This window comes from Haliscomenobacter sp. (genome assembly GCF_040403615.1).
Taxonomy (GTDB): Bacteria; Bacteroidota; Bacteroidia; order Chitinophagales; family Saprospiraceae; genus Haliscomenobacter.
In genome coordinates this window covers 1-49,067 of record NZ_JBBAKG010000006.1, presented here as the reverse complement: position 1 = coordinate 49,067, position 49,067 = coordinate 1, and the positions used below count along the sequence as shown (strand labels likewise).

Genomic DNA, 49,067 nt, shown 5'->3' with positions numbered 1-49,067 from the left:
CCATACAAAACCCAACCCACGAATTCATTCGTGGGCGAAAAGCGAAAAGCAAATGACCATCTCTATAATCGGCATCGGACTCATCGGCGGATCACTGGCCATCTCCCTCAAAGAGAACGGTTTTGCGCAGCGCGTCATCGGGGTAGATGTCAATCCAGACAACATCGACAAAGCCATCCGCCGCAGATTGATTGACGAGGGCAAAACCCTGGACGAAGCCATTGCCGAATCAGACCTGATCATCGTTGCTACCCCAGTAGATTCCATGACCAAGGTTATCCCCATGGTTTTGGACAAAATCAGCGACAAGCAGGTGGTAATTGATGTGGGGTCCACCAAAACCACCATTTTGGAGGCGGTGCAATATCACCCCATGCGCAAGCGCTTTGTAGCCACGCACCCCATGGCCGGAACGGAGTATTCTGGGCCAGAAGCGGCGATCCCCAACCTTTTTGAAAACAAATACACCGTTCTTTGCGACATCGAACACAGCGACGCCGATGCCGTACAACTCGTGGAAAGTATGTACCAGTCCATCCCGATGAAAATCATCCATTTTGATGGTTTGTCTCACGACATCCACACTGCTTATGTGTCGCACATTTCGCACATCAGTTCTTTTGCTCTGGCCCTAACTGTTTTGGCCAAAGAAAAGGACGAAGAACGGATTTTTGAATTGGCCAGCACCGGATTTAGTTCCACGGTGCGTTTGGCCAAGAGTTCGCCAGATACCTGGATCCCGATTTTTCGCCAAAATCGCGACAATCTCCTGGATGTACTGGACGAACACATCAACCAACTTTCGCAGTTTCGCACCCTTTTGATCAAAAAGGATTTCGATACTTTTCATCAATTGATTTCTGAAGCAAATCAAATTCGCAAAATCATCTCTTAAGTTCTTGTACCATGGCTACTATGACATTTCGACCTGTATTGGAGCGCGCTGATAAAAGACCCATCCTGATTGCTGGGCCTTGTAGTGCGGAAACCGAAGAGCAAGTATTACAAACTGCTCGTGAATTGGCCAGCGACGGCATGATTGATTTATACCGCGCCGGAATCTGGAAACCCCGTACCCGCCCAGGAGAATTCGAAGGCGTTGGCGCACCAGGCTTGGCTTGGTTGAAAAAAGTAAAAGAAGAAACCGGCCTTAAAGTGACCACCGAAGTGGGCAACCGCGAGCACGTGTTTGAAGCACTGAAAGCTGGTGTAGACGTACTCTGGATTGGTGCACGCACCACCGTGAATCCATTTTCTATCCAGGAGGTAGCGGATGCACTGCGTGGCGTAGACATTCCGGTTATCGTAAAGAACCCAGTCAACCCGGATCTTAAATTGTGGATGGGCGGTATTGAGCGCATCTACAAGGCTGGTATCACCCGTTTGGCGGCGATTCACCGTGGATTTTCTTTCCATGGCGAAACTTCATACCGCAACGTACCCCACTGGCAAATCCCCATTGATTTGCGCCGAAATTTCCCTGATATCCAAATTTTTTGCGACAACAGCCACATCTGTGGTCGCCGCGATACCCTGCAAGAAGTAGCTCAAAAGGCCATGGACCTGAACTTTGATGGTTTGATGACCGAAGTACACCCAACGCCAGATGAGGCCTGGAGCGATGCAGCACAGCAAATTACCCCTGCACAGTACAAGTTGATGATTGAGTCCATGGTTTTTCCACAAGCCAATTCAGCCGACCCGATCTTCGTACAGCACATGAATGACTTGCGCCATGAAATCGACGAGATCGACGAAGACTTGTTGAATCTCTTGGGTCGCCGCATGAAAATCGCTGAGAAAATTGGCGAATACAAGAAGGAAAACAACATCGCCGTATTGCAAACCAGCCGCTGGAATGAAATCCTGAGCAAAGCAGTAAAGCACGGTGCGAAAAAAGGCCTGAGCGAAGATTTCGTAACGGTGGTGCTAAAAGCCATCCACGACGAATCCATCAACCACCAAATCCGCATCATGCACGGTGAAGAAGCCGTGAAGTAAGCAACATTGTTTCAGGAAAATAAAGAGGGAGCTTCGAGTAGAGGCTCCCTTTTGTTTTTAGCAAAAGGGGATTTTAATGTTGCAGGGCTTGACTAATTGAATTTTGTTCGGTATTTTTGAATGTTCGATTTTTAAATACAAAGAATATGACCTCAATTCAAATTGCTCAAGAACGGCGGATCATTGATCCTATTTTGGATAAGTTGCAGGAGTTGAAATTAATAAATCTACAGTTTGCTTACCAACAAGCCCCAGTTGGGGCAGATTTTGATGGGCTGATCACCGTCGGCAATGTTGAATATCCGCTTGAAATAAAAGGGCAAGTGCAAATGTCCATGTTGCCCAAACTTTTGGAACAAAAAAAAGCTTACCCTAAGCTTATACTGGCTGCACAAGAAATCCCGGAGAAGGTAAAAATCGCGCTCAAGGAACAGCAATTTAATTATGTAGATGCTACTGGCAACCTGTTTTTGAATGATTTACCTCATCTTTATCTCTTCAATGAAAACAAAAACAAAAAAACAGCTCCGCTGAAAAACAAAGACTTGGCCTTTACTAAAAAAGGGCTGATCGTTGTATTTCATCTTTTGAGCACACCTGAATTGGTAAATGAACCTCAACGTACCATTTCAGAAGTGAGTGCGACTAGCCTTGATACCGTAAATAAAGTTTTGGTCAGCTTAAAAGCCCAAGGGTTCACCCGAAAAAGAAACGAAAAAGACATCCGTTTGGATCAAAAACGCAATTTATTCCTTAAATGGATCGATGCCTATGAGCAACGTTTAAAACCCTCTCTTTTTGTAGGTAGGTATCGTTTTCAAAATATCGAAAAAGAACGCGCCTGGGATAAAATTGAATTGAACGAAGCTTCTTTTTGGGGAGGAGAACCAGGTGCAGATTTGCTCACCAACTACCTACAACCCGCTGTTTTTCAACTATATTCGACTGAAACGAAGATGGATTTGATGAAAAATTATCGTTTTATACCTGATCCCGAAGGGAATATTTATGTACATGTACCTTTTGGGGGAAATCTGGTGACTGTGAAGCGGACTAATCCTTTGTTGGTTTATGCGGATATGATTAGTAGTGGCGATTCAAGAAATTTAGAAGTAGCAGAAAGAATAAACGATGCCTATCTCAAGACAATTCTCGACTGAAGAAATTGCGGCCATCTGTGCCGCAGTAAAAGAAGCCTGCGACCTCGCTGGCACTGAAGCATTTCTAATCGGAGCTCAGGCTAGAGACTTATGGATGTTTCCTAAAAAGTCATTCCGATTAACCAAAGATATAGATTGGGTAGTTGGAACCAATAGTCAGAATGTATACCAGCAAGTTCGGAGTATTTTGATTCAAAAATTTGCTTTTACAGAAACTATTGCCAATCATTTTAAACTAATCAGCCCTACCGGATACGAGCTTGATTTACTTCCAATGGTAAGCGACGAATTGTCTCATTTTTTAGCATTACAAGAAATTTTTGAACATGGCTCCGACGAGCTAAGTATTGATGGTCAATCCTATCGAGCAGCAACGCTAACTTCTATAGTATTGTTAAAGCTCATTGCTTGGAACAATAGGCCTGAAAACAGGAGTAAAGATTTAAAGGATATTGTATTCATCCTCAAGCACTTCTTCGAGCATTATGATGATGAAATATTTGAACATCACAATGATTTATTCGGTGATCTGAATAACAATCAAATCGGTGCTCGTGTCATTGGTCGAGAAATCAAAAAAACACTTCGGACAAATCCTAAAATCATTGACAGGGTAATTAGAATTTTAGGTAAAAAAGACAAATTGGTAAAAGTGATGCTGGAAAGTAGAGATATTGAAGAGGACATTTCTGAAGAAAAAATTATTCAATTGCTACAAGAGATCGAAATAGGTTTGAAGGAATAAAATGGGCTACTACAATAGTAAGGACTAATTTTATATAAATCCTAATCGCCAGTACTACAATTTGCATTAGACATAAGGCGGGTTGATTATCAATTACCTGATAATCAACCCGCCTCAAGTCCCTCACAACTTCACGATCAAAGTCATCATAAACGACCGACCATCAGAAGGCCAAACTCCTGGCCCGGGGTGAATGGTTGGACGTTTGGTGAAATATTGCGTATCCGTAAAATTGCTAGCACTTGCTTTCAAGGATAAGTGTTTGTTGAAGCGATAGGTCGCATTAAAGTCGAACAAACCATATGCAGGCACGATGCCTTTGGCTCCATTGGCAGTAGGTGTTACGGTATTTTCTGGATCTGCATAGCTGAAGTCTACCCAGCTGTATTGCAACGACGCGCTAAAGCCTCGGTAACGACCTTGCAAACCATTGCGGGTCATCCATTTGGGCGTAGATTCTACCTGGTTGCCCGCGATCTCGGTATTTTTACCCGCGACAACCACGGTTCCCTGTACATAACGAGAATCAAAATAAGAGGTAGAAGTGAAGACACTAATGCGGGCGTTTTTGGTTTCCAACAGATTCACTTCCGTATAAAACTCAACGCCGCGAGTAAGGACATTCCCTACATTGGTTTTGAACACGATGGATTGGCCATTTTCCTGAATGACCGTATTGCTCATGCGATTGTTGTAGCGGAGTTCAAACAAGGATACGTCGAAGTGAACCCGATTGCGCCATTTGCCACGAATACCCAATTCAGCATTGTACCCTTTGTTGTCCAATAGATTGGTGTCAACTTTTTCCAGGGCATTGGCAGGGATGACGTCGGCAAAAATAATTGGACGATAAGCTTGTGAAATACCCCCGTATAAAGTGGCGAAGTTGGTCAATTTATACTGCGCACTTGCCCCAAACAAAGGGAAATGGTGTTCAATTTTATTGGGCACTTTCAGCGGATTAAGGTAGGAGATGTACCCTGTCATATCCGTTTTGCCACTTTCCACACGCATTCCACCCGAAGCCGACAAGCGCGGCGTCAGTTGAAGCAAATGCTCGGCGAATACTGCGATATTGTTGGTGCGGTACCACAGATCCCGGCCAAAAGGGCCAACTAAAGAAAGATCATAATCTGATCCAGTGGTACCTTTGCCCAGTTGCTGGCGGTTCAAATCATTGTTGATGTACCGTACACCTGCAACGAGGGTATGTTCAACATCGCCGGTTGAAAACTGGTGTTTCAAGCGCGCCTCAGTGGTAAAGCTGTTGAAATGGTCATCATCCACGTTACGGTTGGCGTATTGGCCTGTTTGTGGATTGATTACGTCGGGTTTATCCGCAAAACCGACAAAAGTCAAAACAGTGCGTCCGCCCCAGATGCCGCTGGAAACGATATTGAGGTGGGTTCTTTTGCCCAATTGCCAATCAAGTTGGATAGAAGGCACCCAAATATCGGGGCTATAATAGTTGCGCGACCGCGTAGATTGACGTGGATTGTCATAAAACATCGCATCAGAAAGTGGTCCAGGAAGCTGAAAGCGGTAATAAGAATGAGCCAATTCTGCTCGTACATTGAGGTTACGGGAAAAATCATACCTCAGCGACATATACTGCGCACTGGAATGAATATTTGCATTGTCGCGGTAACCGTCTGATCTGCGATCGAATGCATAGGTGTAATACGATAGTTTTCCCAATTTTCCGCCCAATGCATGATACATGCCGCGGGTGTTGAACGAACCGTAATTGAACTGACCTTCGTAAGAAATTTTACGCGTAGTATCTGCGGTTTTGGTGACATAGTTGATCATGCCTCCAAACATGGCACCGTATTGCAAGGCAGCCGTACCACGAATCAATTCTACTTTCTCAATGCTTTCCATCGGTGCACTGTAGTGGCTGGCCGGATAACCATACATATCACTGTTGGTCACTACCCCATTAAGACGCACATTGTATTCCCAGGAGCGGTGAGGATCCAGTCCACGGGTTGCAATGTTGATCTGGTTGCCAGAGCCGTCCATGTCGTATACAAATACTCCAGGCAATTTGGCAAAAAGCTGCCGCCCGGTTTTGTCAGCCAGGTTGGCATCCATATCGGCAATTTGGATCACTTCATTCTTTTTGCCGGAGGCGATGTAAGTGCCGACTACTTCGGGCAAGCGCTCGATTACAGTAGTCTGTTGGCTCAATTCACGTACCGTAAAGGTGTTGAGGTTGACACTGCTCGGGGTGAGTTGTACTTCAAGAAATCGATCGTCATTAACCGTTATTTCCTGAGGAGCGTGTCCCATTAAAGTAAAAACCAAAGTCTTTTGTTGCAATTCGGGAAGGATTGCGATTTCGAATCGACCTTCGCCATTGCTTTCTGCGCCCAATGTACCACCCTTCCATTGGATGGCTACTCCTTTCAGTGGCTGATTTTGAGGGTCAGCAATGCGACCTTTGATCATTTGGGCATGTACCAATAGCGGAAACAGGAATAACATTCCGAGTAAATACCTGGTCATGGGATTTCATTTAAGAGTTAGAGTAACAAATGTTCAGGAAAAATATTTAGAGTACCGTAAAGAGTTAATCGATTGATTGTGTGACGGTATGTAGATAGGAATGTCTTAGCATTTGTGCAAAGTTAATTCAAGAATTTTAAATATGCAAGATCAGACAAAAAAAAGTAGGGGCAACCCTGCGTGGTTGCCTGTCATAGGGACGCCCGCTAGGGAGCGTCCCTACCGGGCGCATCGAAATCCCGTGGTACCGTTGCGTTCAAATCCCGGCGATATCCGCATCATTTTTTGGGTGTAACTCAATTCCCTTGGTCCTCCTTCCACGTACCACCAACTGCTAGCGGGCAAGTAATAACTCCCCCCTTTGAGGATCAAAAATTGGTTGGTTCCATTGCGGTACAAGTCGTTGGTGATTTGCCACACGCAGCCTACCAGGTCTTCCAGGCCAAATGGATTCGCGCCTTTGGGGTACGCGCCAACTGGATACAATCTACCATTGCCTGTATTGCAAAGCGTAGAATCAACCTGCAACTTGGAAACCGTTAAGGTCTCAGTGATCACCTGTTGCTCGCGTTTCACTTCTGCGTCTTTGCTCCATGGCCATTCGCGTTGATCAGATGTTTGAGCAGCGTATTGCCATTCGATTTCGGTGGGCAAGCGTTTATTGGCCCAAAGTGCGTAAGCCTGTGCATCTTCGTAGCAGACGTAGGTTACAGGAAACTGTTCTTGTCCAGCGGGGATATTGCCTTTATGCCAATGGTGCAGAAAATTGGTGGTGTCTTTGGGGCGGTATTTCGACTGCTGGATGAATTGTGCAAATTGCGCATTGGTCACCGGGTGCTTGTCCATGAAAAAGGAGGGAATTTGGAGTTCTTCTTGCGGGTATTCCCTGGGATTGGGGATGAAATCATCGCCATAAGTTACCTTCATGCGAAAGTTTCCGGCAGGAATCCGCACCATCCCTACGGGAATGGTATTCGAGGAAAAAAAAGTCGCTTTTTGGCTGACCAGGCGTGCCAGCCCGGTTTCTACCCAAATCACGCGTTCATCCAGCAATTCGCCGTCTTCAAACAACTGTAGGACAAATTTACCTTCCGGGTGCTCAAAAACCTTGTGCAAAGCGATCTGCTGTGCTCCGGTTTTGTATTCTTTTGGCTTTTGATCGTAAGCTGGGTGACCAGACCAGATGAGAATACGTTGTCCTTTGCTGGCCGAAAAACTCAGCACGTCACCTTTGCGCTCCACTTGCAATAGCTCTGGGAAAATGGCGATTGCCCCCACTGCACCTTCATTGTTGGTAGTCAACCACTTTTGGGAAAAAGCTTCCAGATCAACCGGAATTTGCCATTGGCCGTTGTTGATTTCGGGCTTCAGTTCTGCATGATTCCAGATGTCTACAGCGTGATGGCCAGATTGAATGGGTGCAGAGAAAAGCACGCCCTTATAGCCCGCAGGCTGCAAACTAAAAATGGTATATAGCGTCTTTTCCACTCCCGGCCATTGATTGATGTAGATGCTGTCGCGCAAAGCAGGCCACAGTGGCACGAATTTTTGTTGGGTAAAAACCGCTGCATTTTCCCGCAATACCCGCAAGGTTTTGCCCCAATACCGGTAATCGTCATCGACCCAATTGGGACGCCCAGGGCGAAACTGGTTTACTTCGGTGCCATAGCCATTGAACATCGAAAGGGAGTATTCCCTACGAATGGGTTCGAGGTACAATTCTGCTACCCGGAAAATGGCAAAATCGGGTCGAATGAACTTGTTCAAATTGAGCAAAGGCGGATAATACAAGGCGTTGTGCACCCGACCAGATACAATCCCCGGCATATCGCGGGGTACAGCCATTCCTTCGCTGTACATGATCACGCCAGGGCGCACCCGATCGGCAGCCGCCTGGCGTTCTGGGCTGGATTTGCCTTCGGTATCCAACACAACCCCGTCGGCGGAAATGGCTTCAATCATTTCCGACATCCCGGAGTGGTGATCTACCCAGCGGGTACTTTCATCCCAGGGATTGTAGCTGATGAAGAATTTGGTATTGAATTTCTTGCGGCCCGATTCTGCCAATTTGCGCAGTTGGGGTAGCCCCCCTGGCAATGCCCGGTACATGTCCCATTGGTTGCGTTGATCCAGCCCGAGCATGGGCCAGTTTGGCCAAATCCCCACTACATCATCGCCGCCATAAAGGGTTTGGGCTTTTTTCAAAAAATCCTCGTAAGTGTATTTCTGAGTGTTGGGATCAAAAAAATCGCGATCCCAGGCCATGATCAAGTGCATGGCGTAAGTATGACGAATCCATTTCAGGTCTGGGCGTTGGTACAAGCTTTCGTCAAAGGTTTTTCCCTCTAAATCAAAAAGATATTGTTCTTGAAACACCCGTCGTAACCCTTCCTGCCAATCTCCCTGAAATGGCAGCATCCAGAAATGGTAAGTGGTGCTGCCTCCTGCAAAAAGGATCGTCTCAAAGCGGCGGCGTTGTACCCGTTGTACATCCCAACTGATGCGGCGGGCCATTGCGCAGTATTGTTTTCCATCGCTCGTTTGGGCATCGGCATAGCCCAAGTGCCAGGCATTATCAGGAACGATGACATTGACCGGTTTCAGCCCCGGTCGAAACAAATGCGCCCGCGATAAGAGGTGTTTGCCTAGTCCGGTGATGTAAACCCGATCCGCTGAAGCGCCAAAAGGGACGACATTTTCCATCGTCAGGGTATCGCCAATGCTGGTGTTTCGGAAGCGCAGGGCGTACTTTTGGTAATCTCCGGCTCCTTTTTCCGGCCAAAATGCCAGTTCCAGTTTGCCTTGCTGGTAATAGGTAGTATCCTGTTCTTTGCGCAAAAACGACAGCTCCCTGCTGCTGTGGGTCTGACCATTCAGAACGTAAGTACAAAGGTCAAAATTTGCAGTAGCATGGCGGATTCGAGGGCCATTTTGGGCAAGTAAACTTACTTGCATTGCAAATACACAAAACAAAAAGAGCAGGCGCTGAATTGGCATCATCAGAGATTAAAAATTTGATAGACTTGAAAAATCATTTACTTTTGAAAAGTATAGAAATTCCAGAAAATTTCATCGCTTTGAAACATTTTATTCCAATTATCATGTCGCTACTCTCTTTGCTTTTTGGATGCGGAAAACGCACCGATAAGCCTCAACAAAATTTACCCTGGTTTCCTGAAATAGACAACCTTGCCCTAAAAGTCCAGGAAATGCCTTTGGATAATGACTATGTGGTAGAGACTTTTCTGGTTTCCAGAGAGCGGAAGGAAATTTTTGTGCTGACTTATAAATTGGTAGAAGAAAGATCCCCGGAACACCTAACAGGATTGGTGAATTACCAATTGCTTTGCTTTAACGCCGATGGCACCTTACGCATTCGCAAAGAATTGCCCCGCATTGAAATGAGTGTCCCTGCTCACCTCTGGATTGAGCATTACAATCTGGTGTTGTTTCTCAACGATAAAGTGCGACTGTATAATGTAGAAAGCCTGGAGCTGACTGAAGAGATTCCTTATTACTCAGAAAACGCCTTTCCTACCTCCGCCAACCTGGAAGAGTTGGTGCCAGAAGAGCAAATGGAACTGTACCCGCCTGCCCGAGCCGAACACCTGAAGAATTGCAGTTCCATCCGGGTATTGAATTTGCCCAAAGCTGGGGGCTGCGTATTGCTGGTAAAAGACAACCATCAGCAACGGAGCATTTGGCCACTGATTGACTCCGCCGATGTCGACCAATTTTCTCGGCAATACGGCATGATCGAACCTCCCTTAAATCCAGGTTGGAGCTACCATGAAGAAACCGGCCTTTACCAGATGAAAGACCAAGAGGTGTATCTGGAAACAACTGCCATGGTTTCAATGGGCACTCAATTGGTTTACCCCAACTACAAGGAGCGTTCGGCCATAAAATACCGCTTGCTGGTGAACGAAAAAACAGCGCGTTTTGCTACAACCAATCGTTCGCGAAAACCGCTGTACGTGCAAACTTCTGAAAACGAGTACCTTAGTGCTGCCGGAAAAGAAGCCTGGATTGCCTATCGCGGCATCTTGTACCGCTTGGAATAACACCTATCTATTTCAACCAAATAAACAGCCAATGAAGAAAAGTTTATCCTTGTTTTTCTGCGGGCTTTTGAGCCTGACGTTTTTGCTGGCACAAAGCAGCTCAATGTACCTGCAAACCAGTGAAATGAACCATCAAATGGTGCAATACACCGCCGACAAAGGCAGCATCATGCGTTTTTATGCTACCTCTAATCCAATGGAGTTCAGAGGGTCCGTTTCTGGCTACAATTCTCCAGAGCGCCGCCAGCGCCTCCTGCAACTCATTGCCGATAACCTGAAACAACTGGAGCAAGTCGATTTCGACAAATGGAACATCAATGGCAAGGTGGATTACATCCTGTTCAAGCGCAATCTTGAAGACGAGCAGTACAAGCTGCAGCAAGAGCAAAAAGATTACGCGCAAATCACGCGCTTTTTGCCTTTCTCCGAGCGCATTTATACCCTGGTGAAACCCCGCAGTCGGGGCATCAGTGTCGTTGGTCAGGATGTAGCCAAGGAATTGAACAGCATCCTCAAGGAGGTCACGCAGGCCAATGAAAAGCTCAAAAAGGAAGAAGGTTTTGAGCAAAACCTGGCCAATCTCGCTGCTGAATCGGTCAAAGCCTTGCAAGGGGTACTCAAAAGCTACTACAATTTTTACAACGGGTATGATCCAATGTTTACCTGGTGGGTATCCAAGACCTACACGAGCCTGGATACAGACCTCGAAACCTACGCCAAAAGCCTGGCGGGCAAAGGCAAACCCAATCCTACCCAAAAGGACGACGGCAGTGGCATCATCGGCAACCCGATTGGGCGTACCGAACTGATTCGGCAGCTCAAGCTGGAATTCATCCCTTACACTCCCGAGGAACTGACCGAAATTGCCAACAAGGAATTTGCCTGGTGCGATGCAGAGTTGCTGAAAGCCAGCCGCGAAATGGGTTTTGGCGACACCTGGAAAGCTGCCCAGGAAAAGGTAAAAAACAGTTTTGTGGCTCCTGGTCAGCAGCCCCAGGCCATGCTGGATTTGTACAACCAATCGGTTGATTTTTTGAAAAAAAATGACCTGGTGACCATTTCTCCCATTGCCGAAGAAACCTGGCGGGTCAACATGATGTCGCCTGAGCGGCAGTTGGTTAGCCCTTTCTTTTTGGGCGGAGAAACCCTGATCATCTCCTACCCTACCAACACCATGACTTACGATGAAAAAATGATGAGCATGCGCGGCAACAACCCTCATTTTTCAAGGGCTACCGTGCACCATGAGCTCATTGCTGGTCACCATTTACAGGGTTTCATGAACAACCGCTATAAAACCTACCGCAATTTTGAAACCCCGTTTTGGCACGAAGGCAATGCCTTGTATTGGGAGTTCATTCTGTGGGACATGAAGTTTCCACGCTCGCCCGAAGACCGCATCGGGATGCTGTTTTGGCGCATGCACCGTTGTGCCCGCATCATTTTCTCGCTGAACTACCATACCGGGCAGTGGACACCCCAACAGTGTATCGACTTTTTGGTAGACCGGGTTGGGCACGAGCGCGCCAACGCAGAGGGGGAAGTGCGCCGTTCGTTTACAGGCAGTTACGGGCCGCTGTACCAGTTGGCGTACATGGTCGGTGGGTTGCAATTTTATGCCCTGAAAAAAGAATTGGTTGAGACCAAAAAAATGAGCTACAAGCAATACCACGACGCCATTTTGCAAGAAAATGCGATGCCCATTGAGTTGCTGCGCGCCATTTTGACGAATCAGAATTTGAAACGGGATTTTAAAACACAGTGGCGGTTTTACGACAAATAAGCGGCAAGAGACACATTAATTAGAATCCAACACTTATAACGCTTAAAACCAATTGCTATGACCTTTTTTTGGATTTTATGGGGTTTTGACTGCCTGATTTCGCTGGTGGTCTTGTATTTCTTTTTTATAGGCTTACTTGATGGCAGCGTATCTTCCTACAACATGTTAAGCTGGACATGGGTGCTGTTGGGGCTGGCGGCGATTATGTTTGGCAGTTTATGGCTCAAATCAATTAAGTGGTTGACCTTGGCTAAGGTTTTGCTAGGCATTTTGGCCATTCCTGGCATCTTGTACATTTTGTATGCCTTGATGTTCATCATTTCTAAGCCAAGGTTTAATTGATTTCCTGTTCATCAAGTCTATTGCTGAAAATGCCCGAATTCGTACGACTCCTGTACGAATTCGGACAATTTTTCTTTCCGACCGTTTTACAAGCCCTTTAAAATCAGCCTTTCGTGCAACTGGCATCTTTTTAGAGTGTCTATTCCAAAAAGAACATTCAATTTGGTCGTATGCTTCAAAATTATCTAAAAATCACCTGGCGCAACTTACGGCGCAACCGCGTTTACGCCTTCCTCAATATTGTAGGCCTCAGCATGGGCATCGCTTGTGGATTGTTGGTTTTTTGGTTTATCCGCTTCCACACCACCCACGATGCTTTTCACTCCAATATTGACCGCATCTACGAAGTGACAACAGAATTCCATTTTGACGGAACCAGCTATTCCCGCGGAGTACCCCCGCCAGCCCCGAAGGCGGTGCGCGACGAAACTTCGGCACTTGCTGTTTCGATCTGCATTGAGAAATACAACAGTTTAATGGCACTGATCGACGAAAATGGGCGGCCAGCAAAGAAATTCAAGGAAGGGCCCGGGCCAAAACTTGCTTATGTAGATCCAGAATATTTCAAGATTTTTGATTATCAGTGGCAGACTGGCAAGCCCCAATCCCTCAAAAGGCCCAATACTGCCGTGATCAGCAAGGCCATTGCCGAGAAGTATTTTGGGGACAAAGACCCAATTGGGCGCATCATTAAGTTAGAAAACACCCTTTCACTTGAAGTGACGGGTATTGTCAACAATCCTCTCGACAATACGGATCTCCCCTACGAATTCTTTGTATCCTTTGCTACGCTGGAAAACAATAAGGATTTCCCTTATGGAGGACCACAACTGGATCAATGGAATGGCATCAATTCCAATACCTATTGTTTTGCACTGCTGCCCAAAGATTTCAAAGTAGAACTGTTTCAAAAGCAACTGGATGCCATCAGCAAGAAATACCACGGCAAGGATGCCAAGTCTTATGCGCATCCGGTTGTCAAGTACAGTGAGATGCACCATTCGGAACGTTACAATGGCCCCGTACCCTACAAATGGATTTACATCATGGCTACGGTGGGAATTTTCCTGATTGCTACGGCTTGCTTCAATTTCATCAACATGGCCACGGCACAAGCCATGCGCCGTTCCAAAGAAGTGGGCATTCGCAAGGCGGTAGGTGGCAAGAGGGTTCAGGTCTTTTTTCAATTCATTTCCGAAACAGGCACCATCACCCTGGTTGCCTTGATCATTGGTTTTGGTTTGGCTGCACTTTCCTTACCCTATCTAAATGAATACATGAATTTGGGCGGAGGCTGGCCCAGCAAGGTTTCCTGGAATGACAGCGTACTTTGGCTGTTTATCCTTGGGCTGTTTGTTACAGTAGTGTTTTTGGCCGGCTCTTATCCTGGGGTGATTTTGGCCGGATTTCAACCAGTAGCGGCGCTTAAGGGAGGAATCAGTCAAAAACAAGCCGGTGGTTTGAACATTCGCCGCAGCTTGATCGTGGTACAGTTTGTATTGATTCAATTGCTGATCATCTGTACTTTGATCATCAATGGGCAGGTGGATTTCATGATGTCCAAGTCTGTGGGCTACGAAACCAAGGGCATTGTGGAAATCAATATTCCAACACCAGAAAAAATCAATCAAACAACGTTTCGAGATCGTTTATTGAAAATTCCGGGAGTCAAAGAAGCCTCATTCTGCTTGTTTTCCCCTACCACCAGTTCCAACAACACCATCAATATACGTTTTGATACCCGTCAGAAGGATGAGGTATGGCAAATGAACTCCAAGAATGCCGACAGCCACTACATCGACGCCTACGGCTTGACGCTGGTAGCAGGCAGAAACATTCCTCAGAGTGATACGGTCACGGGGGTTTTGATCAATGAAAAAGTGATAGAACGTTTGGGCTTGAAAAGACCTGAGGACGCCGTAGGAAAAAATATGCGGGTTTGGGGTAAAGCTGTTCCCATCTACGGTGTACTCAAAAACTGGAACAACGCATCTTTTCAAAGCGCGATCGATCCGGTTGCCATTTTTTCCTTCAAAGACATTCATTACAGTTGTGGCATTAAACTGTCTAGCACGAACGTGCACCAAACCATGAAAGCGGTGGAGCAGGTTTGGAACAGTTATTTTCCCGACTTCCTTTATGAACAAACCTTCCTGGATGAAAGCATCGCGCAAAATTACGAATTCGTAAGCACCATGTTAAAGTTGGTGCAGGTGTTTTCTTTCATTGCCATATTTATTGGTTGCCTTGGCTTGTACGGTTTGGTACGTTTCATGGCCATGCAAAAGACCAAAGAAATTGGAGTCCGCAAGGTATTGGGGGCTACGCTGGCGCAAATTCTCGGCTTGTTTGGCAAAGAAATCGTCATCCTCGTAGTCGTTGCTTTCCTAGTTGCCGCGCCATTGGGTTGGTACCTAATGGATGCCTGGCTGAAAGATTACACTTACCGCATTCCGATTGGGTTTGGTACGATGCTTATTGCAGTACTGCTTACCTTGAGCGTCGCTATTTTGACCTCCAGTTATGAGTCGATCAAAGCTGCGTTGGTGAATCCTGCGAAGTCGTTGAAATCGGAGTAGAGAGGCAAGATAATGCTTCCCGAATTTGCTGCACTTTGAGCTTGTTCGGGAAGCAATAGTTGGGAGTATTCATTTAATTGGATTAGGCAATTTCATACCCAACAATAATCCAAATCAGTTCTAGTACTGCTATCTGAAGATTAATCATTGCTGGTGTCCTCAGGCAAAAGCCCCTCTTGTTCTAACAGTAATGTCTCTCTAACGCCATCAATAAATTCGGATTCTACATGCAGAATACCAATGATAACGTTATAATCAAAGCCCTTGAGGAGCATTTCACGCGTGGCTTGTATAAGGATTTCTTCGCGGCCTTCTTCTCTACCCTCTTCACGTCCTTGTACAATCCCTTTTGCAACCCCTTTTGCAACCCCTTTTGCAACAATCATATCGTAAGTACTCATGGCATTTTTGTTTATGGCGATTGGCAAAGCTTTGATAAATGTTTGCACTTTTTCTTCTGCAATATCGGCATTTTTGAAAAAATATGCAAGGATGGAAATTTGAAAATCGGAATACTGCTCATCTTCTAAATGAATGAAGATCAAATCAGGATTCTTGAGTACAAATTCCGGTTCCCAAATATGCTTCATCATAAGTAGTGTATTGATCAACAGCCCTTTGTTCAATTCCAAGATCTGTTCATCACTTAGGGTTTGTATGTCAGTCAAAAAGAAATCAAAATTGGGGCAGAAGGGGCGAAAACTGACTGGCAGCTTTTTATCAAAGTAAGCATACAAATCGCGTTTTATCCATTTTTTCTTTCCCTGGTACAACACAATGGGGATAATGGGAGTCAGGGCTTTTTTGTTTTTAAGTTGATCCTCCCAAGTATCCAACATGTAACGAAGTAGTTGAAAGTGAGGATGCGTTACAACATCGCTTTTGTGCTCAAGGATAAAAGCTAAAAAAGACTGCTTTTTTAGCCCAACAATTGGGCATTGATACACCACATCTGAAAAATACTCCTTTAACTGCGGAGAAACGAATGAACCATTGATTCGTTCCAAAGCACTCAAATTCAGATGATCTTGAATATCCTTCGGCAACATTTGCTGTAGATATTCCAGGGCAATATCCAGTCGCCCGAAAGTGGCTTTAAAAAATTCGTCGTGTGGCTTTGAGGGTTTTTTAGGCATAGTGGAATAGAGTTTCCACGAAAATAAATAATAGTTTTAAATTTTAATAATAAAAACAAAAAATTATTCTCCCTTCCTTTCTCATACTTTTGAAGTAAAATTTAATTGTTTCTTCTTCTTTGGTGATCTTACTAACCCAAGGTGCTTTCTCAGAACCTACGTTCAAAGCCCCCCCTTGGGTTAGTTGATGTGGCGGGTGCTTTTCTGTTCTAGCCAGCCTTCTTGTCCGTTGGATAGCCGAACTTTGTCCCAGGTCCCGATTTTGTCCAAATACGCTACTTTGGTACCTTCGTGCAAGGTTCGGATGGCAGGGCTGGCCTGCTCGGGGCCGATGCGCAAGGTGGTTTCTTTGTTGAGGATAATTCCAGTTGGATTGTGGTAGGTATTCCAAAAACTGAGCGCAGCTCCGAAGAGTACAACGATCGCGGCGGTCAAAGTTCCTCGGATTACCCAGGGAAACCAGGCGATTTGGGGATTTCTTCGCCAGGCCAGCAAAAAACCCATTTCCAACCAAACCAGCAGGGCAAAGAGAATCGCCCAGGTATTGGGACGAAGGAGCCATTGTGGTTGTAGGAGCCAATCCCACCAATCGGGGGCCATGCTTTGATCAATTTGGTCGCTTAGGCCACTGCGTACTTGTTCGAGGTTCTCCAGCACGGCCTCATCGTTTGGCGTTAGCGCCAGGGCTTTTTCATAATAAAGCACTGCCTTCCCAGATTGACCTGCCTGAAAACATGCATTACCCAGGTTGAAGTACAACCCTGGGTCGTTGTACCCCTTGGCCATGAGTTGTTCATAGGTTTTTACTGCACCATTGAAATCTCCTTTTTGGTAGGCCTGTTGGGCTTTTCGAGCAATTATGGTAGCATTTTGCGCCTCAAGAATTGTGGAAAAAGCGCATCCCATGGCAACTATTAATGCAATCAATCGAAAGTACGGGTACGGGCTATTCATTTTCAATGGTATTGATCTTGATTCGGTTTCCAGGGTTATTGCGGCTTTGGGGTACAAGAACCACAAAGATGTCTTCCCGTTTGCGCGGACGTATATCGGTCTCCCAACGGAAACCTTTCAGGCGCAGCGTGCGGTGATTGGTTGTCCCCATAGGACTTAGCACCGATTTGGGATCGGTGATGAAGGTGATTTTATCCACGGAGTTTTTGTCGCCAAAGCGGATGACCATTTCACTGCATTCGGTTTTATTGACGCCTACATAGGCCCCGCCGTCATCTTTGGCATAATAGATGACTTCGGCATTGCCAAAAGCATCCATGCGCCTCAGGTTGCTCTCTATAAAATGGCAGACCACGTTCCTGGCTTTAATCTGATTGAAATAGGCTTCATCCGATATGACCACGATAAAAGAATTGCTGCGCATCAGGATTTTATCAATCTTCTTGTTTTTCAGTGTAATAAACATGGTGTCCGCAGTAAACTGACTGGTATCCGACCAAATGATGGGTTCTCCATACAAAGAAAACAAGGAATCTCGGGTAGTGTAAATCAGCGAATCGCAAATCGCTTGAAAATCTTTTTTGTAAATGCGTACATGGCCATAAGCGCGAAGAATGCGATTGCTATCGGCTTTGGACGTATCCGCTTTTATAGCCATTAACGTATCCGCCGCAATGAACAAGGAGTCACCTTCCGCGATGGTGATCAGTTCAGGTCGCCCCTTGGGGCCACCACTGGCTTTCAGGTAATCGGATTTTTTTCCATAATCTGCGCGGGCGCAATTGATGGAAAGATCGGCAGAGGTATCTCGCCACATCACATTCCCGGTGGCCAACCCCAATCCTGTGGCATCATCAAAGTCCATTTGATCGGCTTCCATTAAATTGGGAGGATTGCTGACAAAAGTTCGGCCCAGGGTTTTGAATGTCCCTTTTTTGCGGTTGTAACTGATGATTTCGGAGTTGATGTCCTGGTCTTTTTCGCGATAGCGGGCGCTGCCTTGCAAAAATGTCGTGTCCTGAGATTCATCGTAGCGGATCAGGTTGCCAATGGCCAGGCGGGTGGAGTCTTCGACCCGCGCGTTTCCCCGCAGGGAATAAATCTTGAGGTTGTCGTCGTAGGTAATCGTGTCCGCTTCGGCCTGTTGGTCTTTTTTGACGTATTGGGCATTGCCCGAAAATTCGGCTTTGTTGTTGAAAGTGTCGTAAAACCCATCTTCACAATAGACCTTGCTGCTGTCGTTGGTGATCACGGTAGGCCCAAGAAAATCTACCACTCGGGATTCCGTATTGTAATTGAGGGAATCGGCTTTGAGCCGGAATCGCGGCCCAACCGCGGTAACTTTCTCTCTGAAATGCGCTTCTTTGTTGGCTACAAAATAGTACCCTACTTTACTGGTTAAGGTCAGGGAGTCGCTGACCATGGTAGCGTTGTTGGTGTAATAGGCTACTCGAGTATCGGTGCGGTAGTCCAGGCGGCGGGTGTAGAGTTTTTTATCGCCATTGACCAAAATTACCCGACCCAATAAATTGGCAATTTTGGTTTCGCCATCGTACTGTACCTCATCGGCAAAGATTTTCAGAGAGTCGCCTTGCTGGATCACCACGTTGCCGTAGGCGTAAACTTGAGTTTCGTTTTCGATAATTGCGGAATCACAATACATGTAAACGCTGTCTTGCTTCAGTTCCACTTTTCCTTTCAAGCGTTGGATGGAGGTTTCTCCTTTTTGATTTTGAACAAGGTTGTCAGAATAAAGTACTTTTACCCTATTGCCTTCACTGGATGGAGAAGTCGTTTGTGCCTGCATTTGCAGGTTTCCTAAAATCGTGAACACTATAATAATAAGCCAAAGCTGCCTGTGCATTTTTTTCCTTTAAGATTAATCAATCAGCAATTCCGCTGCCTCTTCACCTACCAATGTCCCAATCGCTACACCCATACCGCCCATTCTGACCGCTACGACCAGGTTGGGGCTTATTTTCTGCAAAATGGGCACTTTCCGTTCGCCCAAGCCCATAATTCCACTCCACCAGGATTCGGCAGGAATGTTTTGTCCGGGCAAGATCACTTCATTCAGCAATTGGAGTAACGCCTTTTGGATCAATTCAGTATGGCCAAAGGCATCGGTTTGCTCTTCAAGCAGGGCCAAATTGCGCCCTCCGCCCAAAAGCAATCGTCCATCGATGTTGCGAAAATAATAATATCCCCGGTCATAATGAAAACTACCTACAATCGGAAGATTGCGAATCGGAGGGGTAATCAGTACCTGGTTGCGCGCAGGAGATACATCCAAATCAGGCAACAATTGTTTCGCAAAGCCATTGGTGGCTACAATGCATTGCTCAAAATGGAGGCTCCAATCGTCTTGCGTATGCAGGGTAATGCCGCCCTGGTCTGGTGCAATTTTTTTGATTTCCAAGCCATTGATGATCTGGACTCCAGCTTCATTTGCCAGTTGGAGCAATCGCTGCATCATGTAGCCCGTGTTGATTTGTCCTTCGCCCGCGTTGAGGATGAGGTGTTCGACTCCTTTGAAGCCAAAATCAGTTATCCGATTATCCGTGATGCGATAGGTCTCGGACAATCCAGTGATGGAACGCGCCATTCTATTGAAAGCCGGAATATACTCCTGACATTCCTGAAAAATATCGGATTCATCGGCACGAAACAACTCATAGCCGCCCAGTCCCTCGTAACGCAGGTAGGCATCACCAATTTTTTGCCGTAGGCGTTGTAACCCCAAAAAGCGCCGTTCCACCAGATTCCAAACGGTTGATTCGTCGATTTTTTTGAGGTCATCCAGCAACTCGGTCATGCTGCCGTAGCAAGCAAAACCTGCGTTTTTGGTGCTGGCCCCACTAGGTATAGCGCCGCGCTCGATGACCAATACTTTGCGGGAGGGATCGAGCTTGCGCAGGTGTAGTGCTGCATTGAGCCCTACAATGCCACTACCCAAAACCACAGTTTGAAAGTCATCAAAAAAAACCGAGCGTTCCCAGTAACTCAGTCGATTGATGTTTTGTTGTAAAATCATAAGCGCTTATCTTCCGCCGCAAATATCATTATTAAACTACAATATACTTCAATCTACTGCTATGATTCAGCGAATTCAGAGTGTTTTCTTTCTGCTTGCCGGGGGGCTTTACCTCGGATTGTTTGGGGTACCTTTTGCCAATACCCTCAAGCCAGTGCCTCAATCTGCTTTTTTGAGTGATGGCGCTTACGGCATAAACGACCATGTGGCCATGATGGCTGCTTTTGCAGTAGCAGGTGCTTTGCCCATTGCGGCGATATTTTTGTTCAAAGACCGATCTGTACAAATGCGTTTGGCCATTTTCTCCATCATTGCCGCCCTGGTTGGCAGTATTCTAACAGTGATGTTTTATTTGCAAGCAGGCTTGAACACCAGCAAAGAAGCCATCCACCCTGGATTGGGCATTAGCTTACCCGTTGCAGCACTAGTGTTCACTTTTTTGGCATACCGCTATGTGAACAAGGATGAGAAGCTGGTGCGGTCGGCGGATCGCTTGAGGTAAGTACCTTGGTCTTAGGATTTGGCACCTCAACTTCGGTTTGCTGCCAAATCCTGAAACTATTTACAACCTAAATTTCTATTCTAGCGCTTCCATTGGCCGCATTGTCCTTCAGCTCCACACCCGTCAACTGCAATCGCAAGGCCTCCTGGATCAGGTACGTGATTTTAATGGCCGCCATTTCATAGGGCAAGCCTTCCGGGCGGATATTGGAAATACAATTGCGGCGTTCATCCGTCAATCCGGGGCGGGGAGTGAAGGTTAGGTAAGCACCCATGCTGTAAGGTGAAGTCAGACCGGGCCGCTCTCCGATCAAGACGACCGTTATTTTTGCGCCCAGCAGGTGGCCAATTTCATCGCCAATCGCCACGCGGGCTTGCTCGACAATGCTAACGGGCGATAGGCGATAGTTGGCTTTTTGCAGGGCTGAAATCAAGCTTTTCAAAACCGGGATGGCATGCAGATTTATGGCAGTAGCAGACAATCCATCGGCCAAAATGATGGCTACCTCCGGTTCAGTTGGTTCAAATTTTTGAAGTTCCAGAACAGATTCCAGGTTCAATTGACGCCCTTTATCCGGGCGCTGTAAATATTCCGCCCGGCTTTGAGCCTGGCTTTGCAACAAGCAATGAGCTAACCCTATTTCTGAAAGTTCATTTTGCAATTTATTGATTTCTAGATGAGAATACACGGCATCTTTGGCATGTGCAAAGGCCAATTTGAACTGTAAGACTTCCTGCAAAGGAATTGCAGTGCCGGTATAACCCAAAGCAATCCGGGCATCGGTGTAGGCTTTGAGTGAATGCCAGGGATCGGGTTCAGTAGATTTTGAGTAGTCGTTTTCTTTCAACTATGCGCTTTTACAGGCTTTTAATGCAAGAGTAAATGATTCGATTGCAGGGGTAATTTGCGGCCTTTTTCATCCAAAATTCCTTGCCTCAAGAGCCACTGTTCAAACTCAGGAGCTGGCCTTTTGTTTAGCACTTTGCGCAAATATAAGGCATCGTGAAAGGAAGTAGATTGATAATTGAGCATAATATCATCTGCGCCCGGAATACCCATGATGAAGTTACAACCCGCCACGCCCAACAAAGTCATCAGATTATCCATATCGTCCTGGTCGGATTCAGCGTGATTGGTGTAACAAACATCTACTCCCATCGGCAAACCGAGTAGTTTTCCACAAAAATGATCTTCCAAACCGGCCCGGATGATTTGCTTGCCATCGTAGAGGTATTCGGGGCCGATAAACCCAACCACTGAATTGACCAGGAATGGATTGAATTTTCGCGCTACCCCATAAGCCCTCGCTTCGAGGGTTTGTTGGTCTACGCCATGGTGGGCATTGGCGGAGAGTGCTGAACCTTGCCCGGTTTCAAAGTACATGACCTGATTGCCCACGGTACCGCGTTGCAATGCCGCGGCAGCTTCGTGCGCTTCTTGCAACATGGCCAAGTTCACCCCAAAACTTTGGTTGGTCTTTTCAGTGCCGCCAATGGATTGAAACACCAGATCTATAGGTGCATCTTGGATGATTTGCAACGTTGTACTCAGGTGGCACAACACACAACTCTGGGTCGGAATTTGGTATTTCAGCCTCAAATCGTCGATCATCCACAACAGTTTGGAGACTGCGGCGGGGCTATCCGTAGCAGGATTAATACCAATCACGGCATCTCCACTGCCGTAAAATAATCCATCAATGATGCTGGCCGCTACGCCTTTGGGATCATCGGTGGGGTGATTGGGCTGCAAACGGGTAGACAAATGGCCTTGTAAGCCAATCGTAGTGCGAAATCGAGTGACGACTTCACATTTCTGAGCCACCGCAATCAAATCTTGGTTGCGCATCAACTTAGATACCGCCGCCACCATTTCAGGCGTCAATCCGGGAGCAAGTGATTGCAAAGTTGTCGTATCCACCTGATCACTTAGCAACCAATCGCGCAATTGCCCAACGGTAAAATAGCTGATGGGGGAAAAAGCATCGGCCTGATGTTCATCAATGATTAAGCGGGTAATGTCGTCGCTTTCATAAGGAATCAGGGCTTCCTGCAAAAAAGTTTTCAGCGGCAAATCTGCCAGTGCGAGTTGTGCTGCAACTCGTTCTTCTTCGCCACCTGCCGCCAATCCAGCCAGTACATCGCCACTGCGCAAGGGAGTTGCTTTCGCCAATAAGGTTTTCAAGTCCTCAAAAACATAAACACGGTGGGCAACGGTGTAGCGGTAAGACATTGGAAATTAGAAATTGAGTGTTGGATATGGATCATTGAATCGTAAACCGGTCTCGCATCTTCCCGTGTGTAAACCTCAAACTGCCTTTTTTCTGCGGAAAATTAAAATTGACGAGGTTGTTTTCGTCATCGTACAAATCCATCAAGAACGTGTCGGTCAGGTCAATGACTTTGGGTTTGGGTACTTTGGGAATTTCCACATACAGCCAGGTTGCCACATCTTCGTATTCTTTGCCCAGAAAATTGGCTTTGTAGGCCTTGCCATTGATCAGCAATTTGAAGTGGGCATTGAGATAATCGGCCAGAAATTGATTCGTTTGTGGGTGCTCTTGTGGGGTTCCAAGGCTTAGGTTCACCTCTTTGCCTTCTGCTTTGAGCGATTCTTCAACGTGGCGCTCCAGATCATCCATAAAGATTTTATGGGTGATTTGGATGGTCTTGGTTTTCTCTTCGTAAACCACTTCTGATAAGGTGAGGTGAATAGGGTGAGGAGAACTCACACTTGAAACCCAAACAGTCAATATCAATCCAATCAATACACGTTTCATCCTCTATTTCGTTTTTGTTCAACAAAGATACAAACGCCGATCATCTCCGCTAAGTGTTCTATCGTCGATTATCACTTGTCTCTAAAAGATTATTGCTAACTTTGACTACTTTTCGAAACCTTCTACCACATTATCCCGCTTTTTGGGGGAGAAAGATGTGCAACCATAGAAGTAGTTTCGGTTTTTTAAATTTTTCATTTACCACCCTCAACTACGAATGAGACGGATCAACCAAATTACCACCTTGGTGTTGCTGCTGATAGCGACTGTTACTTTTGCCCAGCAAAACACCGATCAAAGCAAATTCCGGCAGATGGGCACGGAATTCCCAACTGCAAATACTTACCGCACCGCTTCAGGCGCGCCTGGAGAGTCGTATTGGCAGCAGAAAGTAGACTATGACATCAAAGTGGAGCTCGACGACGAGAAGCAACGCATCATAGGCAAAGAAGTCATTACCTACAACAACAATTCACCACACCCGTTGACCTATTTGTGGTTGCAATTGGATCAAAACATTGTTGCACCTGAATCAGATACCTACAAAACTTCGACCAACAAATTGGGCGAACGCGTCAGTTCAGGGCAATTGAACAGCATGCTGGACAATTCTTTTGATGGAGGCCACAAAATTGAGTATGTCAAGGACAATACTGGTAAGCCACTCAAATTCACCATCGTCAAAACCATGATGCGGGTAGATTTGCCTACCACTTTGGCCGCTAAAACTGGAAAAATCCAGTTGCAGATTGGCTGGAGTTACAACATCAACGACCGTCAGAATCCTGCCTTGGGTGCCGACTCTCGCGGTGGCTATGAATTGTTTCCAGAAGATGGCAACTACCTTTATACCATTACTCAGTGGTTTCCACGTCTGGCGGTATACGATGATTACAATGGCTGGCAGCACAAGCAGTTCCTGGGTCAGGGCGAATTCACCCTTCCTTTTGGAAACTATACCGTAGCCATCACCGTTCCTTCCGACCACATCATTGGGGCTACGGGCCAACTCCAAAACGCAAACGAGGTGCTTTCTGAAGTACAACGCAAACGTTTTGAAGAAGCCAAAACTGCCACCAAACCTGTGGTAATCGTAACCCAGGAAGAAGCAACTGAAAAAGAAAAGACCAAGGCAAAAGACAAAAAGACCTGGATTTACAAAGCAGAGAATGTACGTGATTTTGCTTTTGGCAGCTCCCGCAAATTCATCTGGGATGCCATGGGTGTAAAAATTGAAGGCAGCCCGGTTCCTACGGTTATGGCCATGTCTTATTACCCCAAAGAAGCCAATCCACTGTACGGACACCTGTCCACAGAAGCGGTGGCGCACACTTTGCGCGTTTATTCCAAGCACACCATCCCTTACCCCTACCCTGTTGCGATCTCCGTTGAGGCCTCCAATGGCATGGAATACCCGATGATTTGCTTCAACTATGGCCGCCCCGAAAAAGATGGCACTTACTCCGAACGCGTTAAGTACGGCATGTTGGGTGTGATCATTCACGAAGTTGGGCACAACTTCTTCCCAATGATCGTCAACTCCGACGAACGCCAGTGGAGCTGGATGGACGAAGGCTTGAACTCTTTCTGCCAATTCCTGGCAGAGCAGGAGTGGCAGCGTGATTTCCCTTCCAATGGTGGCCAGGCGCGCAACATCGTGGGCTATATGAAAGCCGACAAGGAAGTGCAAAACCCCATCATGACCAACTCTGAATCCATCATTCGTTTTGGACCAAACGCTTACACCAAACCAGCTACTGCCCTCAATATCTTGCGCGAGACGGTGATGGGACGTGAGTTATTCGACTTCTCTTTCCGGGAATATGCGCGTCGTTGGGCATTCAAACACCCAACGCCATACGACTTGTTCCGTACCATGGAGGATGCCTCGGGCATCGATTTGGATTGGTACTGGAGAGGTTGGTTTTTCACTACCGACAATGTAGACATTTCCTTGGATGCGGTTACGGAATTTCGGATGGACACCAAAAATCCAGAGATCGAAAAACCCTTGGCTTCCAAAAAGTCCAAAGACCAATTGGATCGCGATGTGACCTACCAAAACAACAAGCGCGACCTGGCCCAAACAGCAGTAGAGCGCAATGAAGCCTTGAAAGACTTCTACAACAGCTATGATCCTAACGCTCCAGCTTCAACTGATAAAGAGCGTTACGAGAAGTACCTGGCCAGCTTGAGCCCAAAAGAAAAGGCCATCATCGATGCCAAGAAAAACTACTATCAGCTTGACTTGTCAAACCTTGGCGGTCTGGTAATGCCGATAATCCTCAAGTTTGAGTTTGAAGATGGAACCAGCGAAGTACAGCGCATTCCTGTCGAAATCTGGCGCATGAACGATAAAAAATTCAGCAAGGTTTTTGCGTTCGGCAAGCCAGTTAAGCAGGTCATCCTCGATCCATTGGAAGAAACCGCCGACATCAACGTAGAAAACAACTACTACCCACGGCGTCCAATTCCTTCTCGTTTTGAAGTATTCAAGCAAGAAGGCTTTACCCGTGGTGCCAGCATGGGTTCAAACCCTATGCAACAGGCTCAACAGCAGAAAAAACCTAACGGTAGCAACTAATATTTGGGAACAATAGACCAAGGAGTCTGGCAGGTGAGTGATCATTTGCCAGGCTTTTTTTTTCGTTTCTATTTTTTGTTAAAAAAATCCTAATCTCAAGGTTGTTGAATACTATTTAACTTGTTTGGGTCATTTATTAAAAAAATCAATACATGAAAAAATTGAAATACCTCCCTTTTATTTTGGCATTGTTTTGGATGTGTAACCATGTACAAGCCCAAGTTCGGGTTGGTGGTGGCTTCACTTACGGCACTAAATTTGAAAAACCTGGTTTGTTTGCCCGCGGCGAGTTTCAGATTCCTGATAAAGATTTTGGAATTGTTGGTTCGGTCAATTACTATTTGCCAAAAGAAGACAAAAACCTGGGCGTGAGTGAAACCCGACTTGCACTCAATCTGGACGGCATGTACACTTTTGCCAGCAATGATTTTTTGGACATTTATGGCTTGGGAGGGCTCAACGTACTGACCTATTCCCGAAAAATCACCGGCTTTAAAGATAAAACCTCTGATACGAAATTTGGATTTGGAGTTGGCGGCGGCATTCGCTATATTCTGGAAAGCAATCTGGTGCCAATGGCCGAAGTGCGCTACATCAACGGTGGCCAGGATGAATTTGTGGTAAATATTGGGGTGCTATATAAGTTTTAGGTCTTACACAAAACCTTTCACCCAGCTTTTTGCTACCGAATTCTAAAAAAAGCGAACATAAGCTTGCATACTACGTAAAAAAGTCACATTTTTGTAAAAGTTTAATGAAGATCCTTTCCCCCTTGGGTCTGCTCAATACGTGTCAAACAAATCAAGTCTCAGAACAACTGTTGTTTATGAAACAGTTGACTAATCAAGTAACCGAATAAGTATGTTTTGCTCTTTTACTTTTGGTGACTTTTTGCGTCATAAGTAAACGATGTAGATTACACTAAAGCAGGATTTGTAATCGAAGGTGCAACTAAAAAATTAACCATGAACAATTACCTACACATAAACCGTGTAGCGCGTTAAACACTTTAACATGAGAAAACTAATTCTTGCGATTTCCTTTTTTGGAACATTTGCTGTCGCAGGATTCGCACAAGAGTTTCAAATTGCCTGCACCAATGGTTATTTGAATAACAACACCTTCTGCTGTGGTTACACAAAAGCGAATCAAGCCAATGTAGGAGTGATTAAGTTCCCTACTTTTGCGCCGCCTTTCAATGTTGGCGTCGTTTATACTTGGTATGCCCAACATCCAAGTGGCCCCAAAACCTGGGAAACACCCGTATCCGGAAGAACAGTTCCCCTCCCTTGGTCTGGTACCTATGAGATCTTTGTTATAATTCATTTTGTTGACAAAGAGTCATTAAGGCGTGTTGCAACGTATCGTTCAAACACTATTTCCGTACAGGCGTTAACATGTCCGGACAATAAAGACCTGAGTCAGCACTAAAGACTAAACTAGACCATAAGGAACGGAAACTGTTCTTATGGTCTAGTTTTATTTGGTTGAGATTGAAGCTGCACCCTATATAAAATACCTACCTCGAAACTCGCTTTTCTACAAAATTCTTCGTCAACCAAGTGAATTATCCCTGGATTTTTCTACTTTTAGTCGCACGATTTGGTTACCCGATTGGTCAATCCATTTGGAAAAGATCGAAGAATTCAAATATGAACAAACAACGAACATTAGCATTGATCATTTTGCTTTGCGGCAGCGTGATCAGCAGCTCAGTCCATGCTCAGGATCGAGCATTGCTTACTTTTTCCGTTTCCAGCGGTGATTTCGAGCGCAACAGCAGCCCCGTAAGTGTGGCTTTAGATGGAATTGCCCTACCTGAATCCTCCAGTGGCTATCAGTTGTTGGAACTTACCTCAAAAGGAAAAATTTCCGTCCCATTTCAAATCGAGCAGGGCACGAATAAACGGCTCTACTGGATCTTATCTGGAATTACGCCCAATGGTACAAAACGCTTATTTGAATTGCGTACTGGCACGGCATCCAACAGCAGCACCAATTCTATTGTAGCCCTTAGGGACAAAGAAGCCATCGTTTTTCAACACAATGGCCGCAATTTACTCCGCTATCAATATGCCGAGGCCAGTGTTCCCGCAGGAAAATCCGATTTGTTTCGCCGGGGCGGCTTCATCCACCCGCTCTGGTCACCCAAAGGAGAAGTACTCACCCGAATACAACCACCAGATCACCTTCACCATTACGGCATCTGGAATCCCTGGACAAGCACAGAATTTGAACACCGTAAACTGGATTTCTGGAATTTGTACAAAGCGGAAGGTACCGTCAAAGTCAATGGCCTGCCTGTAACTACCCAAGGGCCCGTACTTGGCACATTAAGCGCCCGGCACGAGCACGTAGACCTTACTGCACCCAGCCCAACTGGATCTAAAGCAGCGTTGGAAGAAGAGTGGAACATCAAGGTATGGAATTCTGGTACTGACCAAGGCCCGCAATTGGTTGATTTTCAATCTACCCTCTATTGTGCTACCGATAGCCTGTTTACCATTAAAGCCTATACCTACCAAGGATTTGGATTTCGGGCAACCGAAAAATGGGACGACAAAACCGCGCGTTTGCTCACTTCAGAAGGCAAAGGCAAAGGCGACGGCAATGGAACCCGTGCCCGCTGGATTGATGCACGTGGGGCGTCCAATTTTGGCAAATCGGGCATTTTGTTCATGACCCACCCATTGAACCACAATTTTCCCGAACAATTGCGCCTCTGGGGCATTGGTCAAAACCAAGGCAAGGAAAATGTATTCCTTAATTTCAATCCCGCTCAAGAACAAGATTGGGTGCTCAAACCCGGCAATGCTTACACCTTGAATTACCGCATGTTGGTGTACGATGGAGAACTAACGCCTGAGCTCCTGGAAAAATACTGGCAAGACTACGCCAACCCTCCGAAAGTAGAAGTGATTCTTCGGCAACTGGGCAGCCCTAAAAAAGTGCTGGTGTACACCAAAAACGGCAAGGGCTACGTCCACGAGAACATCCCCAGCTCCATAGAAGCGATCCGCAAACTTGGCGCTGCCAATGGATTTGGGGTTGATACGACCAGTAATCCAGCACTCATTACCGCCGAAAACCTCCAACAATACCAAGCAATTATTCTATCCAATACCAACAACGAGACTTTTGATACCGAAGCTCAAAAACTGGCTTTCCAGCGCTATATTCAGGCGGGAGGGGGCATGGTGGCCATTCACTCTGCTTCTGGTTCGGAGCGGCAATGGCCCTGGTTTTGGCGCACCTTGGGCGGAAAATTTCGCCGTCACCCCCCACTTCAGCAGTTTGACATTCAGGTGGTCGACCCCATTCATCCGTCTACTCTACATCTGCCCCCAACCTGGGTCTGGGAAGATGAGTGTTACTACCTCGATCAACTCAATCCAGGCATGCATGTATTGCTTGCAGCCAATGTGGGCAAGATTGCGGATGATAAAAAAGGAGAATACCCTGGTAATACCTTTGGCACTTTGATGCCCATTTGCTGGTCACAAGAAACAGGCCTTGGTCGAAGTTGGTACACCGCGTTGGGCCACAAAAAGGAATACTACTCCGATCCAACTTATTTGACCCACCTGCTAGGAGGAATCCTGTGGGTACTCGACGGAAGCGAAAAACTGGACTACAGCAAAGCTTCAAAAAATTTGATAACCGAATAAGCTTAATAGCCATGCAAAAAAACAAAAAGCCGGGTATGTCCCGCCGCGAATATTTAAAGACCGCCCTCAGCGGCTCCATTGGTATGATGGTACTACCCAACATTGTACCGGCTTCAGTTTTGGGAAAAAATGCGCCCAGCAATCAAATCCAGATCGGCCAGATTGGTTTCGGACGCATCGGGATGACCCACGATTTGCCCGATACCCTGCGTTTTGATGCCGCCAGAGTAATGGCGGTGTGCGATGTAGACAGCAAGCGCAAGGAATACGGCAAACAGTGGATTGAAAAATGGTACACCGAGAAAAAGCAGAAGTCCAACTATGTCGACGTCAAAATGTACGACGACTACCGCGAAATGCTGATGAACCCGGAAATTGATGCAGTGATCATCAGTACACCCGATCATTGGCATGCACAACCTGCCATAGAAGCAGCACTAGCTGGCAAACATATTTACTTGCAAAAACCTGCCGCACTCACCATTGCCGAAGGCCGCGCCATGAGCGATGCCGTGCACAAATCTGGAGTGGTCTTTCAAATTGGTAGCCAGCAACGCTCGCAAAATCCCTGGCCACAATTCAAACGCGCTTGTGAATTGGTGCGCAATGGCCGCATCGGAAAAATACATACTGTCAAAATCGGTCTCCCTGGTGATCCAAGCGGCGATGTAGAAGTAGAAATGCCCATCCCAAAAACCCTGAATTACGACATGTGGCTGGGCTCTACGCCCAACGTGTACTACACCGAAAAACGGGTTCACCCCCAGGTTGGTTTTGACCGCCCAGGTTGGTTGCGTTGTGAGCAGTTTGGCGCTGGAATGATCACCGGTTGGGGAGCACACCACATCGATACTGCCCATTGGGGCATGGACACCGAGCATACCGGCCCCATTGAAGTCAAGGCAACGGCCAAGTTTCCAAGCAGCGGCCTTTGGAATGTCCATGGCGACTTCCTGGCGGAAGCCAAATACGCCAATGGTGTCAAGATGATGGTCAGTGGCGCTTTCCCCAATGGCGTGCGTTTTGAAGGCAGCGAGGGCTGGATTTTTGTATCAAGGGGGAATGTAGGCGTAACCGCCAGCGATCCGGCCAATGCCAAGAATTCGGAAGCATTTAGCGCCAGCGATCCAAAGATTCTGCAATCCATCATCAAACCGGATGAAATCCATCTGTACCATTCTGAAGATCAACACGGGAATTGGCTGGATTGCATCCGCGACAACAAAACCACCGTTGCACCCGTAGAAGTGGCGCACCGCTCTACCTCAGCTTGTTTGGTTATCCATGCAGCGATGAAACTGGGCCGTACCCTCCATTGGGATCCCATTCGTGAACGCTTCAAAAACGATGACGAAGCCAATGCAATGGTGTCTCGGCCACAACGGTATCCGTACGGAACTACTCATGTGAAGTAAAAATATAAGATTCAGGGATTGGAGGGTAGTGCTTGCACCTGCCTTTCAATCCCAGTTTTTTGCCAGAATAAAAAACAGTTTTATGTTCAAATCAGCCATTCCATTCCTTTCTATAGCCATTTTATTTTTTGCTTGTAATACCGCCAAAACTCAATCAAAAAGCATGAAACTCAGCGGAGCCAGCAAGGAAATCAAACTGATAACCCTCGATCCAGGCCACTTCCACGCGGCTTTGGTGCAAAAAAACAACTATACACAGGTTGATCCAACCGTACACATTTATGCCCCGGATGGGCCCGAGTTAAAAGCGCATCTGGCCCGCATTGAAAGCTACAACAAACGGACCAGCGAGCCAACCAACTGGGTATCGAAAGTATACACAGGCTCCGATTATTTGTCAAAAATGATTGCCGAAAAATCAGGAAATGTAGTGGTCATTTCAGGCAACAACGCCCAAAAGACCCATTACATCCAGTCTTGCATTGAAGCGGGCATCAATGTGCTGGCCGATAAACCGATGGCCATCAAACCTGCTGATTTCCTGCGCTTGCAAGAACTTTTTCCGCTGGCCAAAAAGAAAGGCGTATTGCTGTATGACATCATGACCGAGCGCCACGAGATCAGTACGGTTTTGCAACGGGAGTTGTCCAAAATACCCGCCTTGTTTGGCACTTTGGAGAAAGGTACGCCCGACAATCCAGCGATTACCAAAGAGAGCGTACACCATTTTTTCAAGTACGTTTCTGGTGCGCCATTGATTCGTCCAGCCTGGTTTTTTGATGTAGAACAACAGGGAGAAGGCGTGGTGGATGTATCGACTCACTTGGTAGACCTCGTGTTGTGGGAATGTTTCCCGGAGCAAAGCATCAGTTACCAAAAAGACATTCAAATGCAGTCGGCCAAAAGAGCTGCAACCGACCTGACTAGTGCCCAATTCAAACTGGTGACCGGCTTGCCAGGTTTTCCGGGCTTTTTGAAAAAAGACCTGAGCAAAGATTCTACACTTAAGGTATTCTCTAATGGCGAAACCCATTTCAGCGTCAAAGGCGTACACGCCAAGGTTTCGGTCATCTGGAATTTCCAGGCACCCGAAGGCGCTGGAGATACCCACTTCTCGATCATGCGGGGGACAAAAGCAAATCTGATCATCCGCCAAAGTGCCGCAGAAAAATACCGTCCGGTGTTGTACGTAGAGCCACTTGCCAATGTGGACCGCAACGCTGCTGAAATGGCCCTCAAAGCCGCTATTCAGCAATTGAACGCAACGCAGTTCAAAGGACTTGCTTACGAACCGACCGAAAAAGGTTGGAAAATCAGCATTCCTGAATCTTACAATGTGGGTCACGAAGCGCATTTTTCCCAAGTAACCGAAAAGTATTTGCTTTATCTTGCGGAAGGAAAACTCCCGGCGTGGGAGGTGCCCAACATGCTAGCCAAATATTACGTTACGACCAAAGCTTATGAATTGAGTCGATCCAAATAACCTAAATAAAATGCCATGCTAAAAAGAATTACTGCCCTGGGTTTAGCAATTTTAGGTTTGATGCTCAAAAGCTGCATACCGGATGGATTAAAAAATGGCTACTACATCGAAGACAAGCAGGTCTTCCATTATCATGGTTTTCCAGCGAACCGCAATGTGATTAAACAAGCTGATTACAAGTCATTCAAGATCATCAACACGGAATATGGCAAAGACAAAACACAGGTGTATTATTACGGCAGAGTTATTCCCAAAGCCGATCCGACTTCTTTTGAATTTTTAGCGAGCGCATACTCCCGGGACAAACATTATGGTTTTTCCCGCGATGAAATTATCAGCAATGACGGTGCTCATTTCAGCATCGTTCCCAATCCCGACCAAAAACCGGGCAATGTTTTACCGGAGGTCGTAGTGTATGTCCGTGATCGCCAAAAAGTGTATCGTGACGTAGTTCCTGTGGAGGGTGCCGATCCCGCTACATTTGAATTTGTACCCATGTTCAATGGAAACTACCTGGCTCGAGATCAATATCATGTTTATTGGCAAGATCGCCCGTTGGAAGGAGTAGATGGGAAATCTTTCGCAAAGGTCAGCGAATTCCATTTTAAAGACAAAACCCGAGCATGGACATTGTCTTTGGGGCGAGAAATTGGATGGAAACCCTTTGAGGGGGTAGATTTGGCTACTTTTGAAGGGTTTAAGCAGGTTTATGCCAAAGACAAAAACCGCGTTTATTACGAAGATCGCATCGTAGCAGGAGCTGATTTGGCCTCTTTCGAAGAATTAGAGAACCATCAGGCCAAGGACAAGAACGGGATGTATCAATCAGGTAGAAAACAATAAGGAACTTTGTAGGTAGGTCGAATGTTTAATTTTTGATTTTGAAAAAAGCTTACATGCAATATGGAATCTTTAGACATCAACAATACCACCGAAACTCACCACTTGTTTCCCAGTGGGGAATGGGAGGGCTTTTATATTTATGAAGAAGGCCCAGCTTCACAACGCTCGATGATGTATTTTACCTTGTCCTTTGAAAACAAAGTGGTAACCGGGGGCGGAAGTGACAATGTTGGCTCTTTTACTTGGAAAGGAACCTACGATACCCAAGCACTTTGGTGCAAAATGACCAAACACTACGTTACCCATACCGTAGATTACGATGGCCACGTAGACGAAAACGGGATTTGGGGCAAGTGGACTATTTCGTTGCGATCATTTGTATTTTCCACGGGAGGTTTTCACATCTGGCCCAAAAAGACGGAAGAAGTAGCAGAGTCTGCCGAAGTAGAGCGTATAGAATTGGATGTAAAAGTTAAGGTGCCCGTTGTTGTAACGGTTTAGGCTCGGGATTTTATTGATATATTTTTGATTTTAGTTTCGTCTTTTGGATGATCTCAAAAGGGAATTTCAGCGGTTTATTTCGCGCAGATTCACACAGATTTTTTCGCAGATTTTATACAGAAAAAATCTGCGTAGCATCTGTGAAAAAATCTGTGAAACATCTGCGTGAAACAGCGTTTTTACATCAATATCTTCTTCGTAAATTCCACACATTTCCCGACTTCCTTCACCGCATCAGAGCCTGTGGGAACGGCGTATTCCAACTCAACCGTGGCAGGGAATTTGTATTTTTTGGTCTTCATCAAAGTCAAAATCTCCTTAATGGGCGTATCGCCTTGGCCCCATTCCAGGTTACCAGCACCGTGCTCAGGAGTGGTGCGGTCTTTCATGTGCATACTGGTGATGCGATCGTGTTTGGCTTCGATCAGTGCCAACAAGGTTTCTTTGGTGTTTTTGCCGCCTGCGGCGATGTAGTGGCCACAATCCAAATTGAGTGAATTGTATGGAGATTGGGCAAGCGCTACATCCCAAAGCACATCGGTAGCCTGAGTATGGGCGTGGTAGCCGATGTATACTTTGTGCTTGGCCCCCAGATCACCGAGGCGTTGGGTTTGAGCGGCATCAGTAGGCATTTCTAAGGTAACTGAAGTTGCTCCTAACGCTTTTGCTGCTTTCAAACCGTATTCTACTTCGGCATCCGAGTTGTTGGGGCCAAAAGCGTTGGGCTTATACGCATAGATTTTCACGCCAGCAGCATTGAATTTTTTGCGGATTTCCTTGAATTTATCCATTGATACGGTTGCGCGCCATTCTGCCACTTGTTTGTTGTACGCTGCAATTTGCGCTTTTTGTTCATCGGTCAACTGCGGACGTTGTCCAGGAGGGGTGCCAGCTGGAGGAGGCCCCATGCGGATTGGATTTTGGTTTTTGGGCTTTCCAGCGTATTCCTCCGTAGGATCGCCCATCAGTTCAATGGCGCTAATGTTGCTTTCCACACAAAATTGCAGTAGTTTGTCTACGTCATGCGGCATGCTGCGGAAAGAATAGGTAATGGCTCCGATTTGTACGCCGCCAAATTTGGAATTGGGCTTGCTCAACAGCCAATTCAGGGCTGGATTGAAGCTATAGCCAAGCAAAGCCAGCAGACTGACGGCGAAAAAGCTACGCCGTAAAAATGTGTTTTTCATTGTTTAAAGTTTGATTGCGAGTTGATGATACAAGATACTACTGGGGAGTGCTGAAGAAGAAGAAAGTTAGGTTTGTTTTTGCAGTAATCCTACTGTAGTCCCAAACCAGGCCAAATATTTTTCCAATTGTCCGGTGAGGTAATAGGGTAAATTGAGCAACTGGTACACTTTTCCGTTTGGAGTCTCCAGGGTATTTGTGCTTAGTTTTCCTCCATAAACCCTCACAGCCATGGGTTGAGGGGAATGCTCCATAAAAGCGTGTAAAGACCTTAAACGACCTGTAGCACCTGATTTTACTTCAATGGGTATGATATGGCCATCATAAATGTAAACATAGTCAACCTCGGCGGTCGCGTCTTTCTTTTCACGCGTCCAGAAATGGAGTTCACTGAGGACGTTGTATTGTGTGGCCAAGAGTTCCTGTCCTACTATATGTTCGGCTACCTTGCCCTTGTACACAAGGTCTAAATCAGGCGTGGCAATGATTTCTTTTTGAATTCCAGCCAAATGATTCATCAAACCCGTGTCTAGTAATTGCAAACGGGGTGATTTCTTTTTGTCAGGAAAGAGTGGTAAGGAAGTACCCGTGCAAGGATAGACCAAATACAAGAGTAGTGCCTTTTCGATGGTTCTGACAGCTTCACCCACTTCTCTGCTGCCATAGTTGGACTGTCCAAAATGTTGAAATTTGATGCGATTTCCTGCTTCTACACTCATGCTTTTGATTACATGCCGGATTACTTGTACCATGGTATTGTTGCGGGCATATTTCTCAACATCATTCATATACGAAACCAATAGGGATTCATAGATAGGAATCAATGCAGTGAAGTTACGGTTTTCAACATAATGGGCGATGATTTCAGGCATCCCACCAATGAGGGTATAAGTGTGGAAAAGTTGTAGCAATTTATCATGGGCAAAATCAGCAACAGGGATCGTACGGTATTGTTGCAGTGCAGCATTTTCGCCCATCGCGTCTAAAAATTCTTCAAAAGACATGGGGCGTAAAACTTTAAACTCAACCCGACCTACGGGCATGGTCATATTTTCGTTCAAAACGGCTTCAAGGAGTGATCCCGCAGCGATGACGTGCAATTGAGGGAAGTCTTCATAAAAATACCTCAAAAGGTTCAGAGCTTCCGGTACTTCCTGAATCTCATCGATAAAAATCAAGGTGTCTGCTTGTTGAATGTCTTTGTCTTTCAGGAAGAAAATGGCTTCAACTAGGGTAGCAAAGCGGGTATAATTTTGGAAAATAGCGGCATCTTCTTTCCTTTCTAGATTCAGATAGATATACTGCTGATATTGATTTGCGAATTCCTGGATGACAGTTGTTTTCCCAACCTGTCTTGCCCCTCTAATAATCAATGGCTTGCGGTTATTGGAACGTCGCCACTTAACGAGTTCTTCAAGGATGTTGCGATGATACATAGCTTATATTTTCAAATAGCGACAGTAAATTTATTTCTTTTTTGTAATAAAAAGGTAGTAATTGATGGTTCTTTTTGAAATAAATTGATAGCTTTTATTTTAGATGGGAATTTTTATGGTGAAGATTGTCCCATTCTCCCGCTTACTTTCTACTTCCAAAGTCCCCCTATGTCCCTTGGTCACAATGTCATACGCCAAACTCAGCCCCAAACCCGTCCCTTGCCCGGTCGGCTTGGTGGTGAAAAAGGGCTGAAAAATCTTGTCTTTGATTTCTTCGGAAATACCATTACCGTTGTCTTTTACACTGATTTCGATGGCATTTTCGGCTTCGGCTGCACTTCGGCTTCGCTCAGTGTTAACGCTCAGCCACCGAGTGCTAACGGTTACGGTAGGGGCGTAACCTTCAATCTGTTGTTTTGCCTTTTCTGCGGCAGCATAAAAGGCGTTGTTGATCAAGTTCAACAGCACACGGCCAATGTCCTGTGGTATGACGGAAACCAACGGCAAATCTGGGTCAAAATGCGTCTCCATCGTTGCATTGAAGCTGCTGTCTTTCGCGCGCAGGCCGTGATAGGCGAGCCGCAGGTATTCATCAGCCAACGCATTGAGATCGGTTGGTTCTTTTACACCTGTACTGGTTCGGGAGTGTTCGAGCATACCTTTGACAATGGAGGCAGCGCGTTGGCCGTGGTGGTTGATGCGTTCTTCGTTGGTGTCCAAATCTCTGGCAATTGCGATACCTTCTTTGATGTTTCCTTTCAACAGTTCTTCTTTCATTTCGGTGATCAGGTCGCGGTTGAGTTCCGAGAAGTTGTTGACGAAGTTCAGCGGGTTCTGAATCTCATGGGCGATGCCAGCTGTCAACTCACCGAGAGAGGCCAGTTTTTCGGATTGGATGAGTTGGGATTGGGTGGATTTGAGCAGGTTGAGGGTACTTTGAATTTCTTCTTTTTGAGTTAACAAAAGGGCATTGGCCACTTGTTTTTGACGGTTGTTGCGGTAAAGGATGAAAGCAATCAACAGAACAACACCCAAAACGGCCAGCAGTGCATAGAGCCGGACTCGATTTTTAAAAGCAATCTCCCTGGCCACGATCATTCTTTCACTTTTTGCAGCCCGTTCCCGTTCCTCAAAGGCTAATTTTTCGATCTGTCGCCCTTTTTCTTGACTAAAGAGACTGTCTTTAGTGGCGGAGGCGATGACAAGGTAATTGAGTGCTTCTGCGGCATTTGAGTTTTTATACAATTCAAAAAGCAAATTTGCGGCCTGAATGACGTATAAATTTAGTTTTCTTTCCTGAAAAATTTGGAGAGCTTTTTTGGCGCAATACCTGGCTGAATCCAGCTCATTCCTATCGCGGTAGATACGGGCCATTCCCAGATAAGCCTGGCCGTCATTCTGGCCATTGGGCGGGAAAGCTTCGCCTATAGCAGCTATAGAGCGCAGAAAATAGCTCATGGCGAGTTCTTTCTGGCCTTTTTGGTAATACACTTCACCAAAATGTATATCAAAACTCTGAGGACTTAGAGGTTTGTCTGACTGCAAAGCGTACGCATACCCTTTTTGAAGATAGACCAGCGCTGAGTCCGGAAATCCATTATCTTTATAAGTGTATCCGATTGCTGTATTGATGGGGATAACACTTTGGGTGATGTTCAATTTCTCCATTAGTGCTTTACATTGAAATTCGTATTGAAGTGCCTTTTGTTGGTCAAACCTGCCGAATGCATACCCTAAATAAGCCAACGCATTTACCAGTTGGAATGAATCTTTGGTCTTTTCACAAAGCTGCTTTGTTTCCATCAGCATTAAGATGGACTTGTAGTAGTTTCGTTCAACTGAAATAAATGCTACCCAGTTGCCACACAGAATCACCCCTTTATCATAATGTATCCGTTTGGCCAAAGCGAATCCTTTCATTCCGTAATCAATAGAGGCTTGGCCTTGAGAAGCTCTCATTAACTTTTCATACAACAAGACTTTGGTGGTATCACTTTTTGCTTTGGAAAATTCTTGTTTTAAACTGTCTAAAACGGGGGTTTGCCCAAAGCCAAGGCAAAGCTTAAAAAAGACCAAGAACAAAAACGGTAGATTTTTCATGCGCAAGGGTGATTATTTTGTTGGGAATGCCTAAGTATTTACTTCACCGCCGCCATCTGCACTACCTGCTTTTGCGCACAATATGCACAAGTGGTAGCCTCCGCATCATAAACATGCTCCTCAAAAAACACTGAGCGTTCCTGGCTCACTACCGGGCAGCTCTTCAAATGTACGATACCACTGTGATCGTGGCCAAGCTCATCCCATTGTTTCAGGATTGGCGTTTTGTAAGCTCCACAGCTTTGGAACCCGATGATCAAAACAAGGATGAACCAATAAGTACGAGTGTTTTGAATTTGCTTTTTCATGGTTTAGCGATTAAAGTGATCAATAAATGATGATGGATTAAAAATACAGCCAGGATCACTTCAATGCTAGGACAAATCTCCGAATGGACTGTATGGCTTTCCGGTTGGTAAGAATTGGCCTCCGAATGAAATGCTGGGCAGTGCCAAAACCTGGAGATTGGCACTGCCCAACGGCAGGGTCGATTGGTTCTAATGTTGAAATGCTAAACATTTGATTTTGGCTGCGCCAAAAAGATAATTCACCACGACGTACACGACGATCACGACGTTTTGCTCCGCACCACACGACGCAAGCGTCGTGTTCAAATCGCGCGAAGTGCGAAAACGTCGTGATCGTCGTGTCGTCGTGGTGAATAAAACAAGCAGCGAAGCTGCGCTTTAGCCGCTCGAATTAGAACCAATCGACCCTGGCCCAACGGGAGATATTTAGCCCTTCAAACACTCAAACACCAGCCGATAAAAATCGGGATGTGATTGCCAGGTTTGCCCCGTCACATAACGGCCATCTTGTACGGCTTCGGATTTGCCCACGAAGGTGCCACCGCAAGATTCCACTTCAAAGCGGACGTTCTCGTAGCAAGTCAGGGTTCTGCCTTTGACCAGGCCTGCGGCGGTCAAAATTTGAATGCCGTGGCAAATGGAAAAAATGTACTTCTCGTCGCGGTCAAATTCCCGTACGATGTCAATCACTTTGGCATCGTGGCGCAAAAACTCGGGTGCCCGGCCACCCAGTAGCAATACGGCCAGGTAATCCTGGGTGTTGACTTCGGAAAAAGCGATATCCGATTCCACAAGGTATCCGGGCTTTTCGATGTAAGTATCCCAACCTGGTTCAAAATCGTGGATGACCAAATTCATGCGTTTTTTGCTAGGGGCAGCAATAACGGACTGGTAGCCAGCTTCTTCAAAGCGGTGTTTGGCATAAAGGCATTCGTAACTTTCGCCGGCATCGCCGGTGATGATGAGAATTTTTGCTTTGGTGGACATAATGTCGTTGTTTGTTTATTGTCGTGGGGTATAAAGTTACTTCACCCGCCCATATTTCCGCAACAACTCCATCACTTTCTTCTGCGGCAAAGCATAAGCCTTATTGCCATTGATCTCCAGGGCTGTTAAGTTCTGTTTTCTCAGGGGTAAAAGCCCCGCTAGGGGCGTGATGTGGGTAGAAAACAATTGCAGCAGACCTTCTCAAAGTCCCGTAGGGACGAAATGTGGGTATCCTTCGAGACAAAACACCCACATTTCGTCCCTACGGGACTCGGAAAATCCTGGATATCCCGATACTACCCATATTTCGCCCCTAGCGGGGCTTATCGCCATGTAATAGAACTTAACAGCCCTGCCATTGATCCCCTCCATCATTCTTTAGGTCAGAGACTAGGTCACAACTTGGGTTAATTAGTGACTCTACCACGTTCTTCTTCAGCGCCAGTGGCTCTTTGTCGGTTACCTTTTAGCTGCTTATTGCCGAAATTGCGAGAATAAGAGAGTTTAAAGGTGCGTTGACTGAAATCCAACACGATTGTGCTTACGACATTGTATTCTGGTAAGTTGGTTCCAAGGCGCAATTTTGCTGAATTCAGTACATCGTCGATGCCAAAACGTAGGGTACCCAGGTTGTCTTTGAATTTCTTCTGAATCCCAATATTCAGTACCCCAAAAGGTAGCGTGACTGCTGCCCCGGATAAGGCTTTGGTCTGGTATACGCCCACCATTTCGGCGCTGAAATCTTTGGGTAAGGTAAAATTGTTGATCCAAACCAACTGCAGGTTTTGGTTGTGTACCTGAATGAGGTTTTTATCAAAATAGGCATTTACTTCCTGCCAGGTAGCAATCAGGTTGTTCTGCATGTTCCACCATTTGGTCAAGGTGATCGGCAGGGCAAAGACCAATGCGGCAGACTTGCGGTTTTTCATATTCTGGGCGGCATAAAGAACTTTTTTGGTACCCGCTATTACCTTCGGCTGAAAAAGGGAGATGGTACTGTCTTCCACTGAATACAACACGGAAATCAAGGTCGATTTGTAGCGGTAATCCAATTTCAAACTGTTGGAAAAAGAAGGTTGCAAAGCGGCATTGCCCGACAAAAAGGTATTGGGGTCAACAAAAAATACAAAAGGAGCCAGATCGTTGAAGGTCGGGCGGGTGATCCGCCGGCCATAAGAGATGTTGGCAGAATGGTTTTCGTTAAACGTTCGAGCCAGGTAAAAACTGGGGAATAACCGACCATAGTGCCTATCTACAATATTGGCTTGTTCTTTGGTGCCCAGGTTGGAGTTGGTGTATTCATAGCGCAGGCCCAGTTTCATGCTGGTTTTGTCGTCCAGTTTTACATCAAAGGAGCTAAAGGCTGCGAAGATGCTTTCCTCCAGACGGTATTTTGCGGTGAGACTGGGGTCTTTTACCTGAATGCCATTCTTGATCATGGCTGCGGTCACATCATTGTCAAAGCGAGAAAGGGTGCCTTTAACACCAAGATCCATTTTGAGCGCATCAGAAAAGCGCTTGCTGTAATTCAAACTGCTCACCCCCACATTAATGGGAGTCAGCTTTCCACTGAAACTTTGCTCCTGGAACAGGAATTTGTTCGAACCATCGAGGTAGGAGGTGTAATAATTGGCGGGTTGGTTGTTGTAATAATGGAGGTAGTCTGCATCAAAGGTCAATGATTCGCCATCGTTAAAAGTGTGCTGCAGATTGAGGTTGCCCGCCAAATTTTGCCAATGGTTGATTTCGTCTACCTTAATGTTCAATAGGGTATCGGTGATGCCATTCCGCGATTGGGTAGATTGGCTTATTCCGAGTTGGTTATACTGGTTGTCATACCCTGAGATGAGCACACCGAGGATGGTTTTTTTAGTCAACTCCAGGTCTACCCCCAGTCGAAGGTTGTGGTTGCGCTGTGCCGATGGATTGCGCACACTTTCTATCAGGGTACGAATGGTTGCGCCATTCAATTGCACTTCCCGGTCCAGGCTGGAAGTAAATTCCTGGTCTCTTCGGTTATACGAGTAGTCGCCATACAGGTTGAAGTTTTTTTTGCGGTAATTAAAATTGATCCCACCCGCGAGTATACTGCCCTTGCCGAATCCACCAGTCAGGGAATAAGCGCCATTCAGCCCAAGATCGTTCGACTGTTTTAGCACAATGTTGATAAATCCGGCATTACCTTCGGCATCGAAATTGGCTGGCGGGGTAGTAATGAGTTCGATTCTTTTGATGTTGTTGGAGGGCATCCCGGCCAACAATTGCACCACCGCACTAATGGGCATCCGGTTTATTTTGCCATTCATCATCACAATGACGCCCTCTTTACCCGTCATGGCAATGGTATTGTTTTGGCGATTGACGACCACGCCGGGTGAACGCTCCAAAATCTCGAGTGCAGTCGCTCCAGCAGCGGTAATGCTGTTTTCCACATTGATCAGCATCCGGTCGATTTTTTGCTCGAAGAGTGGCTTTTTGGCCACGACGTCCACGGCCTCCAACAGGGCTACATCCTCTTTAATCACCAAGTTCCCCAGTTCCTTGATCGGTTTTTATTTTTTACTTCAAAAACAGTACTGCGGTAGGTTTGAAAGCCAATCATGCTGATTTCCAGTAGGTAAGTGCCGTCGTTTACGTCGTCTATCCTAAATAGGCCATCCTTTTCGGTGATGGTGCCTTTGACCAGGGAAGTGTCGCTTGCTTTTAACAGGAGCACGTTGGCAAAAGCCAGGGGTGTTTCCTTTTCATTGAATACAACAGTACTGATTTGTGCTTGAATCCCTTGATGAAGGAATAAGAACAGCACAAAAATGAACAGACGATTAAAAGGGTAATTGGTTCTCATGTCTCAGAGGGTTTATGTTGTTTGATTTAATCGGTGAAATGTTTGAACAAGCCAAGCAGGGTTGGCACCGTCACAAAATGCTGAGGACAGAGAGGGGAAACAAGCAGGATTTTCCCAATGGTAGGATTCATTCTCCGAATGGTAGGAAAATCCTTTCGAATGAAATGGAGGGGGGAGTAAAACAAGGGATTGATTTCATCATTGGGTAACTCGAATACCTGGGTGAATTTTTTGGGCTGAAAGGCACCAGGATTGCCCGTGGAGAAAGCGAGGAAAATGTCGCCAGAACCAGTCCAGTTGGAAAAGACCGCGACAAAAACACCCTCAGCGGGCAGGTGTTTGTTCATGGCCTCAAATTAATTATATCCACTTTATATTGCAAGGGCTGTCTCTGAACTTGCGTTCTGAGACAGCCCCACTACATATGCTTCTTTGGTCATCAAATCAGACAACCCACCCTGCTTGATTAGACTTTTATTGAATCGTGTATCCCAAACGTACAAAGGCAAAACGGCCATTGTAACCACCCTGATTGGGTTGAAACAACAACCGTCCCCGGTTAGAAGCATCTCTACCTGCGGAGTAATCTACGCTACCATAGGCATTGCGGGGATCGATGTAAATCTGATCCGGATAAACATCAAAAATATTGTTGGCACCCAGCGAGATGTTGAATGACTTTGATGCACGGAAACCCAGCACAAGGTCAGTAATCCATACAGGTGCAAAGGTCTGTTCGATCAAGGCTTTTCCACTTACATCGCGAGCAAATTGGGTGTTCCAGAAAGTACCATCCGCTTTTTTTGCTTCGGTATCCAGGTTGTGTACATATTTAGACTGCCCAAAACGTACGGCACGAATGGAGAAGTCAAATTTTCCAGTGGTATAAGTCAAGCTCAGGTTGATTTTGCTATTGGGCTGCCAAACTTCAATCCGTGAACGTTGCTGACGGTCAAACAAACGGTTTTTGAACCAGTCGTCTGGCGTTTTGGCTGGATCGTTTTTAGCCGGATCGTTGATCAATGGCGTGCTGTTGATGCCTGTCACTTCGTTTTTGTTGAAGTTGGCACCAACAGTAAAGTTGAGGCTACCTTTTCCAATAGGGAAACGGCTAAGGGCCACAATGTCAATCCCGGTCGTTTTGGTATTGGCCGCATTGGCAAAAAAGTTGACGTTGTTCACACCCAGGTATTCCGTAGCCGAAAAGCCTAAAAGAGACCGTGAAAATGCCCCTGAATAGACGATCCGGTCCTTGATGTCGATTTTGTAGGCATCTATTGTCACGGTCAGGATGCTATTGACTTTGGCCGTAATACCACCAGCGACACTGACTGAGGTTTCGGGACGCAAAGCATCTACTCCGATTTTTTCACGGGCGATGGGATTGTCGTTGTTAACGGTAAGGGTATTTGAAGGCAGACCACTTACAAACTGGGTACTGGTATTTTGAAAGTACCGCTGGTGCAGCGACGGGGCCCGAAAACCAGAGCTAACCGATCCTCGCAGTGCAATTTGTTCTGTAAGCTTCAAACGTGCGGTGACTTTGCCGCTGAAGTTGGAACCAAAGTCGCTGTAGTTTTCAAAACGTCCAGCAAGACCAATCATCAACCGATTGGCCAACTCCCCTTCGATATCGGTATAAAAACCCAGGTTCGTTCTGGCTTTATTGACTTCATCACTGGGCTGATAGCCCGGAAAAACCTGTGAGCCAGGAGCAGCAACCGCAGTTCCCTGGGCGGGGCCACCAACGGTTAACGGAGCGGTAGGAACGGTACGCCCATTGCCAAAGTAAGAATTGGTTTCACCCGCTACAATTTGGTAATGATCCCGACGATACTCTGATCCAAAAGCCAGGTTCAGGTTTTTGATGGGACCGACTTTCGCGAAGAGCCTGGAGATGTCCAGGTTGGTCGTATTTTGGTCAAACTTTAGCTTGCCCGCATCAAAGGTGGTAGGCTGGGTATCGCTGTTGGCTAGAGAAGCATTTCCGGAATTGAACACCGAAAACTGAAAACTGTTGGAACCAAAGGTGTTGCTCAAGTCTAAATCCCAATTATTGATGGTGGTTTTGTAGCCCAGGATTACCGAACGGTCGTTGATGTCGGATTCGATGCCCGGTAAAAAGCCATTGGGGTAAACGAGTGAACCATCTGCTTTAAGGGGCTGCTGATTCCTGGCAACAGGTACCCGGTAGTTGCCATAACCCTGCCCAGTGCGGTAGGTGATGCCGCCAGAAAAGTAGAGCTCAGATTTGTCTCCGGTTGGAATCCCGCCATTGATGAACACGCCGTAGTTCTGCGCGGTAGAGTTGCCAAAAACCATGTTGTGTCGATCGTAGTTGTTGCTGGTCGCAAGTCCCGCATCCGCAGCGATTAAACCTTTGCGGAAAGTAGCCTGATCCTGACCCGCAGGTGTGGCTGGGAAACTGCCATTGTTGCCAAGGTAGGTAGTGGGAATATTGTCGATGCCACTACGGTTCGTCTTTCCACGGTTGTTGTATTGTGCAGCAACGGTAAAACCGCCTTTGCCCAAACGAAATCCTTTCATGATGTCAATTTGAGCAACCTGGCCATCGGTAATACTTTCGCTGCGGCTATCGATCCCTCCAGTGATGTTGGGCACATTGTATTTCATGTTGGTGAAATTGGCTCCCGTAGTGAGGGATACTGCCAAGCCATCGTATTGCTTTTTCAATACAACGTTGATGACCCCGGCAATGGCATCGGATCCGTATTGGGCCGCAGCACCGTCGCGTAGAACTTCGATCCGTTCAATTGCAGCAACGGGAATCACGTTCATGTCCGTTCCAACCGATCCCCGGCCAACCGTTCCGTTGATGTTGACCAAAGCGGAGGTATGGCGTCGTTTTCCATTGAACAAAACCAGCACCTGATCTGGACCTAACCCACGCAATGAAGCGGGGTCAACGTGGTCTGTTCCATCCGCTACGGTCTGGCGATTGGAGTTGAAAGAAGGGGCTACATAGTTTAAAATTTGACCAACATCCGTTTGGGCAAAAATTTTAATTTCTTTCGCTGTGATCACATCGATGGGCACCGCAGATTGAGTACTGGTGCGGGCTGCAGCACGACTTCCCAGAACCACAAAATTGTCCAGTAATGCCCCAATCGTTAGCACTGCGTCAATTTTTGTCGATTCGCCGATTTGGACATCTTTAACTGTGTACCCTACGAATCCAAACACCAAAACGGTAGCACCGGAGGGAACCGCCAAAGAATACGCCCCGCTGATGTCTGTAACCGTTCCGGTAGTAGTGCCTTTGACCAATACAGTGGCTCCAATCAGGGGCTCATTGGAGTTGGCGTCAGTAACCACGCCAGTAATGGTTTTTTGGCCCCATAAAGTCAAAGCGCTTGCAAAAAATGCAACGAAGAGAAGTGTAAAATGCTTAAGTTTCATACTTATGTATTTATTTAAAATTCAAGTGAATGCGTATAAAATTCCACAGATTTCAGAATCACTTAGCGTGTGTTTGGATCTCTGGTTTGTAAGCACAAAAGAGCTGCGTTTAAAGGTGATAGTTTTTTTTTATCGTTCCGTAATTGATAAATGTAAACAAAATTATTTGTATTTCATCGTAAAGGACAAGGGCAAACGCATCAAATCGCTCAATCAACATAAAATCCGATATTGCACTTCAAAAAAATGAAGGATTCAAGATTTGATGCGTTTTTTAGAATATACCAGAAAGTTTACACTTTTATAATTACAAATAACTCAACCACCATTTCTCCGGATGCCCGGTTTTATAGCGATCATACCACCTGCATAGCGGATACAAGCCAGCTACAACCGCAATCCAAATCAAATACACGATTCCCAGATTAAACCCTTCCCCAGGGATCGCAAACAAAAAGGGGAATTGATTTTTGGTTGCGTAATCGATCGCATCTTGTACCGAATGCCCGCGAGCAAAAAAGCAGATGGCTGAACTGATGTGGATCAGGTAAAAATGGAGGATGTAGTAGAAAAAAGCCGTGCGGCCATATGTCCGCAAAACGCCGGTCACCCCATTATGCAAGCGCTCCAACCAGGCCAGCATCAAAAACGCCGGGCCGATCGTCATGCACAAGTACAGCAATGAAGGAGGGTATTTGCTGAGGTTTAAAAAGGAAAGTACGTTAAAAATGAAGTTTTTCTGAATGCTCCAATGGGCAGCGTCGCCATAAATATTCACCGACCGCAGCACGACCAGCAACAACAAACAGCCCAAGCCTATTCTGGTCAAAATTTTGCCCCGCTCCCCTACTCCGTATTTTGGAGAAAAATAGACTCCAGTGCAATAACCCAGTAGCATCAAACCCGTCCAGGGTACAAAGGGATACAGGATAAACAGCGCACGACCCGCAAAAAGTGGATAAACGCCCGACTTGTGCACCAGCATCCACCAGAATTTTGGTTGAAAGCCCTTAACCGACTCTGGGATGTCCAATAAGTTGTGCCCCAAAACAATGACCAGTCCTATTGCCAAAATAACTTTAAAAGGCAAGTGGATCAATGCACTCATGATCACCATGGTAATGCCAATGCACCAAATGACCTGCAAAATCAGTACATTGTACAAGGGGTTCAGGGTCAGGGCAAAAGTCATGATCACCAGCTCGACCAGGATCAACCATAAACCGCGTTTGAGGAGGAAAATGCTGAGTTCTCGCGGCGTCTTGCGCAAGCTTTGCAAGTAGATCGACGTACCCGACAAAAACACAAAGATCGGCGCACAGAAATGGGTGATCCAGCGGGTGAAAAACAAAATTGGCGTAGTGGTGGCCAAATCAAGTGGATCACCTGTAAACGCGCCAGCGTGAAAGAATTCCCTGACGTGATCCAGGGCCATGATGATCATCACGATGCCCCGGAGTACGTCAATGGATTCGATCCTGTTTTTGGGAACAACAGACATTGGATGGGTTATTTCAGGTGAAAATTTGGTGTTTTATTTCTGCTTCAAAAAAGCAAGCAATCCTGGAAAATAATGCTCTTGATCGTCCCACATACTCATGTGGCCGCCATTGGGGCAAAGTACAAACTGGCTATTCGGAAATTGAGTCGACATCCATTTCATGTACTCAGGATCCATCGTATCGTGGCTGGAGCCAATGACAAGGGTAGGCGTTTTGATTTTGGGCAAATCCGCGCTGACATCCCATTTTTCCAGTTTGCCCGAAATGCCAAACTCGCTGGGGCCTTGCATGGAGACGTAAATGGTGGAATTGACCTTGGCAAAAGTTCTATTTACGGCATCAGGCCATTCTGCGGAAGGTTTGCGCAGGATGTGTTTTTCGTAAAAATTCGGAATCAGCAACTCCATGTAGCGAGGGGCGGTGTATTGACCTTTGGCTTCCAGGTCTTGTACTTCTTTGAGCACTTTTGGATCCATTTGTTTGGACAATACATTGTCTGCATAAGCGCCGTACTTGGGGCAACTGGCCATCATGTTGCTCACGATCAAACCCTTGAGGTTTTGCTGGTACTTCAGCGCGTATTGCATGGCCAGGATACCGCCCCAGGAATGCCCAAGTAGGTAAAAATTGTCCTTGTTCAGTCCCAGTGCTTGTCGGACTTGTTCTACTTCTTCCACAAAGCGGGGCAGGTTCCACAGACTAGTATCTGCGGGTTGATCCGAATAAGCAGAGCCAAGTTGGTCGTAATAGATGAACTCAATGCCTTCCTGTGGCAAAAAACTTTCAAAGGATTCAAAATACTCATGGGTGCAAGCCGGGCCGCCGTGCAAAAGCAAGACTTTGATTTTGGGGTTGTTGCCAAAACGTTTGGTCCAGACTTTGAATTCCCCTTTGGGGGTTTTTATGGGAATGAGGCGCACACCACCGCTTTTGGGGCTTGCTTCGGCACTTGAAAAGTAATCACTCAACGTCGTTGTTGAGTCAGGTACAGACTTTTGTTCGCAAGCCGTGAACGCAAGAAATAGAGAAACAAAAAAACATACGGGTTTAAAGGCAAATGAATTGGACATTTTTCAAAAAATTAGCGGATTAAGAAGGTAATGACTGTTTGACGTATAAAGCTAACTCCCCTTGATCAATTCCACATAAAAGCGCACCATATTTTTGAAATCGGTGGTGCTGATGCATTGCAAGGATAAG

The 49,067-nt window shown here is 46.2% G+C and carries 37 protein-coding genes; 17 read left to right on the top strand and 20 right to left on the bottom strand.

Annotated elements, in window-relative coordinates:
• Positions 1-52 precede the first annotated feature (52 nt).
• From ABW391_RS03445 to ABW391_RS03430, 4 genes are all read left to right on the top strand, one after another.
• Positions 53-895, top strand: coding sequence for a prephenate dehydrogenase (locus ABW391_RS03445; protein ID WP_353480428.1), 843 nt, complete (start codon positions 53-55; stop codon positions 893-895).
• Positions 896-915: 20 nt separating this feature from the next.
• On the top strand, positions 916-2,001 hold the full coding sequence (locus tag ABW391_RS03440) for a chorismate mutase (RefSeq protein ID WP_353480478.1): 1,086 nt from the start codon (positions 916-918) through the stop codon (positions 1,999-2,001).
• Between the two features lie 116 nt (positions 2,002-2,117).
• On the top strand, positions 2,118-3,161 hold the full coding sequence (locus ABW391_RS03435; RefSeq protein ID WP_353480427.1) for a type IV toxin-antitoxin system AbiEi family antitoxin: 1,044 nt from the start codon (positions 2,118-2,120) through the stop codon (positions 3,159-3,161).
• Positions 3,133-3,906 carry a hypothetical protein gene (locus ABW391_RS03430; protein ID WP_353480426.1) on the top strand — a complete coding sequence of 258 codons (774 nt, stop codon included), beginning with the start codon at positions 3,133-3,135 and terminating at the stop codon, positions 3,904-3,906. The genes ABW391_RS03435 and ABW391_RS03430 overlap by 29 nt, the downstream gene beginning before the upstream one ends.
• 123 nt (positions 3,907-4,029) lie before the next feature.
• Here the strand turns inward: ABW391_RS03430 and ABW391_RS03425 are convergent, their stop codons facing one another.
• Positions 4,030-6,417: a TonB-dependent receptor domain-containing protein gene (locus tag ABW391_RS03425; RefSeq protein WP_353480425.1), complete on the bottom strand. Its 2,388-nt coding sequence runs from the start codon at positions 6,415-6,417 to the stop codon at positions 4,030-4,032.
• Positions 6,418-6,636: 219 nt separating this feature from the next.
• Positions 6,637-9,417: a formylglycine-generating enzyme family protein gene (locus tag ABW391_RS03420; RefSeq protein WP_353480424.1), complete on the bottom strand. Its 2,781-nt coding sequence runs from the start codon at positions 9,415-9,417 to the stop codon at positions 6,637-6,639.
• 41 nt (positions 9,418-9,458) lie between these two features.
• Between ABW391_RS03420 and ABW391_RS03415 the strand changes: the two genes are divergently transcribed.
• The 4 genes from ABW391_RS03415 to ABW391_RS03400 all read left to right on the top strand — a co-directional run bounded on the left by ABW391_RS03415 (position 9,459) and on the right by ABW391_RS03400 (position 15,185).
• Positions 9,459-10,481: a hypothetical protein gene (locus tag ABW391_RS03415; RefSeq protein WP_353480423.1), complete on the top strand. Its 1,023-nt coding sequence runs from the start codon at positions 9,459-9,461 to the stop codon at positions 10,479-10,481.
• Between the two features lie 31 nt (positions 10,482-10,512).
• Positions 10,513-12,264 (top strand): DUF885 family protein, encoded by a 1,752-nt coding sequence (locus ABW391_RS03410; RefSeq protein WP_353480422.1) that lies wholly within the window; start codon positions 10,513-10,515, stop codon positions 12,262-12,264.
• Between the two features lie 57 nt (positions 12,265-12,321).
• Complete coding sequence (locus ABW391_RS03405; protein ID WP_353480421.1) at positions 12,322-12,606, top strand: osmoprotectant transporter permease; 285 nt, start codon at positions 12,322-12,324, stop codon at positions 12,604-12,606.
• 170 nt (positions 12,607-12,776) lie between these two features.
• Positions 12,777-15,185, top strand: a complete 2,409-nt coding sequence (locus tag ABW391_RS03400; RefSeq protein WP_353480420.1) for an ABC transporter permease — start codon at positions 12,777-12,779, stop codon at positions 15,183-15,185.
• A gap of 140 nt (positions 15,186-15,325) precedes the next feature.
• On the opposite strand, the gene ABW391_RS03395 is transcribed toward ABW391_RS03400, so the two are convergent.
• The 4 genes from ABW391_RS03395 to ABW391_RS03380 form a co-directional block, all read right to left on the bottom strand.
• Positions 15,326-16,321 carry an Rpn family recombination-promoting nuclease/putative transposase gene (locus tag ABW391_RS03395; protein ID WP_353480419.1) on the bottom strand — a complete coding sequence of 332 codons (996 nt, stop codon included), beginning with the start codon at positions 16,319-16,321 and terminating at the stop codon, positions 15,326-15,328.
• A 180-nt stretch (positions 16,322-16,501) separates the two neighbouring features.
• Positions 16,502-17,275 carry a tetratricopeptide repeat protein gene (locus tag ABW391_RS03390; RefSeq protein WP_353480418.1) on the bottom strand — a complete coding sequence of 258 codons (774 nt, stop codon included), beginning with the start codon at positions 17,273-17,275 and terminating at the stop codon, positions 16,502-16,504.
• Positions 17,268-19,139, bottom strand: coding sequence for an OstA-like protein (locus ABW391_RS03385; protein WP_353480417.1), 1,872 nt, complete (start codon positions 19,137-19,139; stop codon positions 17,268-17,270). Before ABW391_RS03385 ends, ABW391_RS03390 begins: the two co-directional genes overlap by 8 nt.
• 15 nt (positions 19,140-19,154) lie before the next feature.
• Complete coding sequence (locus ABW391_RS03380; protein WP_353480416.1) at positions 19,155-20,309, bottom strand: NAD(P)/FAD-dependent oxidoreductase; 1,155 nt, start codon at positions 20,307-20,309, stop codon at positions 19,155-19,157.
• A 61-nt stretch (positions 20,310-20,370) separates the two neighbouring features.
• On the opposite strand from ABW391_RS03380, the gene ABW391_RS03375 reads away from it, so the two are divergent.
• Entirely contained in the window at positions 20,371-20,811 is a 441-nt protein-coding gene (locus ABW391_RS03375) for a DUF4293 domain-containing protein (RefSeq protein WP_353480415.1), read from the top strand.
• A 67-nt stretch (positions 20,812-20,878) separates the two neighbouring features.
• On the opposite strand, the gene eutC is transcribed toward ABW391_RS03375, so the two are convergent.
• From eutC to ABW391_RS03360, 3 genes are read right to left on the bottom strand one after another with little or no spacing between them, the layout of a single operon-like run.
• Positions 20,879-21,658: an ethanolamine ammonia-lyase subunit EutC gene (gene eutC / locus ABW391_RS03370; protein ID WP_353480414.1), complete on the bottom strand. Its 780-nt coding sequence runs from the start codon at positions 21,656-21,658 to the stop codon at positions 20,879-20,881.
• 20 nt (positions 21,659-21,678) lie between these two features.
• Positions 21,679-23,043 carry an ethanolamine ammonia-lyase subunit EutB gene (locus ABW391_RS03365; protein WP_353480413.1) on the bottom strand — a complete coding sequence of 455 codons (1,365 nt, stop codon included), beginning with the start codon at positions 23,041-23,043 and terminating at the stop codon, positions 21,679-21,681.
• A 31-nt stretch (positions 23,044-23,074) separates the two neighbouring features.
• Positions 23,075-23,590: a DUF6702 family protein gene (locus tag ABW391_RS03360; RefSeq protein WP_353480412.1), complete on the bottom strand. Its 516-nt coding sequence runs from the start codon at positions 23,588-23,590 to the stop codon at positions 23,075-23,077.
• Positions 23,591-23,807: 217 nt separating this feature from the next.
• On the opposite strand from ABW391_RS03360, the gene ABW391_RS03355 reads away from it, so the two are divergent.
• From ABW391_RS03355 to ABW391_RS03320, 8 genes are all read left to right on the top strand, one after another.
• Positions 23,808-26,174: a M1 family metallopeptidase gene (locus ABW391_RS03355; protein ID WP_353480411.1), complete on the top strand. Its 2,367-nt coding sequence runs from the start codon at positions 23,808-23,810 to the stop codon at positions 26,172-26,174.
• Between the two features lie 152 nt (positions 26,175-26,326).
• The gene (locus tag ABW391_RS03350) at positions 26,327-26,824 is read left to right on the top strand and encodes an outer membrane beta-barrel protein (protein ID WP_353480410.1); all 498 of its coding nucleotides are present in this window, start codon (positions 26,327-26,329) and stop codon (positions 26,822-26,824) included.
• Between the two features lie 364 nt (positions 26,825-27,188).
• A complete protein-coding gene (locus tag ABW391_RS03345) occupies positions 27,189-27,605 on the top strand; it encodes a hypothetical protein (RefSeq protein ID WP_353480409.1) in 417 nt (138 codons plus the stop codon).
• Positions 27,606-27,826: 221 nt separating this feature from the next.
• Complete coding sequence (locus tag ABW391_RS03340) at positions 27,827-29,842, top strand: DUF6807 family protein (protein ID WP_353480408.1); 2,016 nt, start codon at positions 27,827-27,829, stop codon at positions 29,840-29,842.
• 11 nt (positions 29,843-29,853) lie between these two features.
• Positions 29,854-31,257, top strand: coding sequence for a Gfo/Idh/MocA family protein (locus tag ABW391_RS03335; protein ID WP_353480407.1), 1,404 nt, complete (start codon positions 29,854-29,856; stop codon positions 31,255-31,257).
• An 82-nt stretch (positions 31,258-31,339) separates the two neighbouring features.
• Positions 31,340-32,740 carry a putative oxidoreductase C-terminal domain-containing protein gene (locus tag ABW391_RS03330; protein WP_353480406.1) on the top strand — a complete coding sequence of 467 codons (1,401 nt, stop codon included), beginning with the start codon at positions 31,340-31,342 and terminating at the stop codon, positions 32,738-32,740.
• Positions 32,741-32,755: 15 nt separating this feature from the next.
• Positions 32,756-33,583 carry a DKNYY domain-containing protein gene (locus tag ABW391_RS03325; RefSeq protein ID WP_353480405.1) on the top strand — a complete coding sequence of 276 codons (828 nt, stop codon included), beginning with the start codon at positions 32,756-32,758 and terminating at the stop codon, positions 33,581-33,583.
• 60 nt (positions 33,584-33,643) lie between these two features.
• Positions 33,644-34,084 (top strand): hypothetical protein, encoded by a 441-nt coding sequence (locus ABW391_RS03320; RefSeq protein ID WP_353480404.1) that lies wholly within the window; start codon positions 33,644-33,646, stop codon positions 34,082-34,084.
• A gap of 179 nt (positions 34,085-34,263) precedes the next feature.
• Here the strand turns inward: ABW391_RS03320 and ABW391_RS03315 are convergent, their stop codons facing one another.
• The 11 genes from ABW391_RS03315 to ABW391_RS03265 all read right to left on the bottom strand — a co-directional run bounded on the left by ABW391_RS03315 (position 34,264) and on the right by ABW391_RS03265 (position 48,937).
• Positions 34,264-35,271 carry a sugar phosphate isomerase/epimerase family protein gene (locus ABW391_RS03315; protein ID WP_353480403.1) on the bottom strand — a complete coding sequence of 336 codons (1,008 nt, stop codon included), beginning with the start codon at positions 35,269-35,271 and terminating at the stop codon, positions 34,264-34,266.
• A 66-nt stretch (positions 35,272-35,337) separates the two neighbouring features.
• Positions 35,338-36,705, bottom strand: coding sequence for an ATP-binding protein (locus tag ABW391_RS03310; RefSeq protein WP_353480402.1), 1,368 nt, complete (start codon positions 36,703-36,705; stop codon positions 35,338-35,340).
• Positions 36,706-36,804: 99 nt separating this feature from the next.
• Positions 36,805-38,805 carry an ATP-binding protein gene (locus ABW391_RS03305; protein ID WP_353480401.1) on the bottom strand — a complete coding sequence of 667 codons (2,001 nt, stop codon included), beginning with the start codon at positions 38,803-38,805 and terminating at the stop codon, positions 36,805-36,807.
• 38 nt (positions 38,806-38,843) lie between these two features.
• Positions 38,844-39,113, bottom strand: coding sequence for a hypothetical protein (locus ABW391_RS03300; RefSeq protein WP_353480400.1), 270 nt, complete (start codon positions 39,111-39,113; stop codon positions 38,844-38,846).
• 426 nt (positions 39,114-39,539) lie between these two features.
• Entirely contained in the window at positions 39,540-40,100 is a 561-nt protein-coding gene (locus tag ABW391_RS03295; RefSeq protein WP_353480399.1) for a DJ-1/PfpI family protein, read from the bottom strand.
• 407 nt (positions 40,101-40,507) lie between these two features.
• On the bottom strand, positions 40,508-42,625 hold the full coding sequence (locus ABW391_RS03290; RefSeq protein WP_353480398.1) for a TonB-dependent receptor domain-containing protein: 2,118 nt from the start codon (positions 42,623-42,625) through the stop codon (positions 40,508-40,510).
• The gene (locus ABW391_RS03285) at positions 42,622-42,945 is read right to left on the bottom strand and encodes a carboxypeptidase regulatory-like domain-containing protein (RefSeq protein ID WP_353480397.1); all 324 of its coding nucleotides are present in this window, start codon (positions 42,943-42,945) and stop codon (positions 42,622-42,624) included. The genes ABW391_RS03290 and ABW391_RS03285 overlap by 4 nt, the downstream gene beginning before the upstream one ends.
• Before the next feature lie 26 nt (positions 42,946-42,971).
• A complete protein-coding gene (locus tag ABW391_RS03280; protein ID WP_353480396.1) occupies positions 42,972-43,292 on the bottom strand; it encodes a hypothetical protein in 321 nt (106 codons plus the stop codon).
• 127 nt (positions 43,293-43,419) lie between these two features.
• The gene (locus tag ABW391_RS03275; RefSeq protein ID WP_353480395.1) at positions 43,420-46,365 is read right to left on the bottom strand and encodes a TonB-dependent receptor; all 2,946 of its coding nucleotides are present in this window, start codon (positions 46,363-46,365) and stop codon (positions 43,420-43,422) included.
• A gap of 307 nt (positions 46,366-46,672) precedes the next feature.
• Complete coding sequence (locus ABW391_RS03270) at positions 46,673-47,866, bottom strand: acetyltransferase domain-containing protein (protein WP_353480394.1); 1,194 nt, start codon at positions 47,864-47,866, stop codon at positions 46,673-46,675.
• 33 nt (positions 47,867-47,899) lie between these two features.
• Complete coding sequence (locus ABW391_RS03265) at positions 47,900-48,937, bottom strand: proline iminopeptidase-family hydrolase (protein ID WP_353480393.1); 1,038 nt, start codon at positions 48,935-48,937, stop codon at positions 47,900-47,902.
• Positions 48,938-49,067 lie beyond the last annotated feature (130 nt).

What these genes read in the sequence shown, in the direction of transcription:
- ABW391_RS03445 (WP_353480428.1), top strand. Translation starts at nt 53, where the DNA reads ATGACCATCTCTATAATCGGCATCGGACTCATCGGCGGATCACTGGCC.
- ABW391_RS03440 (WP_353480478.1), top strand. Translation starts at nt 916, where the DNA reads ATGACATTTCGACCTGTATTGGAGCGCGCTGATAAAAGACCCATCCTG.
- ABW391_RS03430 (WP_353480426.1), top strand. Translation starts at nt 3,133, where the DNA reads ATGCCTATCTCAAGACAATTCTCGACTGAAGAAATTGCGGCCATCTGT.
- ABW391_RS03425 (WP_353480425.1), bottom strand. Translation starts at nt 6,417, where the DNA reads ATGACCAGGTATTTACTCGGAATGTTATTCCTGTTTCCGCTATTGGTA.
- ABW391_RS03420 (WP_353480424.1), bottom strand. Translation starts at nt 9,417, where the DNA reads ATGATGCCAATTCAGCGCCTGCTCTTTTTGTTTTGTGTATTTGCAATG.
- ABW391_RS03410 (WP_353480422.1), top strand. Translation starts at nt 10,513, where the DNA reads ATGAAGAAAAGTTTATCCTTGTTTTTCTGCGGGCTTTTGAGCCTGACG.
- ABW391_RS03405 (WP_353480421.1), top strand. Translation starts at nt 12,322, where the DNA reads ATGACCTTTTTTTGGATTTTATGGGGTTTTGACTGCCTGATTTCGCTG.
- ABW391_RS03400 (WP_353480420.1), top strand. Translation starts at nt 12,777, where the DNA reads ATGCTTCAAAATTATCTAAAAATCACCTGGCGCAACTTACGGCGCAAC.
- ABW391_RS03395 (WP_353480419.1), bottom strand. Translation starts at nt 16,321, where the DNA reads ATGCCTAAAAAACCCTCAAAGCCACACGACGAATTTTTTAAAGCCACT.
- ABW391_RS03390 (WP_353480418.1), bottom strand. Translation starts at nt 17,275, where the DNA reads ATGAATAGCCCGTACCCGTACTTTCGATTGATTGCATTAATAGTTGCC.
- ABW391_RS03385 (WP_353480417.1), bottom strand. Translation starts at nt 19,139, where the DNA reads ATGCACAGGCAGCTTTGGCTTATTATTATAGTGTTCACGATTTTAGGA.
- ABW391_RS03380 (WP_353480416.1), bottom strand. Translation starts at nt 20,309, where the DNA reads ATGATTTTACAACAAAACATCAATCGACTGAGTTACTGGGAACGCTCG.
- ABW391_RS03375 (WP_353480415.1), top strand. Translation starts at nt 20,371, where the DNA reads ATGATTCAGCGAATTCAGAGTGTTTTCTTTCTGCTTGCCGGGGGGCTT.
- ABW391_RS03365 (WP_353480413.1), bottom strand. Translation starts at nt 23,043, where the DNA reads ATGTCTTACCGCTACACCGTTGCCCACCGTGTTTATGTTTTTGAGGAC.
- ABW391_RS03360 (WP_353480412.1), bottom strand. Translation starts at nt 23,590, where the DNA reads ATGAAACGTGTATTGATTGGATTGATATTGACTGTTTGGGTTTCAAGT.
- ABW391_RS03355 (WP_353480411.1), top strand. Translation starts at nt 23,808, where the DNA reads ATGAGACGGATCAACCAAATTACCACCTTGGTGTTGCTGCTGATAGCG.
- ABW391_RS03350 (WP_353480410.1), top strand. Translation starts at nt 26,327, where the DNA reads ATGAAAAAATTGAAATACCTCCCTTTTATTTTGGCATTGTTTTGGATG.
- ABW391_RS03345 (WP_353480409.1), top strand. Translation starts at nt 27,189, where the DNA reads ATGAGAAAACTAATTCTTGCGATTTCCTTTTTTGGAACATTTGCTGTC.
- ABW391_RS03340 (WP_353480408.1), top strand. Translation starts at nt 27,827, where the DNA reads ATGAACAAACAACGAACATTAGCATTGATCATTTTGCTTTGCGGCAGC.
- ABW391_RS03335 (WP_353480407.1), top strand. Translation starts at nt 29,854, where the DNA reads ATGCAAAAAAACAAAAAGCCGGGTATGTCCCGCCGCGAATATTTAAAG.
- ABW391_RS03330 (WP_353480406.1), top strand. Translation starts at nt 31,340, where the DNA reads ATGTTCAAATCAGCCATTCCATTCCTTTCTATAGCCATTTTATTTTTT.
- ABW391_RS03325 (WP_353480405.1), top strand. Translation starts at nt 32,756, where the DNA reads ATGCTAAAAAGAATTACTGCCCTGGGTTTAGCAATTTTAGGTTTGATG.
- ABW391_RS03320 (WP_353480404.1), top strand. Translation starts at nt 33,644, where the DNA reads ATGGAATCTTTAGACATCAACAATACCACCGAAACTCACCACTTGTTT.
- ABW391_RS03315 (WP_353480403.1), bottom strand. Translation starts at nt 35,271, where the DNA reads ATGAAAAACACATTTTTACGGCGTAGCTTTTTCGCCGTCAGTCTGCTG.
- ABW391_RS03310 (WP_353480402.1), bottom strand. Translation starts at nt 36,705, where the DNA reads ATGTATCATCGCAACATCCTTGAAGAACTCGTTAAGTGGCGACGTTCC.
- ABW391_RS03305 (WP_353480401.1), bottom strand. Translation starts at nt 38,805, where the DNA reads ATGAAAAATCTACCGTTTTTGTTCTTGGTCTTTTTTAAGCTTTGCCTT.
- ABW391_RS03300 (WP_353480400.1), bottom strand. Translation starts at nt 39,113, where the DNA reads ATGAAAAAGCAAATTCAAAACACTCGTACTTATTGGTTCATCCTTGTT.
- ABW391_RS03295 (WP_353480399.1), bottom strand. Translation starts at nt 40,100, where the DNA reads ATGTCCACCAAAGCAAAAATTCTCATCATCACCGGCGATGCCGGCGAA.
- ABW391_RS03285 (WP_353480397.1), bottom strand. Translation starts at nt 42,945, where the DNA reads ATGAGAACCAATTACCCTTTTAATCGTCTGTTCATTTTTGTGCTGTTC.
- ABW391_RS03280 (WP_353480396.1), bottom strand. Translation starts at nt 43,292, where the DNA reads ATGAACAAACACCTGCCCGCTGAGGGTGTTTTTGTCGCGGTCTTTTCC.
- ABW391_RS03275 (WP_353480395.1), bottom strand. Translation starts at nt 46,365, where the DNA reads ATGAAACTTAAGCATTTTACACTTCTCTTCGTTGCATTTTTTGCAAGC.
- ABW391_RS03270 (WP_353480394.1), bottom strand. Translation starts at nt 47,866, where the DNA reads ATGTCTGTTGTTCCCAAAAACAGGATCGAATCCATTGACGTACTCCGG.
- ABW391_RS03265 (WP_353480393.1), bottom strand. Translation starts at nt 48,937, where the DNA reads ATGTCCAATTCATTTGCCTTTAAACCCGTATGTTTTTTTGTTTCTCTA.